Raw genomic sequence first — 54,762 nt, 5'->3', positions numbered from 1 at the left:
CGGTCACGAGGGGCAGTTAGGCAATGGCGGCTTCAGCGTTGATAACCGCCGACGGGTGAAATGTCCATCATGCGGTCATCTTTGGCCGCTCAACGTAAGCTCTAACGCCAGCGCCGTCCCGGTTATGGTCGTCAATGATCTGGCGCTGAACGCGGCGGAGCGCCGCCGGCGCGCTGGACTGGAAGCGCCAGATCTCCCACGTGTCGAAGCGGGCTCCATCATGACGGAGCCGCGGGTCAATCCAGCCGTGGTGGCCGCGCCGCTGCTCTCTCCGCTGGACGCCGGGCGGTTTGATTTCGCCGGGCCGCTGCGATACAACAGTCCCCTGCCGCGCAGGTGGGCCGAGGACGAAGAACTGACGAACTTTCTGCGGACCCACGTCGATGAAGTGCTCTCAGACAGTGTGGAACCCCCGCCCTGCCCGCATTGCGGCAGCCACGTTACGAGACTAGCTTCTGCCAGGCGCGCAGACTCGCCTTTGCCGCAATTCCAGTGTCGCGCCTGCGCGCGTCTGTATTCGCGTGCGACCCGAACGCCATTGGCCAAGATGTTGCGCAAAGACATCGCTTACGGGATTCTTCCGCTTCTGTCTCAGCATCGGCCGCTCGCAGATGCCGCCGATCGACTGAGCACAACGCCGGAGATCGTTAAGGCATGGGTCAGGCTGTTTCGCGAATGGTTATTGGTACTCGATCCTGCGGGTAACTACGAAAAGCGCGTACGACTTGGTCTCAAAGCACCGTGGCCGATGATGGACTGCCCGCACTGCCTGCAGCGGGTCGAAGCACGGCCCCACGGTTTCAAGAGGACCAGGAAACGTACGGCAGCGGAAATAAAACGGCGGTTGTTCCGCTGTACCGGATGCAACGGCTTCTTCGATGTCAGCGTCGAAGTTCTTTGAGCGGCCAATCGCTCGCGCGATCAGGCTGGTCGACCGCGGTTACGCTGACGCCAATTGCAGAAAAAAAGCCCGGGGTTCCAGAGGAACCCACGGGCTGGTCAAGATACTATCGGCGCCTAGCTGTTAAACGTGAGGCGAAACTGATCGCCGATCTGAGGAGCGACCCGGCGCGACGCACTGCTCATCCAACGATCCATCTCCGCCGCTCGGTGAGCAATCGTATTCGGCGTCCCCGCCTGCCGTGCTTTTACACGTGCAGCAAAGTCCGGTGCCATGGAATCCACACTTGCCACCCATTCATACATCTTGACGCGCTCGAGGGCCTGCCCTTTTACGCCGAAGAGATGAAGTTTCGATCCGGGTGGCAGGTGCCCTTCCAGTCCTTCCAGGATGGCGAAGAGCCCATGCCGGGTATCCGTCAGGTGTCGTCGGCAGACCGACCCGAGCCCGATCAGAGACGGCGCCGCGATCCACGGAGCCCACCGCTCCCACACCTGCAGCAGCAGGTCGATGCTCCGTCGATAGTCGTCAACTTTCCAACCCTGTGCAACGGGTACAGGAATCCGGACAGTGTTCTGCACAACTTCGGCGCTGCAACCTGCCGCAAGCTGATCCTGCCAGGCGTAAACCACCCGCAGCATGGCCTCGAGCAACGTCGCCGTTGCATTCACGCGATAGTCGACCGCCTCCTGATCTGCAGCGAGCTCCGGTTCACAGCACATGTCCTGCTGGGCGACCCAGGATGCCCCGGAGCAGGATGCCAGTTCGACGTACTGCTCCATGGTCCAGGGATAGACGCCCGCGATTCCGCTTTGGCCGCCCTTTGACTGGAAAAGCTTCATCGCCGAAAAGCCCGCGCTATCGAGAGCAAAGTCAATCTCCGTCAGATCGGTCGCCCGCGGGATACGGAAGCGGCCGGTCTTACGGTCCCAGAAGGCGGACGCCGACACCATCGCCGCATAACCTTCATTGAAAGCGTGGAATGCAAGCCGCCCGCCACTATGAGGGATGCCGACCCGAACAAGCAGCCCGTCGTCAACATGAGCGTTTTTCTGCAGCACCGGCATGCCGGGGACGCGTGGTCCTATCGTCATTTGCCACTCCAATAAAAGATGCGGAGCAGCCCCTCCCGGGCGTGCCCCGCGAGGGATAGAGAAAAACTTAAACGGCTAGGATGATTCCGCGACCTGGACATGCTTCATCCAGGTAACGCCTGACGGAAGACGCCTGATAAGCTCAAGCAGACCTGAGTCGTCGTGGCTCCGCGCCTCGACGAACCTGTCGTTAAGAATCGCGGCCTGGAGGTAAAAGAGAAATGCGAGCGCTCCGTTGCCATGCTCTTCGGCTACGCCGGCGAGAGTCTCAACTTCATCCAGAAGCTCACGGACGAAATTCGAAGAGAGGCTCGCGCGATGCATCGTGACGATTGCCGCCACCGCCAGATCCGCGGCGGCGCCCGGGTTGTTTTCCGGAATGTCATCGGTTGCGATCGCGCCAGAATCGGCGAGACAGCGCATCACGTCGTCGAAAAAATCAGTGCAAGAGTAAGTCATTGGCCTGCTCCACAAGAGGATTGCCGGCGCAGGCTGTCCCCGTCCCGGGGGCCTGCCCCGGCGGGTGAGTAAAAAGATGCGTCAGAGGTCAGGTCGACACACAGTCGCCGCGACGAGAGGCGCGTTGCGTGCCGGTCGACACGGCCACTTTCAGTCGCCGATCGAATGGCGACGGGCTCGCGCGAGATGCGCGTGTCGCTTTGCCTGTCGTGGTGGACAAAGCGGCCGCGGACTGCTGCTCCCAGAGCAGGCATGCGACGGCAAGCAATGCGCCCAGTGCCGCCGCGGTTGTGATCTGCTTTTTCATGAAGACTCTCCATGCGAAAGGCCCCGACACTCTTTCGAGGTCGAGGCCTTGCGGATCAGGAACAGGTTTTAGGGTGCGCAACGGGGAAGACCAGCACGCGACCGTCGTTGCAGATGATGAAGTCGCCCGGCTCACCTCGCGGCTGCTGGATGACGATCGTTGAGACGTGCCTTGAAGGCACCGGCTCGGCCTGTGGTTGAATCGTGCAGGCGCACAGCGATGAACTGCCCGCTGCAATGAGCAGCATGATCAGGTTTTGCATGGAATTAACTCAGCTTGAAGAGGCGAGCCGCTTAGGCGGCCCGCGATTCGAGAGGGATGCTGGCGTGGTGCGTTACCCACTTGCCGCCGACGAGGACGTCACGCAGGAGCGTGCCGTTCAGGACGTAGGTGTGGACTGTGCCCGTGCGCAGCGTGGCAGGACGAACTGAAACGGTGACCGCTCCGGTTCGTGCATACATGTCGTGCTTCGATTTCATTGCGTTCCTCGTTGAAAAAAAGCGAAGGAACGCCCCTGTGGGGAGCGTCCCCACAGGGTTGAAAGTAAAAAAGGTTTTCAGGCGGCAAGCGCCTCGACATTGATAACGGCGTCCGCTTCGGCAACCAGATCCGGCGTTTGTGAGATGAAAAACTCCCGCTCGTAGCCGCCCTGCCGCAAAACTTCCCGCTTCATGCGCATGAACTGCAGCTTGCGCTGCGGATCGAGCGGACCATCGGACTCGTCGCTGAACAGCGTCTGATATGGCTGGCCGGCGTTACTGGCCAGATACAGCGCAATGCCGCGGGTCAGACATTCGTTGATCCAGACCTTCTGGCCACCCGACATCACCGTCACTGCCTTGGTGCTGTCGATATCGGCGTCATGCACGAGGATTTCAAATCCCTCGCGCAGGTCGCCGCTTGCCAGTGCGCGTTGAGTCTGGATCTCGACCGTGAAGCGCATGCCGTAACAGGCAAGCAGCAGGTCGTTCACCGTCTTCGTCAGCGCCGGGCCCGCATCATCGATCGTCAGGGCGATCACACCTTCGTTGCCAAGACCCTTCGCAAGCAGCTTCCAGCTTGCGATCTCATCGGAGATACGGTTCGCACGGGACTGCGTCGCGTCGAATCCCGCAAGCTCGTTTGCGATCGCCTGCCGCTCGACCTCACGTGTCGCCTGTGAACGGATCAGCGATTCGATCCGCGCATCGGCTGCAGTGATGCCGTCACGACATTGCGTCAGTTGCCGGTCCAGATCAGCAATTGCAGCGCTCACGTCTTCGGCACCGAGCCGTGCAACTTCTGCGTCGAGCTCCCTCGCCTGCGACGACAGGCTTTCCTGCTGTACCTGTCGTCGCTCGCGAACAGCCTTCGCCTCGGCTTCCACGGCGGCCAGTTCTTCACTGGCCTTGCGAACGCCTTCGGTTGCTGCATCAAGTAACGGCTTGCGTGCCGCAAGATCGATAGCCATTTGCAGATCACGCCGCGAAGCGGCAATCTCTGCCGACAGCGTCTTCAGTTCGGCGCGCCGCGTAGCAAGCTGCTGCACTTCGGGCGTCAAACGATCCACTGCTTCGCGGCTCGTGCGAAACGCGACACGAAGGTTGTTGAGCGAAATGCGCTGCTCGGGAACCTTCGCATTGGCTTCACGCGCCTGGGCAAGCAGAGGGCACGTGTTATGCATCGCGTGACCCGCACAGGGAACGGCAGCGATCACGCTAGCCTGCTGTTCCAGAGACTTGAGCAACGACGCCTTCGACTCACCCTCGGACATGAGCCCGTTGATGCGTGAAGTGGCCGCGGTCAATTCAAGCTGCTTGGCCTCCAGTGCCGCGATGGCCTGCTGCATTGGCTCGACACGCGCTTCAAGGGCCGCCAGGCGTGCCTGGGCACCGTCGCGCGCAGCGCTAGCACCCAGGATGGAATCGCGCTGCGCAATCACCGCGTTGTGACCGGCAATCGACTCGCGCAAGGCAGACAGGCGCTGCGCAAAGCGGCGATCGTCAGCCGCGCTGTCGTTCGCCAGCGCCTGCAACGACGAAGCGATCTGACTGCGTCGTCCGGCCAGTTCCCGCAACCGCGCTTGCGCATCCACGTTCGCAGTCTGTTTTGCAACCAGAACTGCGCGCTGATCACTCAGCCTGACTGCGCTCGCATTGAGTGCCTCCCGGCTCTCCCGAGCCGCGACGAGTGACTGGACATCTGAAGCGATGGCCTGATCAATCTGCACAACACGGTCGCGCTTCGCCCCGAGTGCACCAAGCTGCTGGTGCGTCGCATCGAGCTCACGGGCGAGAACCTTCACGACGTCGCCGGCTTTCGCCGCCAGCGTGCGCAGATGGTCGATATGCAGAAGCTCCGCGAGCAGTGCCTTGATTTCGCTCGCACCATAGGACGCGAGCGGCCGACGGTTCTGCGCAGAGAAGACGCTGGTGAAAAATGACTCCAGCGAGCCGCATACCGACTCGACGCACGCATCGTAGGTTTCGGCTTTCCCGTCTGACACAGTGCCGTTTCCGGTCTGCATCGGTTGCCATGTGCCGCTCGCGTCGCACCATGCAAGGAAATACTCAGCCTTGCCAGTTTTCCCCGGTTTGCGGAATGCAAACGATGAGCGGTAACGGACGCCGCCGTGCTCCCATTCAAACTCCTTGAGCGCGTGCGTCCCGTACAGGTGGTCCCAGTACGAGAATCCGTCAACAGACAGCTTGGACGCGTGCGACGGCATGATCCGGTACGGATGCAGGTTATCCATGATCGTGGATTTCCCCGCGCCGTTCGGACCCGTCAACGCGATAAGGCCAGTCGGCAGCGACGTGAGATCCAGCGAGACGCTCTCGCGTTTCATGCCGTCGCGCACACCGATGAAACCCGTCAGGGTCAGCTTTAGTGGGCGCATGAGGCGACCTCCGGATGCGGGGCATCGAAGAGGTAGTCCGACGGCAGCCACGGCACATCGTCGTCATTGGCGTACATGGTGCCGACGAAAGGATCTGCCGCAGAATGCGACGCGGCCGACGCCTGTGCTGCAGCCGCCCTTTCAGCGGCCAGCTGCCCGGCGGCAAGCTTCTCTGCCGCTTTCGCTTCAAGCGCGCCTGAGACAGCTTCCTCAACCAGGTCGCAGGCCTGCGCGTAATCAGCGCTTGCCTGCCGCAACAACGCATCCCAGTTGTCGCAACCGGTCAGCACACGGAGTTCGCGGGAACCCCACTGATTTGCGTAACCGCTCTGGAATGACCAGAGCAGGTTCTGCATCTGCACATCCGGCACCAGCGCCAGATCTGCACTCGCCGAATCGATGCGTTCTGCGAGTACCAGCAAACGACCTTTCTGGGCGATCACCGCGCCGCGGTTCTCTCCGAAAGGTTGATGGAAAATGCCTGCGCTGAATCCAGCGTGGGCCGTGAGGGCCTTCTGGATCTCGCCAGGCGTACGTGCTGCAGAGAAGTGCCGGACCCATCGGGTGCCGGCGGGATAAAGACCAAACATGAGGACACTCCGGAAAAATACGGCGGAGTGCATCCCCTGGGGGAATGATTCCCCGCCAGGGTTAGAAAGAAAATGGATGCAGCGAACTGCGATCGATGCGTCAGAGACGCGGGTAAATCTGGTTCCGGTAACACGCGGATGACGCGCTACCGGAACACGACTCGTGTCCCGCGCGGGAGCGCCTTACAGGCCACCCCCGCTACATGGCGGCTATGCCGCAAAAAGATCGTCATTCAGCCAGTCCAGCGTTGAAGGCTCAGTGCCAGCGGGTTCCAGCGGCACTGCGGAAGCTGCCGGCGCATCTGCCGCGATGGCACCCACCGCCGGATGCTGCAGCACAGCTGCAAGGGTCTGCGGATCAGACCGCTCATCCGGCTGTGAGTCGATGCGCGCCAGAACATCTGATGCGATCGCCTCCACCTCGGCCGATACCAGCAACTGCAAGCGCTCGTGAAGCGGACCGACATCAACGACAGTCAGTTCGGCCCAGCGTGCGAGCTTTCCTTCAACCGTCGTCTCGAGACTGATGCCCTCGGCACGACTGCGCACGACCGGAAGGACACGCGATTCGACCTTGAGGCCCGCAGCGCCGGAAAACAGCGCCTTGATGGCATCGCGATCGACGGCCTGCCGATGCTCCTCGTCGACCTGCCAGCGCACACGCACGAACTTGTCGGTGGCGTCAGCGGCGATTTCGGCAAGGCGCGCCATGTCGGGCGGCCCGTCGAAATCGATACAGACCATCTGACGCGATGGCGTCGCGATGAGCGTTGCGCTCGCCAAACCGGGTTGCACGTCCCACGCGAGATAGCCCTTCTCGCCCTCTTCGCCGTAATGAAACCGGCCGATGGAGCCGGGATACGCTACCAGTCTTCCCTCGCGCGCCCACTGCTGCGCCTTGTGGATATGGCCGAGCATGAACCCATCGCATTCGGCCTCGAAGAGCGCCGTGAGCGAGAATTCGTGATCGAAGCCCGCCATCACCACACCATGCTCCGTCGTGCAGCCATTGACGGTGCCGTGCGAGACACCGACCGTGGGGATACCCGCTGCGCGAAGCTGCGTGTTCACGCGGCCTGCCGCCGCCAGATATGCGGCAAGCACATCGCCCAGTTCCGTACCGGCCGCGAGCGCGCCAACGCTCGCGGCGAGTTGGCCCTTGTTGACCGTCGGAAGGCACGTGAACACGACTTCGGGCTTCACGCCGATGAACTGCCTCAACTCGTCATCCGAAAAGACCGGACCTGTCGAGGCCCAGAAGCGGCCATCGATGAGCGCGACCTGTGAGACGCGATCGGCGATGTGCACGTCATGCGCTCTGCCCATCAACGCGAAATTGTCGAGGGTGCCCGGAGGCTCGTGCGAGAAGGTGCCCTGCAGCATCAGCACGGGCATCGCGTTAGCGAGCCTATGCACCTGGGTAGCAAGCGCACGCAGTGACGGCGCATGTGCATCAAGCCGGTGGTCGGTCGAGTCACCGGAAATGACACCCACCTGTGCGCCGCTCGCGATTGCGTCGCCGACAGCGAAACTGAAGCAGCGGTCGGACTCGGCCAGATTGTCCGGCGCGTAATGCAGGTCAGAAAAATGAGCGAGTTTCAAATTCGCCTCCGTAAAAAACACAAAGGCCGCCCGAAGGCAGCCTAATGGATGAACACCCGCGAGGGTGCGAAGAAAGGATGATCAGTTCATAGCGAGCGCATCGCGAACCCGCATCAGCGTGATGCCGAGCAGGTTCTGTCCGCGCCATTGCGACCGGTCAGTCAGCCGTGGGTCGCGCTCGCCTATGCCGATGCCCCAGATGAGATCGTAGGGACTGGCTTCGACCAGTTCGGTCGGTGCCGTGGCGAGCAGGATGGACCTGAGCCCCGGGTTCTGCGCGAACTTCTCGCGACATCCCACGAAGACAATTGACTCGCGCTTCGCTTCCCAGATTTTCTGATCAAAGCCGGCAACCTTGCGGCCTATCATCTTCTGAGTCATCGGATCGCGAGTGGCTAGAATCCTTGCAGCCGACTTCTCGTCGCTGAAGAGCTTCGCCTTGGAGAACATCATGAACTGTTCAACGCTCGTGAACGCAACGCCGTGATAGGTGAAGCGGCAGGGATGCCAGTTGCTGAACACATCGTCCGCGCCAAAAAACGCGGTGAAATTGCCGATCTTGCGCACAGGACGACTCCTTGAAAACCAGACAGGAAATGGGCCGCCGAGGCGGGCTCTTTTCGATGCGCAGTTGCGCGGTCGAAAGCATTTGAGCAAACGCGGGCTTGCTGAAATGTTCTCGCAATCGAAACGGAAAGGAAACCAGCCCCGAGGGGCTGGCGAAATGTGGAAGGATCAGTTGAACAGGACCGCCAGCGTAGCCGCCTCAATCTCGCGATTGAGCTCAGCGACATCCGTTAGCGCTCTCGTCAGCCGTTCGTTCATCTGGTCGACGTCCTTCTCGCGATCGGTCCAGCCGCGCCCGAACTTCGTATGGGCGTAGATGCGGAAGTCCTGTTTGCGATCCTCCGCGCTCAGGCCAAGCCGTTGCAGCAGATCGGACATCCGGTCGCGCTTATCTGCAAGCGTTTCCGTCGGTTCGGCGGTTGCCGGCTGTGCGGCAAGCACGTGTTGCAATAACGGACCGGTGGTAGCCGCGGTGCCTTGCTCCGCTACAGGGGACGCGGTGGAAACCACCGCCGCACTATCGGCTGCGCCAGTTTCCGTCGCACCGACAGCCGCACCCGCTTCCGCCTCGGCTTCCGGCGCGCCAGACGCGTCCATCACGACACCTTCAGCAACCGCGTTACCGATCGCTGCATCGACTTCGCCGCCGAGCCGCACGACATTGCCGCCCGCTTCGACCAACGCGACCGCCTGGCTCGCCGCTTCCAGCGCGGAAGGCGCATCATCGGCTGCGTCGAGCAACGCACCGATATCGATGTCTGCATCGAGCACCGTGAGCATCTGGCTGACCCGCACTGCCTCGCCGTTCTCATTGATACGCGTGATTTCGAACTCACGCTTGGTGATCCAGAAGCGTGTGCCGGTCAGTTTGCCCCGTGCAAGCTGCACGGTCTGCATCGCTGAGTAGGCCTTCTGCAGCACGTAGATCGAGTTTGTCGGCAGTTCGATCAGGCCCAGCCCCTTGATGTCCGGCACCGCGAACACGAAACTCGCCGACAGGTTGCAGTGTCGCGCCTGATACTGCGGGCACTGTTCCGGATCGCAGATGCCGTCCGGAATCGCCTCATCCTGACGACGGATGACGGTGCGTCCGCCGAAGTGCCGGATCACACGTTGCGCACGCGGATCGCGCTCGATCTTTGCATATGTCATGCAATAGCGGATTCCGTCGCGCTCGTACTGGGAGAAGAACTTCCGACCATTTGTGCCGTATACGGTCATCTGGTTCGGCAGGTTCTGCATCCAGTCATTGAACGCGAACAGTACGGGAAACCGGTAGAGCTTCACGCCGTCACCGCGGTCCTCGCCATAGAGCCGAAGGATTTCGTCGGCCACGTCCGGATTATTGAAGTCCGAGCGGCGGCAGGTGAAATATGCGGTGTTCTTCGGCACGAGCGCGTTTTTCAGATTGCACTTCGACTCGAGCATAGAGGCGATCGTATCGAACGAATCACCTGCTGCGACCATCGTGTTGTACAACTCGACCGCACGCGCGTTGCCACGGGCTTTCGAGGTGAGGACTTTAATGCCCGGACGAATGTGCCCGATGACCGGTGGACGCAACGCGCGCTCTTCAACGACGCTGCGAACAGGGCCGTTGACCAGATGGACTACTGCGTTCATGAGGGTTTCCTCGCTAGAAAAAAGATGGCCGTGGTGCGCAACTCGCTGGCTGACTGCTCCAGTTCGTGTGCGGCCGCGTCTCCGCGGCGCTCGGCTATGTGGGAAAGAAAAACGCGTCGATCCGGATCGCTGTACTTCGCGATCTGGGCGACCTCGCAACGCGCCCGCCATGCTGGCGATGCGGTATCTGCAGTGGCGCGCTCCTCGGCAATCGTGTGGTTGATCGCTTCGGCAATGCGCTCGTCAAGACGGTCGGGAAGCATTGAAGACCTCCTTCTGGACAGGACAACAGGACGAAAAAAAACGCGTCCCTCGGAGTGAGGAACGCGTTTCGGGATTCGATGAAAAATGACCTGAGCGCCACAACCCTTCCGGGGTCGTGGCGCTCAGGGAGCCGAGGCTCATATACGAGGACGTCAGTCGTCCTCGCGCAGCATGGTCACGCTGCGCAACAGCCCATTTTCGGGAAATGCATTCCGCCGCAGGATCACGGTTCAGTCGACTTCGATCGTTCTACCCAGACGGGCTCTGGAGAGAGAACACCCGATGTCCGGGTCCGAACGATGTCGCGGCGCAAATGAATGCGGCCAGCGACGAGTTTTACGACTGAATGAATGGGGAGCGCGGGCGAGGCGCTCATCAGGAAGAAAATTCCACACCAGTAGCCGACTGGTCGGAGCATGCCTCGGGGTAAAGCTGCGGGCACGGCTTGGTACAGAAGATGGACTCCGGGCTGGCCGGGTCATGTCGATGCGTCAGAGACGCGAGAAGTAGAGTCAGTATTGCGCAAAAGTGAGCGCGCATATCCCCGAAAGGTCGCGAAAACAGCGCAGCTTTTGCCCGGGTCTATGTGTGCTACCGCACGCAGAATTGGAGGTGAGAGAGACCACCCGAAAAATACCATGGCCGCAGTTCCTGATTTCCTCCCGGAGCCAGAGCGCCCGGACAAAGACGTACTCCCAGCCGACAGCCCACCGCTGAGCGGGCTGAAGCCTATTGAGCGCCTGACCAGCGACACGCGTATCGCCCGGATCAATCCGGAATCCGATACAACAACGGTCCTGCGCTATAGCTCGCAGTTTGCGCGCGACTACATTCGCTCGGATTACAACTTCTGCGCGGCAAAGATCGCCGTCGCACGAGGCGGTAAGGTCCGCGCTCTTGAGAACGCATTGCGGGAAACCGCCGAGTGGCTCCGGAAGACCGATGGCTGGCTCGCGCGTCATGAGCTACGCGCGATTGATATGCCGCACGAAGAGATCGAGCTCGTCGTTACGCGCCCGCTCGCCGGGTTGCTGGTTCGCTGCCTCACCCAGTTCGACCGCATCTTCGGCAAATCTCTGGCGGCCGTTGTGATGGGAAAAATCACGCCTGAAGCACGCGCCCGGATGCTTTCGAACGCGGAACGGCGGCTCAAGCACATCGTTCAGGTCTGCATGCCTGACAACGACCAGTACGAGTTCGACGGCGAACGCCGGGGCTCCTGAACCGCATCAATCCGTAGTCGATTTCGCCGGCACTTGACCTTGCTGCCGGATGGATACGCTCGTCCCATCACCCTGTTGGAGAGGAAATGGACATCAGAGAAATTCAGGCGCTGCACGCGCAATATACGGCTCAGCCGGTCACTATCGATCTTTCCCGCCATACCGCGGCCATGCCGATGCTGCCCGCACCGGAGCGCTCTGCGAGCGGTTTGCTACCAGCCCGCGCTCTCATGTCCAAGATGCGCAGCGCCGGACGACCCGCATTGCTTGCGCTTGCTATCGCGGCAATCGCCGGTGCAGGTGGCGTGAGCGCCGCCCGAATCTGGCAGGCGATGCACGCGACGGCTCACCTCCCGCACGACGCGCAGACGCCCGGCCGACCCGCACCGGCAGCGGCCCAGCAGCCCCCGTCCGCTGACATGCCGGTCAACGCCGCGCCACCGCGACCGTTGACCTCCGGCGATCTCGACACTGCGCTGACGGGCGGACGCAAACCGCTCTCTCATGTCGACTCGAAGGCCCTCACGGCTCCGATGCCAGTGGTGGTTGCGCCCGCTCGTGACTCACAGCCCGCCGCGGTGACGCAGGCGGCCGCTTCGCCCATCAGGGCGACGCATGCGACGGCGGCCGCGGCGCAGACGCCGCCGCAAGCGTCCGAACCCGGCGCTACTCAGCCCGCCCGGCGCCAGGACCCTGCACCCGCCGCGCGAGTTGCGGCAAACACCGCAGCGAACCCAGCCTCGCAGGCTGAGAGTGAGCAGCCTGCGGCGACGCGTCCGGCGTTGCGTCCCATTCATCACATCAAGCCACATCGTGAAGCTGCTCCTTCAGTGACCCACGACGCTCCCGCAGCGCCACCTGCGCAACCCACCGCACCGGCCGCGAAGTCCGGCGATGTTCAACTGTTCTGATGAGGTCCCGGCATGAAATCCCAACCACTTAACGTAACGCTGCTTTCCACCGGACTTTCGATCCACGGAAATGTCATCCTTGACCACGGTCTTAGTAGTTTCGGCATTGTTGACGGAGATGTCGTTTCTAACTCGGGGCTGCTTCACATCGGCCAGGGCGGAATGGTGAAAGGTCAGGTCGAGGGCGAGCACGTGCGGATTGACGGCACGGTCGAGGGCGACGTACACGCGCGCGGCGTGCTCGAAATCAATGGGCGCGTGAAGGGCAACGTCTACTACTACGGCACGATCCGGCTGGGTCCCCGCGCGTCGCTCGAAGGTCAGATCAAGCGCAAAAGCGAACTGACGATCGAAAACTCGAGCAACGTCCAGCAGCTATCGCGTGCGGCCGCCGGAAACGCGTAGCCCCGTCGACGTATTGAACACAGTGGCGCGAACAGCGCCAGACGCGGTAGCGATGCCGCATATCGGAGAGCACGTAATGAAGACCATACCAACGAAAATCGGCGCAGCACTAGTCTTAATGGTTGGAGTAGTTGCTGTAAGTGCGTCGACGCTAGTCACCTCGCTCAACGAAGGCTCTGCGCTCGCCATCGGAAGCATGGCTACAGCTGCCCGTCTCCTTGGCGACACGACGCTGTCAACCGACCTTCAGCGGATGACCGCATCCGATCGCGGGTCCGCACTTTCGCAGCACGGTCTGTCTTCGGAAAGCGCGCTGGCGACGAGGATCGAGAAGACACGCGAAGAAATCCATGGCTATCTGGACCGCCAGGAACATATCCGAAATGTGGTGAACTATTCTTACGGATTCCTGTATGCGTCGCTGTTGGTCCTTGCAATCCTCTCCGTTAAAGTCGCCATGGTACCTGGCGGCAAAGACCCCAACCGTGACGACCCGGCGCATGCGTGACACTTAGGCCATTAGGGCGCCAACGATCCCGTTGCCGCCCACAAAAACCTGACTAAACTCCGGAAAATGCAACGGGCGCTTCCTCAAAAAAAACGCCCGTCTTTCTGACTAACCTTTTGATCGAACGAGTCGTCGGCCCATAGCTATGCCGTTCTCAGCAAACCTCCGATTCGATGACGAAACGTGAGACCGGGTTCTTTTTGATCGTAGCGATGGTGAGTGTGTCCCGGGCCCGCGTCATGGCGACATAAAAAAGCCGGCGCTCTTCGGATTCAGTACTCTTTTCGTCGGGAACGACGCCTTCCTCGGCGCGAGTGATCCACACGTGGTCCCATTCAAGGCCCTTGGAACTGTGCATGGTGGTAAGCACCAGTGCACCGTCCGCTGGCTTGTTGTTGTCCCGTTTCAGATACTCGATACGCTCGCCGAACGTCCCAGTCAGGCGCGACAGCACATCGTATGTTGCCTGGATCGCACGTTTCGCCTGATCATCGCGGGCGTAGGTCATCATCATTTCGAGGACCCCGTCGAGCGCTAGCGAATAGAACTTGCGTTCGGACATCTGCGTCCACTCCGCGAGCCGTTTCATGAAGGCGCGATACGCGCTTGCCGTGTCCTCCGGCAAACCCAGACCAACGAGGTCCTTTTTTGCCCGCTGGACAAGCTCAGCGCCCATGTCCCGGTGCAGCGCACTGAGGTGGGTCGAGCTCATTCCGGTGTAGCCGAGCACTGCGTCCAGCCCATTCTGCTTACGCCCCTCGACTATCAGCAGCAGGTTGCACATCAGCGCGCCCTGAGGCCGGTTGAGCACAGAGCTACCGGAGGCGCGGTAGTAAGGCACGCCATGCGAGCGGCAAACCGCTTCGATCGGGTCGAGGATGCGATTGGTCCGCGCGAGAATCGCGCACGAGTTGCCCGCGCCTAAGTGGGGCTGAAGTTGCTCGACTGCGGCCACAGCGTCCGCATACTCATCGTCAAAGCGGCGCGTGGCAATCGCGCCGCCGGCGCCGCGTTCGGCCCGCAACACCTTCGCCACACGGTCGACGTTGTTCCGAATGACCCGGTCGGCCGCCGACAGGATCTCAGTGCGGCAGCGGTAATTGCTTCCCAGCACGACGCGTTGGGCATTGAAGGAATCTGCAAAGCTCTCCATGCCGCGAAATCCGAGCGCGGCGCGAAAGCCGTAGATGCTCTGGTCATCGTCACCAACAACCGTGACGTTCGCGCCCGCCCTTGCGTGAAGCTCGACCCAACGATATTGCAGAGGGTCCGTATCCTGGAATTCATCAACGAGCAGATCGGTGAACCCGTATGGTTCTATGTCCCCGCTTTCCATGCCAGCCACGGACAGTCGCAACATGTCCTGAAAGTCGATCTTGCCGTTACGCGTGAGCGCTTCCTGATAGGCATGGTACAGCTGCGCGTCGGGGCTGCCGGCGTCCACGCGCCCAAAGTTGGTCTTGATCCGCTCGATGACCGGAATCACCTCGTCGACCTTCCATTGGAGCCCAAGCTCTGCAAGCACGCGCGCGAGAAGACCTGCGCGGTCCCCATCCGTCGCAATATCGCGTTTTCCCAGCTGTCGGTTCGCGAGCGAATGGAACGTCCCCGCGATCAGCCGGCTTCTCGCGCCGGCACCGGCCAATGCGAGGATCCGGTCGCGCAGCTCCACGGCCGCGTCCTTGCTGAACGTCACTGCGCCGACAACTGCATGCGGATCGGCAAGAAGCAAGGCTGCCTTCGCGGCGATAGTCTTCGTCTTGCCCGCGCCCGGACATGCAATGGCGACACAGTGCCGGCGAAGCTCCGCCACCTCGCGCTGCTGCGGATTCAGCCCATCAAGCATCGTGGGCTCCGGTTAGCGGCCCCGCACCGTGGTCATCAGGCGCAAGTGGGTCATGTAGCCGCGCACGCCGACGGGATGGAACTTGCGCAGGAAGCGGGTGGTTTCCTCGTCCACGTCCGACTGATCGCGCACGCTATTCCAGACCAGGAAGTCGAAGTGGTCCATCACCTTGTCGAACTTCAGCAGGAGCGAGAGAACGCGCATGGAGAAGCGCGAGTAGGCTTCGACCTGGATGTCGAGCGAAGGCTTTGTGACCGTCGGCGCGAACACGATGTCGCCCTGCTCCTTCATCCTGCCTTCCGTCTTCTCGCGGAAGCCGGCAGCTACGTTCAGTTGCTCTTCGACGTAGGCTTCAAGTTCGCCGACCTGTTTTTCAAACCATGCGGTGACGGTGCCGAGATCTTCCGTGCCGAAGGTGGATCGTCCGAAGCGCTGCAGGTTAATGCTCATGCGGTTCAGATACGGCCACCACTGCTCGAAGAGTGGTTTGAGGCGGGTATGGTTCAGCCGTACGGCGGCCTCCACGACCGCAGCGCCGGACAACTGCCTGTTCATCAGTTCGCGGCCGATCTCGCGGCGGCGCTGCACGACGGCAATGCGCTCTGCCGGCGACAGCTCGCGAAACATCTTTCGCGTACGAGCGACCTGTTCGCGCTTTTCCGCGGCCTCCGACTCGCTGATCATCCCTTCCTTCTGAAGGGTGTTGGCGGCGTCCTCCATCTGCTGGAGCTCAGCCTCAATTTCACCGCCGTCCGCGCCGTCGGTGACCAGGTTCGCCGGTTCGACCGGGGGTGCATCTCCCGCGGGCGCGACAACTCCCACTGGCTTTTCAACAGATTCAGTGGCGGCGTCTGGCTTCGATTCTTCGGTGATGGCGCTCATATTTGTGTCCCTTGGTAAGTGCACGCGCCCGCGCGCGGCATGAACTCTATTGTTTGCGCGGCAGACGTTGATCGCCGGCGAAAACGTGGGCGATTTCTAGCCGCTTTCATCGCTGCTCATCTCTGGACGCCTTCGTAGAGACGACCGGGAACGCAGCGCGCACTTTACGCAACGACGTTCGACGGGGGCGTTCGAAGGGGGCCTGCGATACGGGAGGGAGTTCGTGGTCGGCGTGTAACCGACCAACGGGCGCGAAAGCCAAGGAAGGGGCAAGACAGGGATCGAGGGGTGAAAACGCGTCTCGGACGAGCCGGCTCACGGTCTTAACTGGGAAAGCTACAGAAAACCGTATAGCTTTCCCCGGTCGTTCTACTGATAAGACGAGGCCGCTTTCCACAAAAGCGCGCCCAGGATCGCGGCCACCGCAATCCAGCACTGGGCGTAGATGGGAACCGGCAGGACAAGCACGGCGAACGAAACGCCGAACACAAGCAGGATGCCATGCCCGGCCAGATGGAACGACAGCGGGCTCGCGAAGCCCGCGGCCGATGCCTTGATCTTGCGCCGGACCGTACCGTCGACGAAGGCGGCGACGCAAAAGACGAGCGTGCCGAGAATGAACAGCTTCATCACGGTCGCGCGATACACCACGCGGTAGATCTCCAGCCAGAAGTTGTGCACCCAGGCCTGCGCGAGGTCCGACATGCCACCATCACTGATTTCTCCGCTGCCGGCCGCGTTCATGGTGGACCGCACGAGACCGCTTTGCACAAACCAGCGCCTGAAACGGGCGTTGGTCAGAGCCACGGCCTCGTCAGCCCGGTCAGCTCCTACTATGGAGACGACGGAATTCACCTCTTCGTCCTTGATCGAAAACCATGAACGGTCGGGTATCGCAGGCATGACCAGTACCGCTATCAGCGGCACGAAGAAGAACCACCATTTTATGTGGGATACAAAGCGGCTACTGGCCATAGGTGTGGACACCCCATTCCAGCAGGTTCGTGACGATCCTCGCGAGAATGTAGATCGGGAACGCGACGAGCCCGCTTAGCCCCAGCCAAAAGTGCACGGGCCGGCGCGTGACGAACAGGGCCAGCGCGTACACCATCGCGCCGCTGCCCCTCGAAAATTCCGCGGGCCTCGGCGCGTCGACCTCGTCCTGTGCCCTCGCGGTGGACATGGCGCGCCGCGCGACGTCCGGCTCAACCCGCGACAGCTTCGCTATCAGGAAAAGTGTGGGCGACATCATAGTCCTCGAAATAGAGCCTGAAATGCTCGCCGGTCAGTGCGCGAGCCGCTAACTGGAAAGCAGCGGAGCGCTGCGTGATGGACTCCGGGCATTGCTCGTCGACCATTTCGGTGCCGAGCGCCACATGCCGCGCCTCGAACTCTGTGACCGGCTCAAGCATCGGCGGCCATACGTGATAGCGCTCGCCGTCGCGGGCGACGTACCGCCGGGCGTACAGCAGATGCGCGCCCGCGAACAGTCCCTGCATGAATGCGACATGCGGATTCCCCGTCTTTCGCGTCCGTTTGTACGCCGCGAGGCCACTGTCGAGCATCTCCTTGACGAGCGGTTCTGACTCGCCGATGAACTTCTCCCCGATGAAATCGGCCACACGTGCGCAGGCGAGCTCAAGCTCCGGCGCCACCGTGAATACCGGGACGAGGCGGGACGACAGCTTGTAGTCGCGGATGATTTTTTTGAATACGGCAGACATGCGTTTGGTTAGCCTTGAAGGATTGGAATACGTCCCTGATACACAGCTGCGCCCGAGATGCGCATGAAGTACTGCAGGTTCGGAAGTTTATGTATCAGACCAGTGGGAATCAGAGGAGCCTTCTCCAGTTGTAGCGAACGGGAAACCCCGCCGGTGAATTCACCAATGTGGGCCTCACTGCCGGTGCTCGTGCTGCCAGTGATCGTCATGTTGCGAATGGCGGTTTCACCGACCTTGTCCGAGAACCACTGCGCCGTATCACTGTCCTCCAAGCGTAGAATGATCTGGTTGTTCAGATTGCCCAAAACCTGCAGCATCTTGGCCGCATTTCCAAGGCGAGCCTCCAGGTCCGCCCGTGCCTGAAAGGCGACGAACGCCTTGAAGCCCGCGCCCCGCCCCTTGTTCAATATCTGGATCACCTGTTCGTTGATCGCCTCCGCGATTTCATCGATGATGAGCACCACCTCCGGTGGCGAATCGTAAAAGTTATAGATCGACCCGCACACTGCCGCCACGTCGGACAGGATCATCGATGCGATCGCCTTCTGCACGATGTTGTTCGATAGCGAATCCAGGCCCATATAGAGGACGGCCTTCTGCTTGATGATCTTGTCGATATCCCAGATCTCGCGCTCGTCGTCGAAGTCGTCGGCCTTTGGCGCGAGCATCAATCCGGTCTCGCCGGTAGCGAGCATCTGCAGCAGAGGAAGTGCCGACGCAATGATGCGCATGTAGTGCTCGCGGTCGTGCACGTGCGTCGCGATCAATCCGTCGATCGCTTCGTGACCGCGCTCATGCGCCGCAAACCGCGCGGTGTACAGCGCGATCATGGCGTCGATCGGCCCGGCGCCGTTGTTGCGCGCGCCCTGGCGAGTCGTTTCCGTTGCGACCTGCTCTTCCCAGTCCGATAGCCCCTGCTCCACGAAAAAGCGCCTCAGGCTTTTCTCAAGCAGTGTGGTGATCCCCGACTGTGCATACTTCAGGATGGAGCGCAAAGTCGGCTTGTCGCCGATGTACAGTTCGCCCTTCACGGCGCGGTCGATGAACAGGAACGCAAAATCGCGGAATGGCCCCTCCTCCATCAATTGGGCGATCCGGCTCGGAATTTCTGACGGCTGCGACCAGTTCTCGATCGGATTCAGGCGGATCGACTCCGACGGCTTGGCCTGATTGAAGTAAAGAAATTTGCGCCCGGATCGCGCGCACTCCTTCTCGACCCGGCGCTTCCACTCAGCGTCGTTCTTCGGGTCTACGATGATCAGCACGTCGCCGAGGTGAATGACCTGGGTTGAGATCACCTCGTACGTGCGCGTCTTGCCGGCACCGGTCGTGCCGCCCACCAGGGTGTGGCCGCCCATCGCCTTGTAGTGGAACGGAACGAGCGCCTTCTTCGGTTCCATGCCGTGTATCCACGAAGAACCCTGAGGCATGACATCGCGAATACTGTCTTTGGGAGCGAAGATGCCCTCGATCGCTTCCTCGATTCTGCGACCTGTCTTCGTCTTGTTCAGCCATCGCGGCAGGCCCGGTATGTCAGTCGTCGGCATGCGCAGGATGTCGTGGGCGATCTGGCAATGCTTCTGGGTCCATTCGTAGCCGATGCCCAGGTACATGGAGTTCGCTTCTTCCCGCATGCGCTTCTGGACCTGCAGCAGCTTGGGCACCTGCAGCGTGGTGAGCCACTTGGTCGAAATCGCCATGCGGAACTTGAGCGCGCTCCAGATCTGCAGGGAGCGCACCAGCAGGAACGAGAGACCAACGAGCATGAATGCCCACGCGTACGGCATGCCGGAGATCGGCAGCAAAACGCACGCAGCGAGCCAGAAGACGGCCGCGCGGAACTCGTATATCGGCCGGAAGTGGTTGATGTAACTGGTCACGCCGGTCGCTCCAGAATAAGCTGGCCCGCCCGAGGGGCAAGGGTAATGTCAGTAGAGCCATCCGCAACCATCAGACTTCGCTTGCGCATGTGCTCAAGGAGCGTGCTCGACGCCAGCCCGTAACTACCGATAAGGCGCTTACCAATCACCAGGCCCTTGTCGTTCCACTCGACCCTCGCTGAGCCCGCGATGACGTCCTCCCGCAGTGCGACGAACAGTTCACGAACGGAGTTGGGCAGGCCCTTCAGCACGTCGTCAAACCCCGCTGGCGCTTCAGGCTTTTCGCGCGTGTCCGCTCGAGGAGTCGCGCGCATTCCGGTCGGGTCGACCGGCATCTGCTCCGGCGCGGTGGCCGGGCCCGGCGCTCCCGTGATACCGATGGCTTCGTGCAACGACTGCGCGCGCGCCGTGGAAGAAGCGGCCACGCGCTCAGACGACGGGCCTGCCGATCGGGCTGGAGATGCGCCTTCCGCCGCCTGCACCGGAGTTGGCGCGGCGGTCGCCTCAGTCGGCGAAGGCGACGCAGACGGCTCCTCGACGGTCGCGTCCCCCGCTGCCGGTGCCTGCGGAGCACCTTGCGGTACTGAGGCCGCGCCTGACGGTGACGGTGACGGAGGTGTTGATGTTGATCGTGACGGGGACGGGGACGGTGAAGCTGGCGTCGGCGCCTGCGCGACAACGGGCTGCAGTTCGGCAGCAATCTGTACGGCCGACGGAACGGTATAGCTCACCGGCGCGAACACGCCCCGCTGCGCCTTCCGGTCGGACTCGTCCGCAACGGTGACGGCCTCACGCACCACCTTGTGCAAAAGCGTCTCGATGCCTTGCGGATGTGGAACTGGATTGATCGCCCCGAACGTCTCCGCGAGCACTTCGCCATCGAGCCCTGCAAGCAGCTGGGAGCCGATCAGCACCTGCGCAAGCATGCCCGTACGCATGCGCTCGACAGGCAGCGGTACCGGCCGGACCACGATCCGGTAAGGCGAATTTCCAAGCCACGGCTCGAGGCCGCCGTGAATCGACGGATTCCACTCGACCCGGTCAGTGTCGCGCAAGATCTGAAAATACCGGTAAGGCTCATCCAGCCTTGAACACGTTGCGCAAAGGAATACCGCGTAGTTGTACTGCGGCTCGATCCGCCTGCGCTGTTCAGAAGGGAGGTTCGTACCGAACTTCCGCCCGCTGGCGAGCCGCATCGCGAAGAAGGCGGTTTCGATAGTGCAGCGAAATGCCCCGCCGGCGTCATGGTAAAGCTGCGGGCTGAGCGGGAGCGTGGAGAACCACGCCGCACAGCCGCGCAGTACCGAGAGCCATTTGCGGTCGAACTCAGCCCTGTTCGGCTCGTTGGCGCACTGCGTGATCAGATCAATACGTCGCTGGTGCTGCTCAAGCAGTGCTGCCGCGCCAGTTGCCGTGGGTCCGCTCATGGCATCAACCCTCCGGTAAGCGTCCGACCGACCTTGCCGACCATCGCGCCGCTCGCGTTCGCGCCACCGCCAAACATACCCGCGATCTTTGGAATCTCGAACGACACCAGGAAAACGAAGATGGCGAGGTCGAACACGTAGCCACTTGCCCCGGTAGTCGTCAAGCCTTTACCGGCGGCATCCTGAACCGCCTCAATCAGGCTATGAGTCACGAGGCGCATCAGGATCGCGGCAACGACGACGTACATGCCGGCGCTGATCATGAAGTCGAGCCACGTCTTGAAGTAGCCCCGCGTGAAAGACGAGAAGCCAAGGGCGAACGCTATCTGCCCCATGACAACGCCGCACGCGAACTGCAGCTGGCCGAGGTTGATAAAGAAAACGAATACGACGGCGGTAACAGACAGGACAAGCCATGCGCACAGCAGCGGCACCACCGCGATAAGCACCCCGAAAATCGCGGTCCATCCCGCGCCGGAAAAGGCTTTCACGACCGCATCGAGAATCTGCCCCGCCGCGTTGCCAATGATACTGAGCGAGCTCGACATGTCGGCACCGCTGATGGTGTTCGCCAGCGTGAGGAACCATTTGTAGAAACCCGGCCCGAACTGGGCAAACTCGATGTAGAAAGAAGCGAAAATCCCGAGAATGCCAATCTCTTCGAAGAATCCGAGCCATGCCATCACCGGATCTCTCGTCGCTGCGAAGCGGACAGCGGCCAGTACAAGCGTGATGACGCCAAGCCCTCCTGCGAACTTGTCCGCCTCCGGCTTGATCTGCTCGCTGATCGCGACGGCTGTGTTCATCACCGACGAAAACAGCGCGGTGATCTTGTCCATCGCCTGCTTGCTGCCTGCTGCAAACTCCCCCGGCTTGACATACGAACTCGCATTTGTCGTGGCGGTGCTGCCGGATGAATTGCCCGGTACGATCGTGCCGTCGGGCAATAACTGCGGATCATCGGCGAATGCCGCTGCCGGCGCAACGAGCAAAAGCAGAGGAAGCAGTACGGCGGCCAGAATGCGCCTGAGTCTTATCCACATCGTCGAGCCTCGTCCGGTCCTAGAATCCGTAAGCCGCACGCTCGGCTTCTTGCTGCTCGAGGAACGCCTTCGCCGACGCGGCCTTGTTCTTGTCATCCGCGTTAGACGCCGATTCCTGCTGTGCCTCCTTCTGCTGTTTGCCCGCTGCGAGTTGGAGCATGTCGCTCATCTGACTCGAGACGATGTCGAGATAGTGTGTGGTCAGTTCGGCGGTTGCCTGGGCGGTCGGAGTCAGCGCCATTTGCGATTGCAGATCCTGTCGGCGTTTAGCTAGCGTCTGGATATGCGTCATCACGCTGTTGCCGGTCTGCAGAAGCTGGGTCGCCTGCTTGTCGCGCTGGTTATAAAGCGAAGCCATGTCGGCAAACCACTGGGCATTTGACTTGCCCGACCGCGAGATAAGCGACTGGACATGGTTCAGCCATTGACCGCCGTCCTGAAGGTCGCCATAGAGATCCGTTGCGGTGCTGGCAAGCTTCTTGTACTTGTCGATGTCACCCGTGATCTCGTCGTACTGCGCTTTCATCGCGGTGGGATCGAGGTTGGTCGCCTGCAACAGCTGATTTGCCATCATCTGGTACTGGTAGGCGATGTTGCTGTCCTGGTAGACCTCGGTCTTTATCGACTTCAAGGCCGTAATGGTGTTCTGGATCAGGTTTGTCGGATCGATGACCGTCAACTGCGCATAAGCGGCCTGCGAAGCAAAAAACGTCAGGCCGACGGCCGCGGCCAGGCGTACAAATAGTTTTTTCATGGTTGGTCCCCGTTGGGTCAGTCGAGCGTCATCATTTCTGCGAGGTAATTCTGTTTCCAGTTCTGCGCACCGGACTTGAAGTGCTTGTCGAGCACCGCCTGTGCTCGCCCATCGGACCGAAGCACAGCGAGCGTTTCTTTCGGGAAGCTCGCCTGCAGCATTCGGGTCTGGGTCGGCGTCACCCATAGGTAATCGCGGTTCGGAACCGCGTTGGCCACCATGTCAATCTGGCTCATCGTGAGACCGAACTTGTCCCGGTAGAGATGAAGGTTGTTCCTCGCATCCGGGTTCGGCAGATAGAGGATGTTCGGGATGTTTTCCTTCAGCACCTCAAAGTCGGCGATTCGCGCGACCTGTGCGAGCGACTGTGTTGCCATCATCAACGTAGCGTTCAGCTTCCGGATGGTGACAGCCCACACTTCCAGCCGTTTATAGAAGCGCTCGTTCTGGAAGAAGAACCCGGCCTCCTCCACCTCGATAACGGTGTATCGCTTGCCGTCGAGCCACTGCGCAATGCGGTAGAAGGCGTAGTCCATGAACAACGCGGCGGCCACCGGGAAGTTATTGAACAGATCGCCCATCTCGATAGAGATGTCATCCGACAGTTCAAATGCGTCTTCGGCGTGGTCGAAGAACCGGCCGTTCTTCTCGCCCTGCGTCCACACAGCGAGCCGGTCGCGCAACTCAATGGAAAGCAGCGTATTCAGGAACGACAGCGTCCAGAGTTCGGGACCGTAGCCGTCCCCGAGCGTCACCACCGCGTCGAAGATCTCCCGCTCCTGCAGCTTCGTGCAACGGAACGTGTCGTCTTCGATCGCCATCTGCACCCACTCAGCGACATACGGATAGTGTTTCTTGTCCTGCAGCAGGGACAGTGGATTGACCGACGTGGCCGCCTCAAAACGTCCCGTCGCGTCGATGAAGCGCCCGCCGGCGAGCACGGTCGGAATACGTGTGGAGCGGTCCTTGTCGAAGCGAACGCGCCGTGCACCGTGGCGTCCAGTCTGCGACATGAGGAAGTTCAGCATGATCGACTTGCCCATGCCGATTGGACCCAGCACGAGCAGATGTGATGCGCCACCCGGGATATGCAGGTTCACGCGCTGCAGCGTCTTGTGACGCGTCGGAAGCATGGTGAGCGGGCCTGTGCGCCGGCCGGACTGCTGTGTCAGCCATGCGTTCACGTCGCTGCCTTCGGCCACGCTGCGAACCGGAGCAATGTCCGACACCGTCGCGGTCTCGACAAACTGCAACCGCCGCTGCTGGTCCCACCGGCCGGGCATGGTGGAGGCCCATGCCGCAAAGAGATTGTCCCGCTCTATGATGACGCCGAAGCCGGCGTTACCGATCCGACCTACAACCTCACGAGTCGCGTCCTCACATTCCTGGACAGTGTTGCCGTAGACGACCACCGACACATTGGCGAAACCGAATTGCTGGCCTTCGGCCTGGATCTTCGCGAGTGCGTTTTCCGCCTCTTCGGCAAGAGTCTCCCGTCCCTTGTCGTTCTTCTGTTCTTCCTTCGCAAAATACGCTTTGACCATCGCCCACGGGTTGAACGCGGCCATCTTGTAGAACTTGCGTATCGTGTCGACGTACCCGCTCGCCTTGCTCGTATCGAGGAAGCGGAACATCACGCAAACGTCCAGCTCCGCATCGACCTCGCCCAGCACGTCGAGAGCCGCCTCCTGAAACCCCATCCATTCCTTGACGGCCACAATCTTGGCGAAACGCTTTCCATATGCCGATTCGAACATGAGCATTTCGGCGCCGATCGTGATCTCGCTCTCGGTCAGGTGAGAGTCGAGCATCGTCACCGGATATCGAACGCGTCGCGGCGGCACAGAGGGATTCGCCGACTGATGCAGGAAGGCCAGCGCCGTCTGGAGCGAAAGCCGCTTCATCCTGAGGCGGGTGACACCGCCCCTGAATGCGTCGAGAACACCTTCAAAGCGCTTGATGTCGGACGTTAACCGCTCGAGATCGAACACAAACGCGCTGCGCGCGAGCAGCGAATCCTTCAAGGCCTCGATCATCGCGATCAGCATCGACTTGCCGCCCACCGTCATGTGATAGGCGATCTTGTCGAACACCCGATTCACGCCGGTTTCGGGCGTAAAGGCGAGCGCGAGGGAGTGGGAGTTGCGGAAGTACTTGCCGCTGCCCACATGCCTGCGGTTGATTTCATCGATGTGCGCATCGATGTCGGAGTTGAACTCGCCGTCTATCTTTCCCTGAACGCGCCTGTGAGAAAGCCTCCACCACGCCGTAACACGATGATCGAAGTTCTTGCAGGCGTGGTCCAGGTTGTCGCGCGCGGCCGAGATATCGCCGGCATTGGGCGTGTCTGCATCGACGCCTTCGAAGTCAAAGACGGCAAGCAGCGAGCCATCCTTGTCGAGGATAAGCTCGGGCGTCACCATCGTGGCCCACGGGGCGACCTCCTGGATTGACCGGACGGCGAGTCTCTTTTTCAGCATGGGAGATCCTGATCGAACCCATAGGGGCGTTTGAATCGGGCCGACGACTTCGATGAGGGCCACGGCCGATAGACATCCGCGTAGCGGTTATAGACGAGCATGACCTGCCGCCACCACGGATCGCGCGAACTCTTCCAGCGCAGGAGCCAGTGCACCCCGATACCAACGACAAGAAATGTCGGGGTCATGCTGGCGTAACAGAGCAGCACGGTCATTGTGCCGTTGGCAATCGCGAGGCCGCGGTCAGCGCCGCCCATCTGACGGGGCAGCGAAAGACCGCGGCTGACCTTTGTCGGCTTACGCACAGGTGTAGCTGATGTGGAAATGGTTTTTCATGATCGGTACCGCGCATGCGGCGATGCCAATGCCGACGAAACATGTGGAAATCACCTTGACGATGGTGCTTTCAGAACTGCCGATAGCGACTGCGGCCAGGATGATCACCACGCAGCCAATGACGAAGAGCCACGGACCGCTGATATAGGCGGAGATCAGGCAGATAGCGTCGGTTGCAGATCCCAGGTCGTCCAGACTCACCGCCGACGCAAACGGCGCAAATCCGGCGAGGACGGCGGCAACCAGTGTGGTGCGCAATTCTCGGCGCGTCAGGAATCGGGACCAGATGAACTGACGCATCGCGTCCAGACTCGTGCGAGCGGCCGCGAAAAACTGCGAGACGTACTTCTTCATGCAATAACTCCGGTAAGTTAAAAAACGCGATTGAGGATGTAATCCCCGTTCTGAAAGCCCTTGATCTCGACGATCTCGGATACGTGGCGCAACTCGCCTGAGCGGCGAAGATGAATGACGTAATGGAAGCAGTCCGCGATAGCCTTGCGCATGTCCGCGAGCTCCCAGCGACTGCCCGTCGGGATGCCCAGCATGGCCAGGCTCTCAAGTCGGCTGAGGCCGCCGCGGGCGTCGTTCGAGTGGATGGATCCGAGGCCACCATCGTGACCGGTGCTCAGCGCCTGGATGAAGTCGTACGCTTCGCCGCCACGCACCTCGCCGACGACGATGCGATCGGGTCGAAACCGCAGGCAAAGCGCAACGAGTGCCTGGGTCGTGACACCTTTGTCCGGATTCGACAGCAGGCGCACGAGGTTCGGCACGCGCAGCTTCAGTTCCATGGTGTCTTCGATGGTGATGACGCGCTCGTCGTCCGGTATATCCGCACCTAGCGCATTAAGAAACGTCGTCTTGCCGGTCGAGGTGCCGCCCGCAACGAGAATGTTCTTGCGCCGGATGACAAGCTGGCGAACCGCTTCCATGAGCGATTCGTTTTCGATGCCGGGATGAAAGAGGTCGTCGTCGTTGCGCTTGGTGCGTGCATGAACGCGGGAGAACGCGCCCATCGCCACGTAGTCCTCCAATGAGAGGTTCGACTCGCGGTGCTTTCGAATCGAAAGCGCATGGCCGTCGATCGCGGTCGGCCTCATCACGGCGGCGATACGCAGGCCCTTGTGACCCGCGTTGATGATGCCCTGCGAGGTGCCCGCACGCGCTGACTTCTCGACGGACGCGGCTAATGACAGGATCGCGCCATTGAGGGTCGCCTGGTTAAGAGCCAGGGGAAGCCGGTGCATGACCCCGCGCCGCTCTACCCAGATGCTGTCGAAATTGTTGATCATGATTTCGGCAACGTCGGGCGCTTCGAACTGTTCCCGCAACGGAAGAACGGACTCGAAGAACATCCGCACCGCGCTCTCCTCGAGCGGGCGCACCTTGAGCAGGGGATTTTCGGTATCGTGAGACATGCTGCTATTGTTCAGACTGGCTGCTCGCGCGGCGCTCGAAAAGAAGCATGAAATGAGACAGCTTTCGCGCGCGGCGAGCTTTCGTCGCTGAACAACCATAGACTTCCACGGGGCGTACGCCCCGGCCCGCGCTCGGACGAGCCGGCTCACGGTCTTAAGTCAGAAAGACCCCCATAATCGTGAAGCTTTTGACTCCCTTGCGAACGGAATCGTCTGTATGAGAATCCGACTTCGCACCGTTTAATGATCCGCCTGATGACCAGAAACATTCACTACTCGCGACGCCCACAGGTGACCAATGCGCGCAGGGGCAAGACGCTGTTACTACCAATGCCTCGCGCGGCGGCGGATGAACTCTCTCTTCAGATTCACCTTGCCCTCGATGCCATGCGGCGTGGAAAAGGGAATGTGAACACCGCCCAGACGCTGTGTCAGGCGATGATTCTCGTTGGTCTGTTAGCCGATATGGGGTACGGCGACGCAACGGTAGAACAGATGCGAAGCGCCGAGGAAGTTATCTCGGCAGCGTTCGATCGAGGGCGCGGCTCAGGCGTCTGGTGTCTCGACGACGACGGCTTCATGCGGTTCGCTATGATCGCGACCATGTACGACGAGCAGCTCCGGCGCGCACCCATGTCGGCAATGGCCGAGGCGAGCAATCGTCTCGACCGGTTCCGTCAGGGTGAGCCGTTTGGAGCGCTCGCTTCTCCGCAACGCCAGTAAGTCACGGATCTAAGCCCAAGGACAGCAGTCGCGATTGCTGACGACCTGCGGCATACTCGCCTGACTCTGCTAGCTCGTTCGGAAATGCGGACATAAATCCTCGCATCCAACGCGTCCATTCGCTGCAATTCACAAAGGTTTGTTAGCAGAATTTCGGTCCACATGTGGTCCGTAAACCTCTCAGATAGTTGCCCGGTGCGAATTAATGTTCTTTCTTTGCTTATTAAAATAGATATCTGTTACGGAAAGTGTAAAAGGACCGTGAGCCGGCTCACGGTCCTCGCGAAGGCCTAAAGCCTTCTTTCCCTTGCCCAGCAAGGCCTTCAAGCTGGCGCTCCCCGCGACTGACCTTGTAATTTATGGAACGGGCTCGGATGATCCCTTGAGGCGAAAAAAAACCCGGCTGCAGGAGCCGGGTTGGGGTCAAGAGATGAGCGAATATCAAGCGCACTAGCAGATCACTTCAACTGTCTCACCGAACGGCGCCTTCTTCGCCCGCTTAAGCGGCGTGGTCGACGCCCAAAGTACGGGGTACGACGGCGCTTCATCTGGGAAGCGGCCATCCATATCGGTGAGATACACAAGAAACGCCGGGTGAATGCCCTCTTCTGCCAGCCGCGCGAACGGCTCGACAAATGAAGTCCCGCCACCGCCCCGAACAGGCTGCAAATCGAAATCGACCGCGTCGCCGCGCTCAAAGACCTGCATCTGCGTCACGCGCGTATCGCAATCCATCACGATCAGCCGTCGCGGCCGCACGCCCTCGTTCACCGCGATGATTTCCGCGGCAAACTGCGCCTGCGTTTCGTCCCACAGCGAACCGCTGGAGTCACGCACGAACACTGCATCGCCTACCGCCGGTTCATTCAACGATGGGAGATACAGGCCCATATGCAGGTAACGCCGATGCGGCATGGCGAAGCTGTAGTCGGTCGGCGACGATTCCTGCGCAAAACGGTGCAGGAGCGGACGCCAGTCCACAGCAGGCTCGACAGCATCGGCCACCATACCAGCCAGCGATCCAGGCAGTGCGCCGCGCATCTTTGCGGCCTTCGCCGCCTGCAGCACGGCTACTTTCCAGTCAGCTTCCTGCTGTGCCTTGTCGTCCGCGGTGTACTGACGGACCTCACCACAGGAGGGTGCGACATCGGGCGATGAGCCGGCTGCGGAAGGTGTGGACGGTGTGTTCGCGCCGCTCGCACCGGAAGCGGACTGTGGTGGGCCATTGCTGGCACTGCTGCCCTTGCCACCGCCCTGCTTTCCTTCAGCCTGCTTCTGCTTCTCCCGCTGTCGCTTCTCCTGCGCGAGGATGCCGTAGATCTCCTCAGCCGACATGCCCTTGAACCGGGCGTCGACCAGCACGCCGGCAGGTAGCAGCATGCCGGCGTCCAGCACGATCGGATTGATCGCGTGATCGCAGGCCTCGTCCCATAGAGCGGGGTCGCGGTCACCCATGCGCCAGCAATGGCCGTTGGCCACGTGCAGGACTTCGTGAGCGAGCACGCCCCGCGTTTGAAGATCGTTCAGGCCGGCCAGGTAGGCGGGGTTGTAGCCCAACACCTCCCCGTTCGTCCAGAACGTCTTGCACGACGGATCTTCGACCACCTTCAGCCGGAGCGCGAGCGCCCCGAAAAATGGCTGATCGAGGACCAGCGCCGTGCGTTGCTTCGAGATACGCGGGTCCATGACCACCTCACGCGACGAGTCGCAGAAGCGGCGTCGGCTCCGGCATTGCGACGGGCTCGGACGCGACGAACGGTGCGACCGGTTCGGCCATCGGATCCGGCGCACCGCCCATAAACGCCGCCATCAGCCCCTCGATTTCCGAGGCCTTGGCAGCGACCTGTGAGCGCAGTACGCGCGACTCTTTCAGATCCGCCCCGGAGTGCACGGCAAGATGCTTCTTCGCCTGCTCGAGGATGTGATTCAGCTTCGGATCGTTGGAGAAGTTCAGCTTCGGCAACAGATCGCACAGTTCGCGAACCTGGTTGGTCACGCCAAGACGAACGTCGGTCGCACCATACAACCGGTCAGCCAGCTTCGAGACTGCCTCGTACAAGCGCCCGACCAGATCGTTATTCGCCGTCGAAATCGAGGCGAGCACGTGCTGGTCGATCTCCGAGCGCAAATCCGTCAGGACGTCGGGCGGCAGCTCGACGCCAAACTGGCTGGCGTCTGGAAACGGCAGAACCGACAGCCTGACACCGAACTTGCCATGCATCTGGGCGAGCGTCGGATAGTCGGCCTCGTTGTACAGGTCTTTCTGCTCGTCTCGTGCCTTTTCCTTCAGGTCCAGATAGTCCGTCAGGAAAACCGACACTGCCAGATCGAACTCGTCTTTCATCTTGCGCAACTGGTCAGCGACGTCCATGTAAATCATGGTCGGCAGCAAACGCACGCCCAGCTGGTCGTACTGCAGCGTGTGGTTGTAGTAGTACGCGCGGATACGATTGCCGATCGATGTGACTTCGTGATAACTCGGCGCGTGTTCCGGCAGCAGGCGCTTGTTAAAGCGGCCGATGCCCTTGGTCTGGTGCGCCGTCTCCACCGCTTCGGTGGCCTTGAGGTCAAAGCGCCGTGCCTGCCAGCAGGAGACCGTCACAGCGGAAAGCATGACCTTCGATTTCAGTTCAGTGATGTTCATGGATAACTCCAGAAAAGGTAGGGAATGGATGCAGCGGAAATGAAAAAAGCCACGTGCCGCGCGAGGCGGAACGTGGCAACAGGGAACAACGAAGAGACAGAAACTGGAAGGTGAAAGACCGGGGCGTCTGATCCGTTCGCTTACTGGCCGCGAATGATCTGGCCGAGCGGACCACCCTGTGCGCGAATGAACGCATGGGTGTTCTGAAGCTGCGGCGTACGGCGAACCGCATCGCGCGCGAGCAACGCTGCAAACTCGCGGTGGCCCGCGGCGATCAACCGGTCGTTGTAGGTCAGCACGCGATCGAAGTTGCCCTCAGTCGAGTGGGCCGCAAGCGCCGCGCTGATTGCGTAGAGCGTCGCCGGCTTCTCCGGAATTTCCGCGGTATCCGGTGAGAGCAGGATCGCATCGGGCGACGGCAGTTCGCGGTAGATGGCAAGAAAGCTCATCAGTTCCGCGGCCGCCGCTTCCCCAACCGACCCCGCATACGAGATCAGTTCGAGCTCCTTCGGCACCACACCCATTGTCTTGGCGACAAATCCCCACGAACGGGGACTTGGTGAGTTCTCAATGTCGCGCGATGTCTTTTGCACCGAGAGCAGATCCGGGCGAAGGCGCAGGAACGCAATCAGCGCCGGCGGCAGGTTGTTGGCCACTGCCCAGTCGGACCAGTCAACAATCGACGGCTCGAGCTCCACGACGGTCGCGAAACGCGAGATCACCGGATCGAGAATGCCCGTCACGGCCGCGTTGTCGTTGCGCCGGTTCGTGGCCGCAACGAACGTGACGCAGTCAGGTAGCACATGCTCGCCGATGCGCCGCGCGAGCAGCAGTTGCATCTTGGCGGCTTGCACCGCGGGCGACGCCTGTCCGAAATCGTCGAGAAACCAAAGCAGTGGAGAGGTCGCGTTCAACGCGCGTTCCAGATCGCCGAATGGCAGGAACCGGGCGACGCTCCCATCAGGCGACGGAAACGGCAGTCCCTTCGAGTCCGTCGGGTCTTCGACGACCGGATGGCTGATGAGAAGATCGTGAGCCGTTGCCCTTGCCGCCTGATCGACGATATCGCTCTTGCCGATGCCCGGTCGCCCGGTGATCAGTACAGGCAAACGCTGCGGGACGTAGGCGCAAAGAAGTTGGACCAGTTGAGACGGATTGACTTTCATGGGGTACCTGCAAAGGAAAAGCCCCACGAAACCGCGCCCCATGGGACGTGGTCCCGATGGGGCAAGTTGAGTATGCCGCTCGCGCGGCCGTTCAATGCGTCGATCGACGCGGGAAAATCAGTGGTGCGTTACGCCCACGCGCCGACCAGTGCGGCCAGTTGCGCCGGCGTCAGCGCACCGCGCGAAACCGAAGCGGTGGGCAGGAAGATCATCTCGCCGTAAAGGTTGGCAAGACAGCGTGCTTCGGCACAAAGAACCAGCACGTCCGTCTCAAACATCGACGGATTGCGGTTGCGCCAGACGTTGATAGCGTCTTCGATCTGGGCGATCGAGACCTCTGTTGCGTCGGAACTCACAGGGCTGTTCATGGGGATCCTCAATAAGAAGTGCCCCGACGACGCCCGGGAGGGACGCGGTCCCTCGGGGCAGAATTGTTGCCGCGTATCCGGCAGTTCGATGCGTCCAGGACGCGGGTGATAGACACAGTGTAGGCATGCGGCCATCTCCGTTCGGCGCATATGCTGCGAAAAAACGCCCCGCTTAAGAGGCGCTGCAGCGTGCGCTCCGGTTTCCGCGGACGAAAAAAAACCGGCGCATTGCGCCGGTTTGAGTCAGAGAAATTTCGAATCAGGACAACGACAGCGAGGACTGCGCGGACAACACGGCATCGATGCGCGCATTCAACGCTCGTTCGCGCTCACGAAATACGCGCGATTTTTCCTCACCGACACCATTGTGCTTCTCGATCACGTAGGAGAACGCGGACGGTCTCGCGGGGCCGCGCCAACGCTCCCATTCCTCCTTGATCCGGGCCCGCTGATCCGGTGTGCATGCGAAGTACTCCCGACGCGTGCGCCGCCATTGTTGCGCGTACAGATCCCGCATACGCTGCTCGGCCTCCACGAACAATCTCTCGCGACGCGCCTGCTCTTCGTCCAGCGTCCGTGCGGGCGGTAGCTCAAGCTGCTCGCTGAACAATGGATATGCCTGCGCGAGCTTTTCGCGCTGTCGCTGCTCACGGCTGAGGAACAGTGCCTGACGGCGGCTCGTCCAGGAGAAACCTTCCGGCCGAGCCTGACGGTCAAATCGCATATGCCCTACCCTCACGCAGCACGGCGCTCGAGGACCGCCCGCGCATAGGCGAGCGTGCCATCCTTCGCCTGCAGACGCCGTCCTTCGTTAAGCGCCGGGTTCACCAGTGCGTACTGAAGAATTGCACCGGCGCGCCAGTTACGGATCTCGCTGAAACCCGATGCGATGGCGTCGTCAACATGCGTGACCCCGTCGATGACCGTGCCGTCAGTGCGCTTGTAACGTGCGCTCTGCGCCGCGTCCCTTGCGCGCTGCGCGTCGTCGGCCCTGCGCTTTTCCATCTTGCGCTGTTCATCGGCTTTTTCCCAGTCACGCGCAGCGGTATCGTCAAAGCCACACAAACTGAAGACAGCACGGCGACGGGCTTTCGCCTTGACGCCCCGCAGCTTTACGCCGTGGAACTCCTCGACGGCCTGCTTGCTGCTGCGGTTGCGATCGTCCGGCGTATCCAGCAGATTCAGAAGCATCGAAAGATCGCGTTCCTCGATCGCTGAAGCTACTCGATTGGGCCACTCGTACGACTCGCGCCCATGTGACAGGAGCGCCATCTCGCACTCGAGCTTGTGCCGGCGAGCACTCATCCGGCCTTGGGCGCGTTCCAGGTCGGCGCGGTCCAACGCCTTGTCGCGTCGCCAGTCGGCCAGCAACTGTCGCAGACGCGCCGCAAAGTCGTTGAGCGGCTGCCCGATAGCAACAGGCTTGTCGAACATAGCCGGCAACGGCGCGGCGCTCACGATCTGCGCATCGAACAGGGCATCCTCCACCTCGATATAGCCCGCTGTTTCCGGCATGCCGGCCGTCGCAGCCACGATGGCATCGATGTTGTCTGCCGTAATCGATTGCTTGGCGTGACGCATGACCGAGCTCACGCTCTGCATTCTGTTTGCCGAGAGCCGGCCCCGAATTTCGGGCACGTCGAGCAGCGACTCGGCCCACTCGAGGTCATGGCGGAATGGGCGCTCCATCGCGCGGTAATCATCCATGACCACCGCGGGCACGTCTTCGTTGCGAAGCAGAGCATAGGCGACATGAACCTCATGGCGCCCGTTCACCTGCCCGCCTGCCGCGGGCGGACCGCCCGCGCCAAAGCCAAAGCGCGCGATCGCAGCGTCATGGAAAAGCGACGACAGATTGACAAATTGTCGCGCGTCTCGCGCGGCCGCTTTCTCTGCATCAATCTGGCCGGTCGTCAGGAAGATGTGCGGTGCACGCGCCAACTCGAAGAGACCGAACAGTTCATCCCAGTGCGTCAGGCGAATCTGCCACGGACGGGCCTGCTCGCCGTAGGCGGACAGCCAGAATGCGTGAACTTCGTCGAATAGCCGGCTGACGACCTCGGCGGCCGAACCGGCACATCGGATCGCCAGCGTGCCGTTGTAACGCGTGACGCTCGCCGGAACGCCATCGCTGAGCAACGAAATCGACGATGTTTCCGTCTCCTTCACGCGCTCGTTAGCGAACAGGGCGATGACGCCCGCGAGCGTAGCGACGGTGAACGTCTCGTTGGGAATGGACAGTGTGTACATTGATGTTGGCTCCGCAAAGGAAAAAGGGCCAACGTCCCCGACGGGATGTTGGCCCATCGGGGTTAAAAAATAGAGTTTCGTCAGTCGATATCGAGCAGGCGCGAAACGACTGCCGCTATGGACCACGCCTGCGAGCGCGAAAGCGACTTGATGCAGATGAGCGGGACGCTCTTCCACAGGTGGGACTCACCATCGCTGACCAGTTCAATTACGTCGACGCGGATAAGCCAGCCTTCGGAATTGCCGCGCCTGACCGCGAGCGTCACGTGGCGGGTTGACGCCTCGACAGGCCACGGCGCGGATGGTGCAAGGCCAAATCTGTCGGGGCAATCTGCGTCGATGAAGTTTGCGTGGGTCACCCACTCGGGTTCGATTTCTGTGCGGCGCAACACACGGGAAACCTGATCTACAACATTACCAACGGTCATGCCGACCGTTTCGAAGGGGGCCGCCGCTAATGCGACCGGCAAATCAAGGGTTTCGGACATAGAAAAAGGACAACAAAAAAGGCCGCACCCGAAGGTGCGGCCTTTGATAGATGGCGGGGCAGAACTCCGCCCCGATTGCTATGTGGCGCCTAGCGCGAGGACCCGTGAAAATGCCGTTCCCGCTTGGCCTTCCGCGCGTTGTGCTCCATGAGGGAACTCAGCCCGCACATGGCAACTGCTACGCCGATCACCAGAAAACTGATATCCATACCTATTCTCCTTTGATGGCAATCATGCCTTGAACGAAAGTTAGCACAAGAGCGCCAATCAGACTTACCTCGAGCTTGATGTCAGCAAAGGTCCAGACTGACGTCGAATGCCACACACCGACTGCGCCAAGGAAAGCCGCGGCGGAAAGCGTGTGTAAGAAGCGGCCGATCTGCTGGCGTTGGTCCTTCGTGGGCTTTGAAAACGGTTGAATGGCGATTGCGATAAAGCTCCGGTTGCTGCCGTCGCCCATGGAGTCGCCGATGGCAAAACTACCGTCGATCCTGCTTTGCAACTGTACGTTCGCGCCATCAATGACAGCCCATGCGACCGGCGGTGCTTCGCTAATGCAAAATTCGCGAAGCACGGCCTGCAGGCGTTCCGACGGATAGACGTGCCCGGCATCGGCAAGATAACTTGCGCGATCCGTGATGCTCATTCCCGACGGATATTCGATACGGATCTCGATGATCTCCATATGCCCTCCTATCGGCGTTCGCTGTCAAGGCCGCCGGCGAGCCGAAGACCGCCAAGCAGCGAGGCGTAGCCCTCGCGGGATGACAGCTGCTCCAGAGACACCGCATTATCGCCACCACCTGACAAGTCCAGACGGCCGCGACGGGTGCGGAACGATACAGAAACCCTCTCACGCGTCGGCGCGTCTGTGACTTCCAGCATGAGAGCCGGAGTGCGCAGAGTGACGCGACAGCCGCGACCGCGGCGCGCCGGTTCACTGACGATCTCGTGATCGCCGGCACGCAAACGTAGATCCCGTGCGACACTGCGCAAAATCCGCGTTGCATGATCGGTGACTGCGGCGTCCGTTGCGGCGCCCGCGCTGCGGCGGTCGGCATAAAACACCTTGGGAAGTTTCAACATACGAACCTCAAAAAAAAGCGAGGCGCCCTTTGGGGGCACCTCGCAATGAAGAGACAGACCAGCGAATGCCGGCCCGAGAAGTAAGGAGACAGGATCAGTGCGTAACGCGCAGACCCGAGTTGGTGGAAATGAGGAGAACGTGATCGCCCGGCGCAAACTGCTGATCGTCAGGTTGAGCCACAACCACATCTCGCCCTGTGCTCGTGTGCACGATGATTTCGAGGCCTGCGTGATGCGACAGCACCTGCGAAACCTTCTGTGTGATGAAGCCGGATGCAGCTCCGGACAAGGCGCCGGCGATGTACCGACCGGTGCCGTTGCCAATCGTGCGTGAGCCAAGGAAAGCACCGACACCCGCGCTGATGAGCGACGTCAGCCCGGAGTTGTCCTGGCTGGCTTCGATCGTGATGGCGCGAGTGCGGAGAACCGTTCCCTGTTCCAGGGAGCCGGCGTGCTGAACGTCATATCGCTGGTACGTATTCGGCGAACCGAAGTCGATACCGGCGCAAGCCGACAGCATGGACGCGAGAACGAGACTGACGATGATCTTGAACATTTGATTGCCTCAACGAGATTGGGGCAACCGTCCCGTCAGGGAGGTCGCCCTGACGGGAAAGAAAAAGGTGAGAGAAAAGGTGTTGACTTCAGTGAGCCATAGCAGGGCGAAGGCTCGTGCTCCGGTCGCGAACAGCAAACCAGCGCGCTGCGGTAAGCAGCACGACCGAAAGCGGTGCGAGAACGAAGACGAACCAGAAACCGACGCCTTGTATATACGCGCCGTACGCGTAGCCGTGTCCCGTAACGGACTCGACCATCAGCGCACCAAGCGACAATTGATGCGATCCGACATGCGTCAGATAGGTATCGAGAGCAGCCGGCCCGGATGCCCGCAGCAAGTCGAGTTGACTCTGCGCTTCGAACGCACAGCCGAAAATGACTAGTGCGCAGCCCGTGAGAGCGAGAACGGCAGCAACGATAAGAACGAACTGGAACGGAACGGCCGTGGCCGCGTGGTTGCGATTCGACATTGAACAGCTCCGAAAAAAAACGGGAGCCGGTCCCGTTGGGATGGCTCCCAACAGGGTTGACAGACGGGTTTGCCCGTCGTGGACGACCGGTATAAGCCGGTCAAAGATTCGAGCACCCCAGCAAGCTGGAGTGTTCTTTCGATGCGCAGAAGCGCGGGTGATAGGATGAGTCTAGGCCACATCTGAGCCGCCAAAGTGTGGAAACATCACCAAACGGACCTAGCTTTCATCGTTTGGACTCGCTGGCTGAGCCCGACGCGAGCAGCGTCCGTCTACTGAGGCTACGTCGAAGGGATAGCGTGATCCGGGCGATACGCAGACGAAAAAAAAAGCGCCGTTCCCCGGAGGGAACGGCGCTCGTCGTCATAAGTTCAGCACAGCCGTCGACGCAACCACAGGTTGTCTGGCCTGGCATACACCGGTACAGCGAACACAGCGCAAATTCAGCCTCGGTGGCCGGATGTGCTCGGTGATCCCTCCAGCCCCCGTTGGCCAAGCAGCCGGACCGAATACGCCCCAGCTATGCTGCTTTCCATGCCGGCTACGAGCGCCGCGACAGTGGCCTCGATGTCGTTATGAGGCATGCCGGTCGGGAATATCGCAAAGCTGCCCGCTAATACGTTCTCGCCCGCGCTGGTGAATTCGCCGTTCTTTAGCCACCAACGATCGCACTCGCGATCGAAGCTCAACCAGATGCTGGCCCCCTTCGGCGCGACAACGGTCTCGAACGTCTTGCTGAACGCATCCACAATCCGGTCCTTGGCCCACCCGTGCTGCGCCAGGCAATCAGCAATCGCTTGTTTCATGATTCTCCGGTAAAAAAAGCCGCTTCCCGAAGGAAGCGGCATATCAGATTGCGGCAGATTTTCTCCGGCTCCTGCGAGCCTTCTTTTCCACCGGCTTCGGCGCCTCGTATCCGAAGCGCGCCCATGCCGACCGGTCGAGCGGGATTGGACTCGTTCGTCCGGTGCTCAGGTTCACGAAAACACCCGAGAATGGAACGCGTCCGGTGCGAAACATGGTCCACAGCAGGTTGAACGCCTGAACGGCAATCGCCTGATTGATAACAAGTGACTGCTTGCGAAGCGCATCAGCCATCGAGCAGGAAGGCGTCTCGTCCGTTGCGTCGCCGCGCGGGTCGACAAGTTCAGGGAACAGGTCTCCGACGTGGGGCAGACGCTCAGGCCCGACAGCGGGAGCCTGTCCAAGAATCACCTGCCCACTGTCGGTGTCGTTTCCGCAGTCGAGGTAATACCCGCGACCGTAGGTCAACGACTGCAAGATTGCCCGTCGGGCTGCGCGCGTATCCACGCAGCCAATCACGAGATCGGCCGCATGCAGGTTAGACCCCGAGTTCACGCGCGAGGTGCGCGCTTCCCAGTCTGTGCCCATCAGCATGTTTATCCGGTTGACGATGAGCGCAGCCTTGTATTCGCCGACGTCATTGGGATAGAACCCCTGTCTCCCGACGTTTGTGGGGCTTACGCGATCATCGTCATACACGGTGCACTCAATGCCGCCCGGGTGACCGAGTTCGAGCATCGCGTGATGTAGCCGCGCGAGCGACGGCAGGACCGCACTTCCGGTCCCGCCGGCACCGACAACCACCACACGCCACGGACCGGACATCATGCGCGAGGGTACGTTATGAAGCATGGGTGCGTTCATGCTGCCTCCATCGCTATCGCCCTGTACCACGCCGACGGCGCACGCTCGAGTTCCTCAAATATCCCTTTGGCGCAAAGCCGGAGCGCAAGGCTCGGCGTCGACGCCTGACAGTTTCCAACGACCAGTGCGAATTTCACTTCGTGTTGGTCGTCAGCGTCATCCGTCTCGGAAAAATACGCAGGAAATCTGCCGTGCGAATGACAGTCAACCACAAGCTGCTCGTCACCTTCCAGCTGCGGCGGCTCGTAGTCCAGTGAGCCTTCGTCGTGTGAGCGGATCACGAGCGGGACCAGCCTGAAGTCCCGGGACCTCGGGCTCCATACGATCCAGGCGCCGGTCTCCTTCGGAAAAGCGGCCCGCGCCATCGCTGCGAACTGGGCGATGAGTGCGGCCGGGACCGCGCCGCATCCAAGTTGCGTATCCTCGTTGATCTCGCCATATGGAATCGCCGTTGGGACAGCATAGGTGGCGATCCTGCGCACAAGGGACACCCATGCGCGGCGGATCTCGATAAAGACACCGTTGGACGCGACGAGCAGGCGCTCGCCGTTTGCAGACATCGGTGCCACTGGCTCACGCCTGGGCACCATTACGCTCGGCAGCGACTGCTGCAGCGTCAAATCCAGAACATTCATTTTGGTTCTCCAATGGTGCCGCCGATCAGATCGGCCAGCGTGAGATTCATCGGGATAAGGGAAGTCCTGGGAAACTGCCTGAACTTGCCGCGCAGCATGTCGCGCCAGAACGCGAAAGGACCGTCCTTGTAGTCGACCCGTTGCTTGCCGGCATTCGGATGGGTAAACGCGGATTCAAAGAACCCGCTTTCCCAACCGTCAATGGCAGCGACATCGATCCGGTTGGGCACTTTTGCGGAGCCGATACAGATCTTTCCCCAATCCCACGTGTTGAAATAAGGCGGCTCGTATAGCAGCGTGTCAGGGGTGGGGCGCGTGTCCTCCATGACGGCGAAGACGCGAAACCCCGTCATCGACGCGTGAAAGACGAGCCCCGGATGCGGAACCACTGCACCGGCGGACCTGATCTCCGGACACTGGAAGAAGACCCGTTTCCGGGTCGGCCTGTGCCACCACGTGATCGACTCAGGTGATAGCGCCAGCACCGTCTCAGGCAGGAACGCAGCCTTTGCAGCCGTGTTCGCGGCCAACTCGTTCAGTGCGGTGTACAGCGCCGCCCTGTCGATCGGCCGGCCAGGCCCGATCGAAGGCCGTTGCTTCCCGCCCTCGAGCTTTACCGGGTGGACGGTGCCGTACTGCACGCCACGGTTGTGCTGCTCGTAAAGAAGAATTGCGGAGACGAGCCGGACCTCCGCGTCGCCACCAGACGACACATTCATACCGATCATGATGATTACCTCAAGGTTTGATCAGGATCGCGAGGACGCGGTCCAACTGGGAAAGAAGACGGATGCCCTTCGTCCAACGCGCGTACTGCGTGCGGATTGCTTCGGGCTCAGTTGCGAAGGGGATAAAGCCGAAGTACGTCGTGCCAGAACCTTGCGCAGCGAAGTTGTACCGGTCGTCGAGTAGCTGGCCGATGTAGTCGGTGTCATGCGCGATCAGCGTGCAAGCGGCATACACACATTCCGGCATGAAAGCGAAATCGAAAGCCGGCTTCGGGTCGCGGTCACAGAGCAGTCGCGACAGTTCCGCCAGTTCCTGGGCAAGTCGGGAAGCCCGACCGGCCGTCGTTCGATGCAAACGCCGCAGCGCCGCGATCGATAGCCTCGGTTGCGGGCGGGACGAGCGCTCCTTCTGCCGGATCCGATAAATGTCCATTTCATGCGGACACAGCTGATCCGAGGCCACCGAGGGGAGGTAGCGCTCGTAGTCGGTTTTCTTACGCCCATACGACCTGCGTAATTCCTTCACCACATCGGTGTCGGTGACCGTTGCATCGCCGTCCCAGTACCAGCAGGCGAAATCCTCAAGAAACTCATGCGGCAAGCGCACGTTGAGGGTTCGACCCGACGCCTTGGCTATGAGGCTTAAGGCTGTCGGGAGCAGGCGTGAATCTGCCATGCGAAACTCGTCAGCGTGACCGCCGATGGAGTAGACAAAGTCATCAGGAAACTCCACCGTGAGATAGAGCGGTGCATCTGGCTCGAAATCGTCCCGGTGCTCCTGATATTCGATGATCTCCGTCACCGCTTCGCGTCCATAAAGCAGGAACTGGAAGTTCAACGCCCGCCACTGCTTCTGCTGGCGCCTGAGCCACGCGGTAAAAGCCTGAGCCATCGCTTGAGGAGCACTGCCGTAGGACCGAACGTCCCGCGCACTGAGAACCCCGGTGGAAAACTGCAGGGTCGCCAGTTCACACAACGCGCGTTCGGTCTGGAAGCTGACTTGTCCCTGTGCCAGTACCGAAGGTCCGACCCGGGGTAGCGTCAGAAAATCATGGGAAGGTTTGCGTCGGGTAACGGGATTGCTGCGCGATTCCCGGGTAGCCGGGGAGTATTCAGCGAATCCGTCACCATACGTTCGAGAATCGAACAGCATGATTTCATTTCCTCATTCTGAAAAAAAACCGCCCTTTCGGGCGGCTTCTGTGTGGATTGGGCACTGGACTCTTCGGCCAGTGCTCTCATCAGGTCGCGCTTACGCATGAGCGCCCTTGGCGCCGGCGGCACGAACGAACTTGTAGCGGGCAACCTCCCCGCTGTATTCGGGTCCGTCGATGACAGCCGTCGTCAACTCCGGGTACTGCGCCGAATACAGATCTCGGACCTCCACCGGCGAAAATGCCGCGCCGGGGTCGATGAGATTCACTCCGTTGTAAATGAACTCGCGGATAAGCGTTGCGATAGAAATGGACATGTCCGACCTCAGCCGAGAAGAGAAAGAAGATCCGTGCCTTTCGGCTCGACGGATGCGGGCTCGGGCGACGCGACAGCGGATGCCGAATCCGACGCTTGCGCATCGTCGTCCTCGTCGCTCTCGTCGTTGTCCGCAGCGCTGCCCGATGCCGGCGCGGGAAGCGCCTTCTTCGAACCGCCGTGCAACGCCTTCTGCGCCTTGCCGACCTGCGATTTCTTCGCTTCCTCAAGGATCGCCGTTGTCGCGGCGACCTGCTCCTCGAGCGACTTGTGCGAACCTGTGTAAGTCAACAGCGCGGCCGCGAAACCCTCATCGAGCTCCGCCGCGGTGGCCGTGAGCACGAGAGGTTGACGCAGCGCCGGGTCCGTCGCACCTTGCGGGACGACGAACACCGCCAGTTGATCACCGGCTGCCTGCAATGTCAGGACGACCTTGCCGGCGGAGCGCACAAGCGCTTCCAGTTGCTGAAACATGATTGACTCCAGAAAAGAGAAACGCCGCGCGATGGCGGCGTATACAGACAGAGGGAAAGGGACACAGAACGTGTCCCCCTGCTATCAGAACGTCAGCACCTTCGGCATCTTGCCTTCGTAGTCGAAACCTTCGACCTTGAGCAGTGCCTCGATGAGTTCCGGTTTCGATTTCGCGAAAACCTTTTTGAAGTTGTCTCCAAGCGCTGCGCGAATGCCGATCTCGTCAGCCAGCACCAGCATTTCGGACTTCGTGATCAGCTCCAGAAACTCCTTGTCGAGCTTCCAGTGCTTCTTCAGGTCCAGCTTGTGCGACTTGCACAACTGTGTGAGCCGCGTGACTTCCAGCCCCTCGATCGCCGCAAACAGCATGGCGATCATGAGGTCCGCCTGAACCTTCTCGCTGGTCGCCTGAACAGCGCTGACCGACTTCGGAAGATCCGCCATCGGCAACTCGACGTCGCCACCGACCATGCGCTCGAAGAACTTGCGAAACGCCCCGTCCTCGATGTGCCGGGCGTTGCCGCTCAGCACGACTGCGATCAGATACTGGCGAGCCAGATCGTGATCCATGCCGATGTCCAGGCGTAGTGCCTTGCGCCAGAGCTTCACGCGATACGCCTTGACCTTCTCGGACTCGGCAATCACCGTGACCGACGGGTTCGTCGACCCTGGCGTTCCAGAAGACTTGCTGGCAGCGCCGCTCGCGCTCTTTGCCGCCGGTGCGGATTTCGCACCTTCAGCCTGCGCGGGCTGTGCTGCTGCCTTTTCCGACTGGATGCGGGCCGCCACCTTCTTCATGTTGCAGACGGTGTCGAAGCATTGACCGCGATAGGCCTTGCCAAGGGATTCTGGCAAGCCGCTGACAGCCGCGCCGTAGTTCGAGCACGCATGACAGGCTTTCGCCTGTTCGAGCCCGACTCCTTTGGGCCCGTCCACCGCCAGTTGCACACGCGTGTGGTTGTCGCCAGCCCGCACGATGCGCACGGTCTGGAACTCATCGCGCAAACCCGCGGCCGTTGCGTCAAGCTGCTTCTCGGTCTTATCGTTGAAGCAGCCACGGTTCGTGCAATTGCCAGTACCGATCGCTTCGCCGAACATCTGCGCTTGCGTCGACGAGTTGTGCGGGCAACCCGCGCAATCCGCTTTGTCGAAGATGGCCGACGCCAACGCGCAGGATGCCGATTCCACCAGCTTGCGCACGTCAGCGACCGTGCGCTTTTCGGCGACGACCACAGGCAGGACCTTGTCCTGATTCTCTTTCGAGAGCGCCGCCAGCAGCTCGGCGTGAGCGATGTTGATCTTCCGCTCGCTCAGTGCATCTAGCACCGCATTCGAACAGTTGAGCAGCGCGAGGCGGCTATCGAGCGTCGAGCGTGACCAGCCAAGAATCTTGGCCGTCACGTCGCGATCGCCGCCCTGCAGCCCGAGTAGCTCGGCAGCGTCGCGAGCTTCTTCGGCGGGAGAAAGGTCTTCGCGCTGGATGTTCTCCATGAGCGCGATGCGCCGCGCTTCGACTTCATCGACGTCCTTTACAACGATGGGCATCGGAAAGTCTTCACCGTGGGCTTCCATTGCGCCGCGGTAACGGCGGCCACCGGCGATGACTTCGTAGTCGAAATCGTCGTCAACGACCGGACGCACGATGATCGGTGTGTCCACGCCGTGCTGACGGATCGACTCGGTCAGTTCCGCAAGCGCCTTCGGATCGAAATACGTGCGAGGGTTCCGACCGATTCTGATGCGCTTGAGGGGAGCAGTAAGTTGTTGTTGCATTGCAGGTTCTCCAGAGAGGGAACCTGCCCCCTGTCGGGAGTGGTTCCCGATGGGGTCAAAAGATGGGGCGCCGTGATTACGGCCGTTCAATGCGTCAGCGACGCGTAAAGTGAATCCTCAATGCTCGAGGTGCGGGCAATCCCAGATTGGGTGACCCTTGAAGCAGAATGAGCACATGCCTGACGTCTCGTCTTCTGCCTCGTCTTCTGCTTTGTGCGTCTCTGTACCAAGTATCCACGACTCAGCCAGATTTGGCTCATCGACGAAGAATATTGGCACGTTCAGTTCGCCGTCCCGTGCATCGGCCGCGTCTCGCAGACCGAGCTCGAAAGCGGCGGTCATCGGAACAATAAAACCGTCGTCTTCGGGGAAGGCGATGTTAGTGATCTTCGCGAGCGCGAACGCGACGCGGATATCAAGATAGCTGTTTGACATGCAGGTTCTCCGGAGAGGGAACCTGCCCCGTTCGGGAGTGGTTCCCGATGGGGTCAAAGATGAAAAGCCGGATGGAGCCGGCAAGGTCGATGCGTCAGAGACGCGGTAAGTATTTGAACAATACCGCCAGTGACGCGCGTCGCCGCAGTGAAAAGGTGCAGAAATCGTATCGCCTTTTGCCTTCAGCGGACGAAAAAAAACCCGGTCGCAAGACCGGGCTTTCTACATGCGTGGTTTCACCGGGTGTTGCCACCCGAATCGCCGCGAAGGAATAGTGCTGCATCAAAACAACGTCATCTGGCCGATGCGATCGAAGATCGTTTGCTCAGTGCGCCGTGACTGTGGCTCCTGTGTCACCTGCTCGAAGAGGTCTGCGAGCGACGACGCCACGGTCAGCGGGGCGCAACCTCCGCTTCCCTCCTCTACCGTGACTGCGACTTCGGTTGCTTCACAGACAGCGGTATCGCCACCGTGCCGCTGGCAAGAGCCTGAGTCTTTTTCGACGTCATGGGTCCTCACTGCCTCCGGTGACTCGAGACTGGATTGCGGCATCCCCGCCTCCTCTGCGGGGGACACTTCGGGCTCAAGCTGCAACTGCTGCCTTCTATGCCTGAGCTTCCTGTTCCAGCCTACGAGAACGTGGGCTGGCGTGTACCACACCGACCAGACGTCGAGCGACAGCGCATTACCGTGCACGACCACCGCAGGAATGCCCATCAACGACAGTTGCACATACGCCATGTGCACGCACCGCGGGTCAATGTCAACACAGGTCGCATGGAGGGTCTCGGGGTAGTTCAGGCCTGCCTGATGCATCGCCTGTGCCGTCGCCACCACCATGCCAGCCGATCCGCAGGCTGGCTCCTGCAAGGTAACGAAGCCCTGCTCGCGAATCGACGTGCCGTCGCCTACAGTCATCATGGCCATCAGCAGCGACACACTATAAGGCGTGAAAAACTGCCCTGCGCGAGCGTTCCCCAGTTCCAGCGCCATGAAAATCTCGCCGAGCACGTCTCCAAGCCCACCGGCAGGCTCGTGACCGGAGCCCGGATCGCCGATCGCATTGATGCGCGTGCGGTAGCACATCTGCAGTTCCGCAAACATCGCGGCAAACCGGTTAACTTCCTCCCGTTTGTATTTGCCGACAATTTCGAGGTAACGCTTCTCGCGTGCTTCGAACTGCGACTGGTCGACCTTGCTGCTAATGGCGATCGCGCTTACTTCAACGAAATCCGCAAACACCGTGTACGGGTCGTGCGAATGCGTGAACTCACGCATCAGCTTGATAATCGCAGCCTTGTGCGGATCGCCACTGCTCGCGGCACGCTCCTTCCTCTGCTGGCGTCCCATTAGCGTTCCCCTGCCGGGGCGCCGATATTGCCCAACTGCGATTCGAGCACCGTCCACAGAAGGTCGAAGTCAGGAACTTCGCCTAGCGCGAGCGAACGCTCGACATCGAAACCGGCCGCCTTGAATATCGCGGCGCGATGGACTAATGGTCGCTTCCCGTCGCGGGCAAACTGCTCGCGCGCTTTCCAGATAATGCGCGTGGCCAGCGTCTCGTACGTACGCCGTAGCTCGTCGACGACCTGTGCGGTAGTCGGCACGCGCACGGCGGGGTCGTGGCTTTCGCCAAACAGGCGCTTTTCTGTCGCGGCAATCGCAGTGTAATGACGCCACGCCGCGGTTTGGGCATCAATGAAGGTTTGTATAAAGTGATTGAACATACCGGACTCCAATGGGGATCCGGGGCGCATCCCCAACGGGGCGGCCCCGTTGGGTGAGTGAATGTTGCTGGCTAGATGCGGTAGTAGGCACGAACGCGCCGGCGCCGCTCCGCGAATGGACGGCCCCCGGTGATCGACACCGGAGCCGCGGCGATCAGATGGCGTAGCGCTGCCGCGCGGAACTGTGGCGAGTAACGCTTTTTCGCGCTAACGATCCGCAGCAGCTGGTCATGAGAAAGACCGTGCGTCTGCCAGACCATGAGTCCAAAAGAGAAGATGCGTTGACGATTCATGCGGGCTCCAACGATTGGACGGGAGCACGCCCGCAACGGGTGTGGTGCCCGTCGGGGTAAATGAAGACCGCCGGCTTGTCGCAGGCGGGTGGTCGATGCGTCAGGGACGCGAGAGATTCAACGATGGTATCGGTGCGAGCCTGCCATGCACGGCTTGAATGAACACGACTTTGGGGTGGCTTTCGCCGGCACTCGCGCACGGATCAGAGCGAAGATATCCACAGATTCGTTTGATAACCCTGTGGATTACATGGCCCTGCGACCCCGTCTCGTCCCGCCCATCGGGCAATGCGAACAGTCCACGTCTAACGCGGGCAGGAGCGATGCCCCCGTGAGCCGGCTCACGGTCTTAACTGCAAAAGCTCCAGAAAACCATATAGCTTTCAGCCGGGGACGGAAACCGGCAAGCGTTGGCGATGCGCCGCAAAGACGCGCGAATCCCTATCCCTTTCAGGCGCTTGACTTCCCTGAGACCGCCACAGAATCGGTGTGGGTGCCATTGCCCAGATGCCCACTTATCGGAGAACCCCAGATGCTCAAGACATTCCTCGCCTGTTCGATGACTGCTGCCCTCTTTTCTGGCGCGAGCGCGGCCGTCGCCGGCGACGCGCCGCCGGCCTCCTACACGCTCGAGTACCGGCTGGCTGACGCGACCGGCCAGGTAGTAGAAACGGGCCGTACAACGCTGTCGCGACACAATCCCGTCCAGATGATGACCAGCTATGTGCGTGTGAGTTACGTCGCGTCCTGCCGCCCAGACTCGTCTCTCGTCACTAACGAGCCAAAGTGCGACCTCGACACGGTCGATATCGGAAACACGCTACAGCTTGCTCTGGACGATGCAACGCCCGAGACAGTGTCGCTGACCGCATGGGTGAACCGCGAGACGCTGGATGGCATGCAGACGATTCAGCACGTCGGCTTCGCTACACAGCGCCCCCTTTGGCACGGCTGGAGCGACAGTAAAACGGTGAAGGTCACGACCGGAGACTCCATCACCATTGCTCTGCGGGACCAGTACAAACTGACGCTGCATCCGCTGCGCACGACGGAATGAGAACCGGGGTATGCGGCAGGCTTCCTCGGCCGGAGTCGGAAAGCAACGGAGAAGGTGGCGTCTTTTGCTCTCCGCCGCGCGTCATGCGGCGGGACAATGACCTGCACCCTCGCACGCCGAAGTGATTGCGAAGCCCCGACCTAATGCAGCAGGCCTTATTCAAGTCGAAGGTGATCACGTGGCTCTCGAAGCGACGCGTGCGTTACCCGGCTGGGAACGCGCGGCTCCGGGAAGGCTTTGTCACCGGGCATGACCCGATCACCCGGATGGTGGTCGTGCTGGACGATCTCAACGGCACGTTCTGGCGCGGGCCGGACGCTGACGTTGAAGTCATCGTGTGAGCGTGCGGTTCCTTACTGACGCCCAATCAGACACAGACCACTGGATACCCTATGTCAAACGCTAACTACCCTGTGAACCCAGTCGGCAGCGCCGCATTCGCCGCGACCGTTTCAGCATTCGTTTTTGCCTTTCTTGTCCCGATCTGCAGCGCAGATGGAGTCATTGAACCCGCTGTTGTTGCCGTCCTCGCCGGCATCTTCGCTGAGATGTCGCGGCGCCACGCGGTTCGTAAGCTCGTCGCGCGCCTTAACGCGACAGACGCCGACGCGTTTCTTGATGTTTATGTCAACGGTGCGCAGGTCGGCACGATCGCGTCGATCGACGCTATTTCGCTGAAGCTCGACGCACTCCGTGATCCGCGAAACTACGCGGCCCAGTTCGTGAACATCCTCGGGGTCGCAGGTCGCGGCACGCTTGCCGCACTCATATTGGTGCCGCTGATGCTTTTCTGGACGTACGTGGTCTCGGCCTGGATTTCGCCCGCGAGCCTCCAGGCGGCAATATCGATGATCGCCCGTCTACAACCCGCAGACCTCGCGCGAGTGGCCACCCAGATTCTCTATATCGCGCAGATCGTATTCATGCTCGTCATCGGAAGCAGCCTCAGCTGCGGCATTGACCTCGGGCTGTCGAACGTCTTTCGCAACGCCGTTCACCGCCGCATCCGACTCAAGGTCAATTGCGCCAGCGACGGCACACTGCATTTCGTTCCTGCGACCCGCACGGTCGGTCATATCCAGCCAGCATGAGGCGTTCATGTTCATCGAATTCGGCATTGTGCCAATCGTCGGTTGCCTCCTATTCGTATCTGCCGCGTGGCGCGCGTTGAGCGCTATGGGGGCTGCCCTGCACTGGTCATCGTGGATGCCGGCGGCTGTTACATCGGCTGCTATAGCGGTTGTCGCGGCAACCCTGCTGGGTCTTGGGCTACTGCACTCGCTTCGGGAAGAGATTCGCATGCGTCGCGAACGCAGGGAACAGTTGGCAATGGAGCAGCGCTACCCCGGCTGCCACGTGCAGCGACCCGGGAGCGGTAAGTGGTTTCTGACGGACAGATCTACGGGCCGCGAGTACCAGCCGCCCGAAGAAGCCCGCCACTCGTTCACATTGGGCAGCACGCGCGACGGCTCGAGCAGATGGCTGGAGCTTGTCTCCGAAGATCTGCGCGCCTCCGACGAGAGCAGCTCCAACCGGTGACGTAGACCGGTCCCATATTCCTTCAAAGCCATGGCCGCCGTTGCGGCCATTTTCTATGGCGGTCCATTATGTTCAACGTGAGTTTCGACGGCGGCACATTTCCGCTGACCGACGTCCAGGAAAACCCTGCGCGGTACGTGAGGCGCCTTGAACGCGCAAAGGTCACACCCGGCTATGCCACGTGTGAATGCGTGACCCGGTCCACGCCGCTCCAGCTCGTGATCCGTCGCTATGGCTCTCTGCTCCATCTGGCCGGTTGGCCCGACGATGGTCATCGTCACCAGCGCGGCTGCGCATTTTTCAAGGATCCCAACGTCGCCAAGCCGGTCAGCGGTTCGGACGCGAAGGCAGCGATACTCGCGACGCCCGCCGGCCTGAATGTCAAACTCGACGCCTCGCTTACCCTGCGCGAACCGACGACAGGGTCACGCGGTTCGCCGGCGACGCCGTCTAAGCGCGCCAGCCGCCGCTCGGCCAGCCTGCTCGCGTTCCTGCAGACCCTATGGGCTGAAGCTGGCCTCAACCAGTGGACGGGGACCGCGACGTCCCGCCATTGGGGGCAATGCAATGCGCAGCTCCTCGCCGAGGTTGGCACCGCGCTCATCAATGGCACCAACGCACAGGACGTTTTGCACATCATGCGCCGGTTTGACGAAGCCGATCGAGCGGCGATCAACGCTGAGTTCGACGCCTTTATTGGCCGTCTTGGCGGGAACAACGGGACAACCACGCGAGGACTGGTCATCGGCGCGATCAGCGAAATTGCGCCCACTCAGTATGGGCACGCATTGAGCCTCAGACAAAGCGCACGTAAGTACTACGCCAGCACAACCCTGGTCAATCACGCGGCTCGGACGTATCCGCACGCGTGGCGCGCGCTCGGCGATCGAACCGCGCGCGTCATTGCCCTTCTTCTCGTTGAACGCACACCGAAGGGGCACCTGAAGCTCGTCGATCTTGCGGCCATGCTGTGCTCCCGTGCTTTCCTGCCATGCGACTCCATGCCTGAAGTTGCCATGGCCAACCGGCTGGTCGCGGAGGGCAGGGATTTTCAGAAACCGGTTCGTCTGAACGACGGCGACGACATGCTGCCCGACTTCGTGTTGCGTGACACGCCCATCGACACTCACGTCGAGGTCTACGGGATGCACGGTGTCGAGCATTACGAAGCTCGCAAGGAACAGAAACGCGCTCTGCGATCGGCACGGCAGATCCCGGTCGTCGAATGGAGCGTCGATCGTGAGGTGCTCGAAGCCGTCCGGCTCCCGCCCGCAAACAAACATCGGTAGCCGCAAGCGTGTGCCCCGCTCACTTGACTTCCGAATGAGACGAGCACACTCACTTCATCCCCGTCCCTGAGCGGGCGACATAACATCGGAGTTCGTATGCAAGGCAAGTCGTTTTTTCTGGACCGCGCGACGTCGCGCTCCCTGGACTGGCTCGGGCGATTTCCGGCGCTCGGCTGTGCATCGCATGATCCGCAATCCATTTCCAGCGGTCGACAGGTGGTCGTGGCCTCTCTGCACGGGGATGGCGTACGCTGCGTCTTCTTCAGCGCCGTCGGATCGGTGCTCGATTTCACCGCCACATGGGCCGAACTTGAGCGGGCAAAGACGTGGTGGTATTTCGTCCAGCGCTGGTATTTCTGGATTGTTCCTGACGAACGGACGCTTGCCAGAATTAACGTCACCGCGGGCGCACTGGACCATATGATCGCTCCCTCCCTTCACGACGCTGCGAACGACGAGGCGCATCTAGGATGGCTTGATGGTCTCGAAGCACGCGCCCGGCGCTGTGGCACGCTCGCAGCTTCACGTCTGGAATTCGAAACGGCCTGAGGATAACCGGATATGGGCACAAGCACCGCGATTGAATGGACCGACAGCACGTGGAGTCCGTGGGAGGGCTGCCAGAAGGTAGGCCCGGGCTGCGATCACTGCTACGCCGAGTCGATGAACCGATGGCTGCGTAGCGGAAGCAACTGGGGCCCCAGCGCACCGCGACGGACCTACAGCGAGACGCACTGGAAAAAACCGCTGCGATGGAACGCCGACGCCGCTAGAACCGGCCGTTACAGGAAGGTTTTCCCGAGCGTTTGCGACCCCTTTGACAATGCCGCACCGGAAGGAGAACGGAAACGTTTCGCCGAACGGATCCGGAGTACTCCCCATCTCATATGGCTACTGCTCACCAAGCGTATCGGCAACGCAGGGCCTACGCTGAAAGCGATGTTTCCAGATGGGACGCCTGCGAACGTGTGGCTCGGCGCGACAATTGTCAACCAGGACGAAGCAGATCGCGACATTCCCAAACTCATCGACGCCCCTGCCAGCATCCGGTTTCTATCGATGGAGCCGCTGCTCGGCGAAGTAAGCCTCTACGACTGGATCGGTCCGTGGGGTAAACCTGGGCAGTTGCAGGCGCCACCGATGATCGACGGCGTTTTCGTGGGTGGAGAAAGCGGCCGCGGGGCCCGCCCAATGCATCCGTCCTGGGCACGCTCCCTGCGCGATCAGTGTGACGACGCCGGCGTCGCCTTTCACTTCAAACAATGGGGCGAGTGGGGACCTGGAAATAGTTGCGCGGGCAACGACCTGATCGATCGTGACCGGCGCAATATCGCCAGCGGGTTCTTCGACTACAACGATGGCTGGAACTTATTGGGGCCGAACGCATTTCGTCAGACGATGGACAGGATCGGCAAAAAGGCCGCCGGTCGTCATCTCGACGGCCGCCTGCACGACGATTTCCCTCAAATTAACACTGTCGCAGGGAAAGGTCCTTTCCAAATGTAAATTCGGCTTCTCGCGCGCGTGGTGTACGACGATAATTCAAACCAAACACCGACGCCCCCAAAATGTACGAACAGCTCTATCCCTGCAACCACTGTGGTGGCCGCGGCACCGTTGGATTCTCCCAACGTGTCGTCGCTGAGATCGGCCAGCCCGGCTTCGACTATGGACAGTTCGGCCGCGAGGCCGGGCCGCCAAAAATCGGAGACGTCACACCGCGGCCCCCATTCGCCCCCCAAACCGAGAAGCTCGCGTGCATTCACTGCGCCGATTGCGGAATGTCGACGCCTTGGGTACCGATAGGCTCGGACGAAGCGGCTGCCCTCGACGAGGCAGCGCGGATCTGGAACAGGCGCCTCGCGCGACCGAAAGTCAGGGAAGGCGACCTGCGCGATCTGATTGAGAAGGAATTGGGCGCGTGCGACATGCAGATGGTCATCGACATGCTCGCCCGCAACACGGAAGATTGGGAAATACGCGGCCCCATCTTTGCGATGCTCGCGCAACGGCTGGTCGATGCAAGCGTTTCAACGATCGAGAGCTGGCCAATAGATCCCGTTCTGCAGGACGCCGCCAGATACCGCAAGCTTGTCCAGCTCGCGAAATGGGTGGATATCGACGGCGAGCGCTACGTCCAGTTCCCGAAGATCCCAACTCCGCCGGAACACGACGATTGCCTGTTTGAAGACCGGATCGCACTTGCGGTTGACGGAATGCCGGACCGCGACCGCTGGTAGCGCTTATCTTCGGATGTCGCGGTTCTGGTCAAGGGCGACTATTTCAAGGCGAGCCATAAAAAAAGCCAACGCCCAGTGAACAGGCGTTGGCCCAAGGCCTTTAAACACACACCGGGTAGGGATCAGCTACCTGGTGTCCCGGATTACGGCAACTCCGCGCCATTCTTTAGCATCCAGCAATATGACGTTGGGCTCGAACGCAACGTGATCCTGGCGTGCTCACAACCTTCGCAACGTCCCCACGAACAGCCTGGCCTATCGCCGAGGCGATCGTTATCAGTGGGAGAACAAACAGGCGAGACCAGGCGGCGGCAACAAAAAACTGCGATCGCCATGACCATCCCGATGTATTCGCTTATCGCGTGCGCTGCCAGTAGTGCGTACGTCCATTAAAGGCGCGATGTGGCTGTCAACTTCATGGACATCTGAAAAAAAAGCCGGCTGTAGGAGCCGGCTTGAAAGTGGTTCTGGCGTTCCCGAGGGCCCGCAACCAGAACCTGAGAGATGATTTATTGTGCCTCCTCCTCCGTCACGTGCAGAGGGCGTATGAAGCGATCTTTGCGGTGTCATTCCTCGTGTCGCGCATCGGCCCCTGCGTGGGCAGAATGCGCCCCCAGAATCCGGTACAGCGCTTGCCTGGAAATGCCCAAAGCGGCCGCCGCGCGACTCTTGTTTCCGTCGGCGCTCACCAGCGCCAAGCGCACCTCGTCCACTGATGGCAGCTTCTTCTGCAGCCGGTCCTGCTTAGCGAAAGTGGACAGGTATGCGTTCGCTTTTGTTACCCGGCTATGTCCCGCCGCTTCGACAACCCTCCGCATCGCCTCCTCGTGCAGTTTCGGATCTGGTCTCGCATCCACGCCTTTAATAGCCGCCGGCACGCCAGTGGTCTCTGTATAGAGCGTCTGCAGATACTCATGCCGCAGGCCGTGACTCGTAATGCCCATCCCACGCTTGGTGATGCCATGTTTCTCGAGAACGTAGTAATACCAATCACGCCATTGGCGTAGAGTTCGGTCGGCCGGCACTGTAGAGCCCGTCAACCCGTTGCTAAGCGTCGCCGCCTCTTCCAGTATCCCAATTTTCGTCTCTATCGGGACCTCGCGTGGCCGGCCACCCTTCGTGCCACGCGTCACGGCAAGCAACCGTGGATTGCGTGCGGCCTCAGCTGGACGAAGCATGAAACTCTCCTCGATGCGCAAACCGAACGCGGCCTGCAACTTGAGCTGGACAGCCGTATGCGGGCAAGTTTGTGCGATCTGCTCGATCTTCGCCGCAGCGTCGACGCCATGCGCTATCCATGACTTGTCCTCCGTCGCCACATAACTTCGTTTGAGACCAAGAGCCTCGCGATCTGCATAGTCGTCCAGCGAACCGACCAGATTCGTCTTGCCCATCCATTGCGCGAGCGCGCGCAGATACGTCAGCTTGTTTTCAATCGTGCCGCCAGTCTGTCCAGCCGCGACCCATGAACTGACCAGAAACGCTACATGCTTGTGTTTCAGAGACCAGGGGGTCCGCAGGAAGAAGCCGCCGTCCAGTAGCTCCCTGAAGGCCTTGCACAGTTTGGCGACGCGATATTCCTGCGTTTTGATCGACAACGCGCGACCGCTTATCCGTGTAGTGCTATGAACGCGTGCCACGTTCTCGTCAAATAGCTTGAGCAGCGAATCCCGGAGTTCGGGACCAAAACCATAGCTGTTGACGATTGCCCTCACGTTGAGAATTGCCGCCATCCGAAAATCCTTCGCAGCGCTGCCGCGCTACCTCTTCGTACAAGTATGTGACCCGACGGTCGCAGCATCCCTACCTGATGTTGGCATCCGCCCGTACGGGTTTGCTCTTTGTTTCCCGCCTCTCTCGGCGGCTGCGCCGTATCCCCGGCGCGAGGTCCTGCCTTCCAATCCTTTAGCGATTCCATCCGATCGACCAGACACATGGGAAGAGCATGCGTCCGACCGTCCAACCTGCTGCCTGCCAGCATGAATAGCGCTTCGCGCAATCCACCTCTGACGTTTCGCGCGTCGCCTCGCGGCGCTTGCGCTTTGCGGATCGCTCCGCGTGTGCAGCTTTGTGGCTACCCTGCCAGCACTACCGCTTTCCGTTTCGTGCTCCTGCCGGGGCAAATCCCGTTACGCGTTCTTGTACGGCCGCGGTACGCCGTTTCTTCTTCCGTCAGGGAATCGCGGTGATCCGGTCTTTGCCGGTCCGCAAGGCTTCCCCCGCCCCCAAGTCACTCATCTCCACCGCGGTGTATCGGGTTTCGTGAGCGCACCCAGCCGTAGCTGTAAGGGCGTGTTCAGACGCTGCCGAGACGTGGAAAGTGTCCGGTGTCCGGTCTCTCCACATGTCCTCAACGCGTCACAACGCGGCAAACCGCCGCCAATCGTATGGATATCGCACTGTCCAGGGGTCCTCAACGTGGACCACTATGGACGTGATCTGATTCAGAAAAGGCCGCATCAGTGTGCGACCCGGTCAGCCTGGTGTTTTGTAGCCCGTTGCGGGCCTGGGAGTATGGACGAGCGAGTGCCTCGAACTCTTTCTCGATGCGTCAGA

At 60.8% G+C, this 54,762-nt stretch carries 63 protein-coding genes (1 of these 63 running past the window's edge); 15 read left to right on the top strand and 48 right to left on the bottom strand.

The window, feature by feature from the left end; genetic code table 11:
- On the top strand, positions 1-901 hold the 3' portion of the coding sequence (locus tag CUJ91_RS33185) for a DUF746 domain-containing protein (protein ID WP_161966616.1). Its footprint begins 200 nt before the window's first position; the window shows 901 of its 1,101 coding nt (coding positions 201-1,101); the start codon falls outside the window, past its left edge; it ends in the stop codon at positions 899-901.
- Between the two features lie 116 nt (positions 902-1,017).
- Here CUJ91_RS33185 and CUJ91_RS33180 read toward each other — a convergent pair whose 3' ends face one another.
- The 8 genes from CUJ91_RS33180 to CUJ91_RS33145 all read right to left on the bottom strand — a co-directional run bounded on the left by CUJ91_RS33180 (position 1,018) and on the right by CUJ91_RS33145 (position 7,618).
- Positions 1,018-1,995 (bottom strand): deazapurine DNA modification protein DpdA family protein, encoded by a 978-nt coding sequence (locus CUJ91_RS33180; protein WP_244231111.1) that lies wholly within the window; start codon positions 1,993-1,995, stop codon positions 1,018-1,020.
- Positions 1,996-2,070: 75 nt separating this feature from the next.
- The gene (locus CUJ91_RS33175) at positions 2,071-2,418 is read right to left on the bottom strand and encodes a hypothetical protein (protein WP_153067664.1); all 348 of its coding nucleotides are present in this window, start codon (positions 2,416-2,418) and stop codon (positions 2,071-2,073) included.
- Between the two features lie 124 nt (positions 2,419-2,542).
- Complete coding sequence (locus CUJ91_RS33170) at positions 2,543-2,761, bottom strand: hypothetical protein (RefSeq protein ID WP_114158385.1); 219 nt, start codon at positions 2,759-2,761, stop codon at positions 2,543-2,545.
- 55 nt (positions 2,762-2,816) lie between these two features.
- Positions 2,817-3,023: a hypothetical protein gene (locus CUJ91_RS33165; protein WP_027780566.1), complete on the bottom strand. Its 207-nt coding sequence runs from the start codon at positions 3,021-3,023 to the stop codon at positions 2,817-2,819.
- 31 nt (positions 3,024-3,054) lie between these two features.
- Complete coding sequence (locus CUJ91_RS33160; protein ID WP_114158384.1) at positions 3,055-3,240, bottom strand: hypothetical protein; 186 nt, start codon at positions 3,238-3,240, stop codon at positions 3,055-3,057.
- A gap of 77 nt (positions 3,241-3,317) precedes the next feature.
- Positions 3,318-5,639, bottom strand: a complete 2,322-nt coding sequence (locus tag CUJ91_RS33155) for an SMC family ATPase (protein WP_114158383.1) — start codon at positions 5,637-5,639, stop codon at positions 3,318-3,320.
- Positions 5,627-6,229 carry a hypothetical protein gene (locus tag CUJ91_RS33150; RefSeq protein WP_114158517.1) on the bottom strand — a complete coding sequence of 201 codons (603 nt, stop codon included), beginning with the start codon at positions 6,227-6,229 and terminating at the stop codon, positions 5,627-5,629. The genes CUJ91_RS33155 and CUJ91_RS33150 overlap by 13 nt, the downstream gene beginning before the upstream one ends.
- Positions 6,230-6,439: 210 nt before the next feature.
- Positions 6,440-7,618 (bottom strand): metallophosphoesterase family protein, encoded by a 1,179-nt coding sequence (locus CUJ91_RS33145; RefSeq protein ID WP_244231109.1) that lies wholly within the window; start codon positions 7,616-7,618, stop codon positions 6,440-6,442.
- 57 nt (positions 7,619-7,675) lie between these two features.
- On the opposite strand from CUJ91_RS33145, the gene CUJ91_RS35045 reads away from it, so the two are divergent.
- The gene (locus CUJ91_RS35045) at positions 7,676-7,876 is read left to right on the top strand and encodes a hypothetical protein (protein ID WP_244231107.1); all 201 of its coding nucleotides are present in this window, start codon (positions 7,676-7,678) and stop codon (positions 7,874-7,876) included.
- 36 nt (positions 7,877-7,912) lie between these two features.
- On the opposite strand, the gene CUJ91_RS33140 is transcribed toward CUJ91_RS35045, so the two are convergent.
- The 3 genes from CUJ91_RS33140 to CUJ91_RS35240 all read right to left on the bottom strand — a co-directional run bounded on the left by CUJ91_RS33140 (position 7,913) and on the right by CUJ91_RS35240 (position 10,284).
- Positions 7,913-8,398, bottom strand: a complete 486-nt coding sequence (locus tag CUJ91_RS33140; RefSeq protein ID WP_114158381.1) for an NADAR family protein — start codon at positions 8,396-8,398, stop codon at positions 7,913-7,915.
- 168 nt (positions 8,399-8,566) lie between these two features.
- Entirely contained in the window at positions 8,567-10,021 is a 1,455-nt protein-coding gene (locus tag CUJ91_RS33135; RefSeq protein WP_114158380.1) for a recombination directionality factor, read from the bottom strand.
- Positions 10,018-10,284, bottom strand: coding sequence for a DUF7696 family protein (locus CUJ91_RS35240; protein ID WP_114158379.1), 267 nt, complete (start codon positions 10,282-10,284; stop codon positions 10,018-10,020). Before CUJ91_RS35240 ends, CUJ91_RS33135 begins: the two co-directional genes overlap by 4 nt.
- A 639-nt stretch (positions 10,285-10,923) precedes the next feature.
- On the opposite strand from CUJ91_RS35240, the gene CUJ91_RS33125 reads away from it, so the two are divergent.
- The 4 genes from CUJ91_RS33125 (at position 10,924) to CUJ91_RS33110 (ending at position 13,332) form a co-directional block, all read left to right on the top strand.
- Positions 10,924-11,508 (top strand): AcaB family transcriptional regulator, encoded by a 585-nt coding sequence (locus CUJ91_RS33125; protein ID WP_114158378.1) that lies wholly within the window; start codon positions 10,924-10,926, stop codon positions 11,506-11,508.
- Between the two features lie 86 nt (positions 11,509-11,594).
- Entirely contained in the window at positions 11,595-12,419 is an 825-nt protein-coding gene (locus CUJ91_RS34650) for a hypothetical protein (RefSeq protein WP_114158377.1), read from the top strand.
- Between the two features lie 12 nt (positions 12,420-12,431).
- Complete coding sequence (locus CUJ91_RS33115) at positions 12,432-12,824, top strand: bactofilin family protein (RefSeq protein WP_114158376.1); 393 nt, start codon at positions 12,432-12,434, stop codon at positions 12,822-12,824.
- 76 nt (positions 12,825-12,900) lie between these two features.
- A complete protein-coding gene (locus CUJ91_RS33110; protein ID WP_153067663.1) occupies positions 12,901-13,332 on the top strand; it encodes a hypothetical protein in 432 nt (143 codons plus the stop codon).
- Positions 13,333-13,486: 154 nt separating this feature from the next.
- On the opposite strand, the gene CUJ91_RS33105 is transcribed toward CUJ91_RS33110, so the two are convergent.
- From CUJ91_RS33105 to CUJ91_RS33045, 13 genes are all read right to left on the bottom strand, one after another.
- Complete coding sequence (locus CUJ91_RS33105; RefSeq protein WP_114158374.1) at positions 13,487-15,178, bottom strand: ATP-dependent helicase; 1,692 nt, start codon at positions 15,176-15,178, stop codon at positions 13,487-13,489.
- 12 nt (positions 15,179-15,190) lie between these two features.
- On the bottom strand, positions 15,191-16,060 hold the full coding sequence (locus CUJ91_RS33100) for an ATPase (RefSeq protein ID WP_114158373.1): 870 nt from the start codon (positions 16,058-16,060) through the stop codon (positions 15,191-15,193).
- A gap of 369 nt (positions 16,061-16,429) precedes the next feature.
- Complete coding sequence (locus CUJ91_RS33095) at positions 16,430-17,035, bottom strand: IncC plasmid conjugative DNA transfer DtrJ family protein (RefSeq protein WP_114158372.1); 606 nt, start codon at positions 17,033-17,035, stop codon at positions 16,430-16,432.
- Entirely contained in the window at positions 17,025-17,312 is a 288-nt protein-coding gene (locus CUJ91_RS33090; RefSeq protein ID WP_244231106.1) for a hypothetical protein, read from the bottom strand. The genes CUJ91_RS33095 and CUJ91_RS33090 overlap by 11 nt, the downstream gene beginning before the upstream one ends.
- Positions 17,266-17,784 (bottom strand): hypothetical protein, encoded by a 519-nt coding sequence (locus CUJ91_RS33085; protein WP_114158370.1) that lies wholly within the window; start codon positions 17,782-17,784, stop codon positions 17,266-17,268. The genes CUJ91_RS33090 and CUJ91_RS33085 overlap by 47 nt, the downstream gene beginning before the upstream one ends.
- 8 nt (positions 17,785-17,792) lie before the next feature.
- The gene (traD, locus tag CUJ91_RS33080) at positions 17,793-19,664 is read right to left on the bottom strand and encodes a conjugative transfer system coupling protein TraD (protein WP_114158369.1); all 1,872 of its coding nucleotides are present in this window, start codon (positions 19,662-19,664) and stop codon (positions 17,793-17,795) included.
- Complete coding sequence (locus tag CUJ91_RS33075) at positions 19,661-21,091, bottom strand: TraI domain-containing protein (RefSeq protein WP_114158368.1); 1,431 nt, start codon at positions 21,089-21,091, stop codon at positions 19,661-19,663. Before CUJ91_RS33075 ends, traD begins: the two co-directional genes overlap by 4 nt.
- Positions 21,088-22,134 carry a type IV secretion system protein gene (locus tag CUJ91_RS33070; RefSeq protein WP_114158367.1) on the bottom strand — a complete coding sequence of 349 codons (1,047 nt, stop codon included), beginning with the start codon at positions 22,132-22,134 and terminating at the stop codon, positions 21,088-21,090. Before CUJ91_RS33070 ends, CUJ91_RS33075 begins: the two co-directional genes overlap by 4 nt.
- Before the next feature lie 19 nt (positions 22,135-22,153).
- Complete coding sequence (locus tag CUJ91_RS33065; protein WP_114158366.1) at positions 22,154-22,888, bottom strand: TrbJ/VirB5 family protein; 735 nt, start codon at positions 22,886-22,888, stop codon at positions 22,154-22,156.
- 17 nt (positions 22,889-22,905) lie between these two features.
- Positions 22,906-25,368: a VirB4 family type IV secretion system protein gene (locus tag CUJ91_RS33060; protein ID WP_114158365.1), complete on the bottom strand. Its 2,463-nt coding sequence runs from the start codon at positions 25,366-25,368 to the stop codon at positions 22,906-22,908.
- The gene (locus CUJ91_RS33055; RefSeq protein WP_084534252.1) at positions 25,362-25,673 is read right to left on the bottom strand and encodes a VirB3 family type IV secretion system protein; all 312 of its coding nucleotides are present in this window, start codon (positions 25,671-25,673) and stop codon (positions 25,362-25,364) included. The genes CUJ91_RS33060 and CUJ91_RS33055 overlap by 7 nt, the downstream gene beginning before the upstream one ends.
- Complete coding sequence (locus CUJ91_RS33050) at positions 25,666-26,058, bottom strand: conjugal transfer protein TrbC (protein ID WP_114158364.1); 393 nt, start codon at positions 26,056-26,058, stop codon at positions 25,666-25,668. The genes CUJ91_RS33055 and CUJ91_RS33050 overlap by 8 nt, the downstream gene beginning before the upstream one ends.
- A gap of 17 nt (positions 26,059-26,075) precedes the next feature.
- Positions 26,076-27,125, bottom strand: coding sequence for a TadA family conjugal transfer-associated ATPase (locus tag CUJ91_RS33045; protein WP_114158516.1), 1,050 nt, complete (start codon positions 27,123-27,125; stop codon positions 26,076-26,078).
- A 255-nt stretch (positions 27,126-27,380) separates the two neighbouring features.
- On the opposite strand from CUJ91_RS33045, the gene CUJ91_RS33040 reads away from it, so the two are divergent.
- Entirely contained in the window at positions 27,381-27,848 is a 468-nt protein-coding gene (locus CUJ91_RS33040) for a hypothetical protein (protein ID WP_114158515.1), read from the top strand.
- A gap of 450 nt (positions 27,849-28,298) precedes the next feature.
- Here the strand turns inward: CUJ91_RS33040 and CUJ91_RS33035 are convergent, their stop codons facing one another.
- From CUJ91_RS33035 to CUJ91_RS32925, 23 genes are all read right to left on the bottom strand, one after another.
- A complete protein-coding gene (locus CUJ91_RS33035) occupies positions 28,299-29,534 on the bottom strand; it encodes a vWA domain-containing protein (RefSeq protein ID WP_114158363.1) in 1,236 nt (411 codons plus the stop codon).
- Between the two features lie 7 nt (positions 29,535-29,541).
- Entirely contained in the window at positions 29,542-30,492 is a 951-nt protein-coding gene (locus CUJ91_RS33030; protein WP_114158362.1) for a hypothetical protein, read from the bottom strand.
- A 140-nt stretch (positions 30,493-30,632) separates the two neighbouring features.
- Positions 30,633-31,658 carry an ATP-binding protein gene (locus CUJ91_RS33025; RefSeq protein ID WP_114158361.1) on the bottom strand — a complete coding sequence of 342 codons (1,026 nt, stop codon included), beginning with the start codon at positions 31,656-31,658 and terminating at the stop codon, positions 30,633-30,635.
- A 128-nt stretch (positions 31,659-31,786) separates the two neighbouring features.
- Positions 31,787-32,026: a DUF3717 domain-containing protein gene (locus CUJ91_RS33020; RefSeq protein ID WP_114158360.1), complete on the bottom strand. Its 240-nt coding sequence runs from the start codon at positions 32,024-32,026 to the stop codon at positions 31,787-31,789.
- A 259-nt stretch (positions 32,027-32,285) separates the two neighbouring features.
- On the bottom strand, positions 32,286-32,750 hold the full coding sequence (locus CUJ91_RS33015; protein ID WP_114158359.1) for a hypothetical protein: 465 nt from the start codon (positions 32,748-32,750) through the stop codon (positions 32,286-32,288).
- A gap of 11 nt (positions 32,751-32,761) precedes the next feature.
- A complete protein-coding gene (locus CUJ91_RS33010) occupies positions 32,762-34,276 on the bottom strand; it encodes a hypothetical protein (protein WP_114158358.1) in 1,515 nt (504 codons plus the stop codon).
- An 80-nt stretch (positions 34,277-34,356) separates the two neighbouring features.
- Positions 34,357-34,764 (bottom strand): hypothetical protein, encoded by a 408-nt coding sequence (locus tag CUJ91_RS33005; protein WP_114158357.1) that lies wholly within the window; start codon positions 34,762-34,764, stop codon positions 34,357-34,359.
- 211 nt (positions 34,765-34,975) lie between these two features.
- Positions 34,976-35,449 (bottom strand): hypothetical protein, encoded by a 474-nt coding sequence (locus CUJ91_RS33000; protein WP_114158356.1) that lies wholly within the window; start codon positions 35,447-35,449, stop codon positions 34,976-34,978.
- An 8-nt stretch (positions 35,450-35,457) separates the two neighbouring features.
- Positions 35,458-35,850: a hypothetical protein gene (locus CUJ91_RS32995; RefSeq protein WP_114158355.1), complete on the bottom strand. Its 393-nt coding sequence runs from the start codon at positions 35,848-35,850 to the stop codon at positions 35,458-35,460.
- A gap of 94 nt (positions 35,851-35,944) precedes the next feature.
- Positions 35,945-36,406 (bottom strand): outer membrane lipoprotein, encoded by a 462-nt coding sequence (locus CUJ91_RS32990; protein WP_114158354.1) that lies wholly within the window; start codon positions 36,404-36,406, stop codon positions 35,945-35,947.
- Between the two features lie 88 nt (positions 36,407-36,494).
- Complete coding sequence (locus tag CUJ91_RS32985) at positions 36,495-36,878, bottom strand: hypothetical protein (RefSeq protein ID WP_114158353.1); 384 nt, start codon at positions 36,876-36,878, stop codon at positions 36,495-36,497.
- 443 nt (positions 36,879-37,321) lie between these two features.
- Positions 37,322-37,684 carry a hypothetical protein gene (locus CUJ91_RS32980; protein ID WP_114158514.1) on the bottom strand — a complete coding sequence of 121 codons (363 nt, stop codon included), beginning with the start codon at positions 37,682-37,684 and terminating at the stop codon, positions 37,322-37,324.
- Between the two features lie 43 nt (positions 37,685-37,727).
- Positions 37,728-38,546 carry a PRTRC system ThiF family protein gene (locus CUJ91_RS32975; RefSeq protein WP_114158352.1) on the bottom strand — a complete coding sequence of 273 codons (819 nt, stop codon included), beginning with the start codon at positions 38,544-38,546 and terminating at the stop codon, positions 37,728-37,730.
- Positions 38,543-39,181: a PRTRC system protein A gene (locus tag CUJ91_RS32970; protein WP_114158351.1), complete on the bottom strand. Its 639-nt coding sequence runs from the start codon at positions 39,179-39,181 to the stop codon at positions 38,543-38,545. The genes CUJ91_RS32975 and CUJ91_RS32970 overlap by 4 nt, the downstream gene beginning before the upstream one ends.
- Entirely contained in the window at positions 39,178-39,909 is a 732-nt protein-coding gene (locus CUJ91_RS32965) for a PRTRC system protein B (protein ID WP_114158350.1), read from the bottom strand. Before CUJ91_RS32965 ends, CUJ91_RS32970 begins: the two co-directional genes overlap by 4 nt.
- A 10-nt stretch (positions 39,910-39,919) precedes the next feature.
- Positions 39,920-41,062, bottom strand: a complete 1,143-nt coding sequence (locus CUJ91_RS32960) for a PRTRC system protein F (RefSeq protein WP_114158349.1) — start codon at positions 41,060-41,062, stop codon at positions 39,920-39,922.
- Between the two features lie 99 nt (positions 41,063-41,161).
- On the bottom strand, positions 41,162-41,380 hold the full coding sequence (locus tag CUJ91_RS32955; RefSeq protein WP_114158348.1) for a PRTRC system protein C: 219 nt from the start codon (positions 41,378-41,380) through the stop codon (positions 41,162-41,164).
- A gap of 8 nt (positions 41,381-41,388) precedes the next feature.
- The gene (locus tag CUJ91_RS32950) at positions 41,389-41,853 is read right to left on the bottom strand and encodes a PRTRC system protein E (RefSeq protein ID WP_114158347.1); all 465 of its coding nucleotides are present in this window, start codon (positions 41,851-41,853) and stop codon (positions 41,389-41,391) included.
- 84 nt (positions 41,854-41,937) lie between these two features.
- Positions 41,938-43,626: a PRTRC system ParB family protein gene (locus CUJ91_RS32945; protein ID WP_114158346.1), complete on the bottom strand. Its 1,689-nt coding sequence runs from the start codon at positions 43,624-43,626 to the stop codon at positions 41,938-41,940.
- A 117-nt stretch (positions 43,627-43,743) separates the two neighbouring features.
- Positions 43,744-44,061 carry a hypothetical protein gene (locus tag CUJ91_RS32940; RefSeq protein ID WP_114158345.1) on the bottom strand — a complete coding sequence of 106 codons (318 nt, stop codon included), beginning with the start codon at positions 44,059-44,061 and terminating at the stop codon, positions 43,744-43,746.
- 282 nt (positions 44,062-44,343) lie between these two features.
- A complete protein-coding gene (locus tag CUJ91_RS32935) occupies positions 44,344-45,411 on the bottom strand; it encodes an N-6 DNA methylase (RefSeq protein ID WP_114158344.1) in 1,068 nt (355 codons plus the stop codon).
- Entirely contained in the window at positions 45,411-45,800 is a 390-nt protein-coding gene (locus CUJ91_RS32930; protein WP_153067662.1) for a hypothetical protein, read from the bottom strand. The genes CUJ91_RS32935 and CUJ91_RS32930 overlap by 1 nt, the downstream gene beginning before the upstream one ends.
- Before the next feature lie 59 nt (positions 45,801-45,859).
- Positions 45,860-46,081 (bottom strand): hypothetical protein, encoded by a 222-nt coding sequence (locus CUJ91_RS32925; protein ID WP_114158342.1) that lies wholly within the window; start codon positions 46,079-46,081, stop codon positions 45,860-45,862.
- A 532-nt stretch (positions 46,082-46,613) separates the two neighbouring features.
- Between CUJ91_RS32925 and CUJ91_RS32920 the strand changes: the two genes are divergently transcribed.
- From CUJ91_RS32920 to CUJ91_RS32885, 8 genes are all read left to right on the top strand, one after another.
- Entirely contained in the window at positions 46,614-47,138 is a 525-nt protein-coding gene (locus CUJ91_RS32920) for a hypothetical protein (protein WP_114158341.1), read from the top strand.
- Between the two features lie 143 nt (positions 47,139-47,281).
- Positions 47,282-47,479 carry a hypothetical protein gene (locus tag CUJ91_RS32915; protein WP_114158340.1) on the top strand — a complete coding sequence of 66 codons (198 nt, stop codon included), beginning with the start codon at positions 47,282-47,284 and terminating at the stop codon, positions 47,477-47,479.
- A 51-nt stretch (positions 47,480-47,530) separates the two neighbouring features.
- Positions 47,531-48,229, top strand: coding sequence for a hypothetical protein (locus tag CUJ91_RS32910; protein WP_153067661.1), 699 nt, complete (start codon positions 47,531-47,533; stop codon positions 48,227-48,229).
- Positions 48,230-48,236: 7 nt separating this feature from the next.
- The gene (locus CUJ91_RS34560) at positions 48,237-48,677 is read left to right on the top strand and encodes a hypothetical protein (protein WP_114158338.1); all 441 of its coding nucleotides are present in this window, start codon (positions 48,237-48,239) and stop codon (positions 48,675-48,677) included.
- Between the two features lie 68 nt (positions 48,678-48,745).
- Positions 48,746-49,966 carry a DUF1173 family protein gene (locus tag CUJ91_RS32900; RefSeq protein WP_114158337.1) on the top strand — a complete coding sequence of 407 codons (1,221 nt, stop codon included), beginning with the start codon at positions 48,746-48,748 and terminating at the stop codon, positions 49,964-49,966.
- A gap of 96 nt (positions 49,967-50,062) precedes the next feature.
- Entirely contained in the window at positions 50,063-50,515 is a 453-nt protein-coding gene (locus tag CUJ91_RS32895) for a hypothetical protein (protein ID WP_114158336.1), read from the top strand.
- 12 nt (positions 50,516-50,527) lie between these two features.
- On the top strand, positions 50,528-51,472 hold the full coding sequence (locus tag CUJ91_RS32890; protein WP_114158335.1) for a phage Gp37/Gp68 family protein: 945 nt from the start codon (positions 50,528-50,530) through the stop codon (positions 51,470-51,472).
- A 62-nt stretch (positions 51,473-51,534) separates the two neighbouring features.
- Positions 51,535-52,206 (top strand): Lar family restriction alleviation protein, encoded by a 672-nt coding sequence (locus tag CUJ91_RS32885; protein WP_114158334.1) that lies wholly within the window; start codon positions 51,535-51,537, stop codon positions 52,204-52,206.
- 566 nt (positions 52,207-52,772) lie between these two features.
- Here CUJ91_RS32885 and CUJ91_RS32880 read toward each other — a convergent pair.
- On the bottom strand, positions 52,773-53,939 hold the full coding sequence (locus CUJ91_RS32880; protein WP_114158333.1) for an integrase domain-containing protein: 1,167 nt from the start codon (positions 53,937-53,939) through the stop codon (positions 52,773-52,775).
- Positions 53,940-54,762: the final 823 nt, after the last annotated feature.

The sequence above is a fragment of the Paraburkholderia graminis genome (assembly GCF_003330785.1).
Lineage (GTDB): Bacteria > Pseudomonadota > Gammaproteobacteria > Burkholderiales > Burkholderiaceae > Paraburkholderia > Paraburkholderia graminis.
This window is presented reverse-complemented; position numbering and strand designations above follow the sequence as displayed.

What these genes read in the sequence shown, in the direction of transcription:
- CUJ91_RS33150 (WP_114158517.1), bottom strand. Translation starts at nt 6,229, where the DNA reads ATGTTTGGTCTTTATCCCGCCGGCACCCGATGGGTCCGGCACTTCTCT.
- CUJ91_RS32965 (WP_114158350.1), bottom strand. Translation starts at nt 39,909, where the DNA reads ATGATCGGTATGAATGTGTCGTCTGGTGGCGACGCGGAGGTCCGGCTC.
- CUJ91_RS33180 (WP_244231111.1), bottom strand. Translation starts at nt 1,995, where the DNA reads ATGACGATAGGACCACGCGTCCCCGGCATGCCGGTGCTGCAGAAAAAC.
- CUJ91_RS32900 (WP_114158337.1), top strand. Translation starts at nt 48,746, where the DNA reads ATGTTCAACGTGAGTTTCGACGGCGGCACATTTCCGCTGACCGACGTC.
- CUJ91_RS33065 (WP_114158366.1), bottom strand. Translation starts at nt 22,888, where the DNA reads ATGAAAAAACTATTTGTACGCCTGGCCGCGGCCGTCGGCCTGACGTTT.
- CUJ91_RS33105 (WP_114158374.1), bottom strand. Translation starts at nt 15,178, where the DNA reads ATGCTTGATGGGCTGAATCCGCAGCAGCGCGAGGTGGCGGAGCTTCGC.
- CUJ91_RS32995 (WP_114158355.1), bottom strand. Translation starts at nt 35,850, where the DNA reads ATGTTGAAACTTCCCAAGGTGTTTTATGCCGACCGCCGCAGCGCGGGC.
- CUJ91_RS32985 (WP_114158353.1), bottom strand. Translation starts at nt 36,878, where the DNA reads ATGTCGAATCGCAACCACGCGGCCACGGCCGTTCCGTTCCAGTTCGTT.
- CUJ91_RS33050 (WP_114158364.1), bottom strand. Translation starts at nt 26,058, where the DNA reads ATGAAGAAGTACGTCTCGCAGTTTTTCGCGGCCGCTCGCACGAGTCTG.
- CUJ91_RS33110 (WP_153067663.1), top strand. Translation starts at nt 12,901, where the DNA reads ATGAAGACCATACCAACGAAAATCGGCGCAGCACTAGTCTTAATGGTT.
- CUJ91_RS32880 (WP_114158333.1), bottom strand. Translation starts at nt 53,939, where the DNA reads ATGGCGGCAATTCTCAACGTGAGGGCAATCGTCAACAGCTATGGTTTT.
- CUJ91_RS32935 (WP_114158344.1), bottom strand. Translation starts at nt 45,411, where the DNA reads ATGGGACGCCAGCAGAGGAAGGAGCGTGCCGCGAGCAGTGGCGATCCG.
- CUJ91_RS33000 (WP_114158356.1), bottom strand. Translation starts at nt 35,449, where the DNA reads ATGGAGATCATCGAGATCCGTATCGAATATCCGTCGGGAATGAGCATC.
- CUJ91_RS33170 (WP_114158385.1), bottom strand. Translation starts at nt 2,761, where the DNA reads ATGAAAAAGCAGATCACAACCGCGGCGGCACTGGGCGCATTGCTTGCC.
- CUJ91_RS33025 (WP_114158361.1), bottom strand. Translation starts at nt 31,658, where the DNA reads ATGAAAGTCAATCCGTCTCAACTGGTCCAACTTCTTTGCGCCTACGTC.
- CUJ91_RS33005 (WP_114158357.1), bottom strand. Translation starts at nt 34,764, where the DNA reads ATGTCCGAAACCCTTGATTTGCCGGTCGCATTAGCGGCGGCCCCCTTC.
- CUJ91_RS33030 (WP_114158362.1), bottom strand. Translation starts at nt 30,492, where the DNA reads ATGAACATCACTGAACTGAAATCGAAGGTCATGCTTTCCGCTGTGACG.
- CUJ91_RS33040 (WP_114158515.1), top strand. Translation starts at nt 27,381, where the DNA reads ATGACCAGAAACATTCACTACTCGCGACGCCCACAGGTGACCAATGCG.
- CUJ91_RS32975 (WP_114158352.1), bottom strand. Translation starts at nt 38,546, where the DNA reads ATGAACGCACCCATGCTTCATAACGTACCCTCGCGCATGATGTCCGGT.
- CUJ91_RS33085 (WP_114158370.1), bottom strand. Translation starts at nt 17,784, where the DNA reads ATGTCTGCCGTATTCAAAAAAATCATCCGCGACTACAAGCTGTCGTCC.
- CUJ91_RS33100 (WP_114158373.1), bottom strand. Translation starts at nt 16,060, where the DNA reads ATGAGCGCCATCACCGAAGAATCGAAGCCAGACGCCGCCACTGAATCT.
- CUJ91_RS32950 (WP_114158347.1), bottom strand. Translation starts at nt 41,853, where the DNA reads ATGTTTCAGCAACTGGAAGCGCTTGTGCGCTCCGCCGGCAAGGTCGTC.
- CUJ91_RS33115 (WP_114158376.1), top strand. Translation starts at nt 12,432, where the DNA reads ATGAAATCCCAACCACTTAACGTAACGCTGCTTTCCACCGGACTTTCG.
- CUJ91_RS32890 (WP_114158335.1), top strand. Translation starts at nt 50,528, where the DNA reads ATGGGCACAAGCACCGCGATTGAATGGACCGACAGCACGTGGAGTCCG.
- CUJ91_RS33095 (WP_114158372.1), bottom strand. Translation starts at nt 17,035, where the DNA reads ATGGCCAGTAGCCGCTTTGTATCCCACATAAAATGGTGGTTCTTCTTC.
- CUJ91_RS32910 (WP_153067661.1), top strand. Translation starts at nt 47,531, where the DNA reads ATGTCAAACGCTAACTACCCTGTGAACCCAGTCGGCAGCGCCGCATTC.
- CUJ91_RS34650 (WP_114158377.1), top strand. Translation starts at nt 11,595, where the DNA reads ATGGACATCAGAGAAATTCAGGCGCTGCACGCGCAATATACGGCTCAG.
- CUJ91_RS33135 (WP_114158380.1), bottom strand. Translation starts at nt 10,021, where the DNA reads ATGAACGCAGTAGTCCATCTGGTCAACGGCCCTGTTCGCAGCGTCGTT.
- CUJ91_RS33075 (WP_114158368.1), bottom strand. Translation starts at nt 21,091, where the DNA reads ATGAGCGGACCCACGGCAACTGGCGCGGCAGCACTGCTTGAGCAGCAC.
- CUJ91_RS32980 (WP_114158514.1), bottom strand. Translation starts at nt 37,684, where the DNA reads ATGAAACAAGCGATTGCTGATTGCCTGGCGCAGCACGGGTGGGCCAAG.
- CUJ91_RS32970 (WP_114158351.1), bottom strand. Translation starts at nt 39,181, where the DNA reads ATGAATGTTCTGGATTTGACGCTGCAGCAGTCGCTGCCGAGCGTAATG.
- CUJ91_RS33090 (WP_244231106.1), bottom strand. Translation starts at nt 17,312, where the DNA reads ATGATGTCGCCCACACTTTTCCTGATAGCGAAGCTGTCGCGGGTTGAG.
- CUJ91_RS33045 (WP_114158516.1), bottom strand. Translation starts at nt 27,125, where the DNA reads ATGTCTCACGATACCGAAAATCCCCTGCTCAAGGTGCGCCCGCTCGAG.
- CUJ91_RS32990 (WP_114158354.1), bottom strand. Translation starts at nt 36,406, where the DNA reads ATGTTCAAGATCATCGTCAGTCTCGTTCTCGCGTCCATGCTGTCGGCT.
- CUJ91_RS35045 (WP_244231107.1), top strand. Translation starts at nt 7,676, where the DNA reads ATGTGCATCAAGCCGGTGGTCGGTCGAGTCACCGGAAATGACACCCAC.
- CUJ91_RS32885 (WP_114158334.1), top strand. Translation starts at nt 51,535, where the DNA reads ATGTACGAACAGCTCTATCCCTGCAACCACTGTGGTGGCCGCGGCACC.
- CUJ91_RS33155 (WP_114158383.1), bottom strand. Translation starts at nt 5,639, where the DNA reads ATGCGCCCACTAAAGCTGACCCTGACGGGTTTCATCGGTGTGCGCGAC.
- CUJ91_RS32940 (WP_114158345.1), bottom strand. Translation starts at nt 44,061, where the DNA reads ATGTCAAACAGCTATCTTGATATCCGCGTCGCGTTCGCGCTCGCGAAG.
- CUJ91_RS32925 (WP_114158342.1), bottom strand. Translation starts at nt 46,081, where the DNA reads ATGAATCGTCAACGCATCTTCTCTTTTGGACTCATGGTCTGGCAGACG.
- CUJ91_RS33035 (WP_114158363.1), bottom strand. Translation starts at nt 29,534, where the DNA reads ATGGACCCGCGTATCTCGAAGCAACGCACGGCGCTGGTCCTCGATCAG.
- CUJ91_RS32945 (WP_114158346.1), bottom strand. Translation starts at nt 43,626, where the DNA reads ATGCAACAACAACTTACTGCTCCCCTCAAGCGCATCAGAATCGGTCGG.
- CUJ91_RS33165 (WP_027780566.1), bottom strand. Translation starts at nt 3,023, where the DNA reads ATGCAAAACCTGATCATGCTGCTCATTGCAGCGGGCAGTTCATCGCTG.
- CUJ91_RS32960 (WP_114158349.1), bottom strand. Translation starts at nt 41,062, where the DNA reads ATGCTGTTCGATTCTCGAACGTATGGTGACGGATTCGCTGAATACTCC.
- CUJ91_RS34560 (WP_114158338.1), top strand. Translation starts at nt 48,237, where the DNA reads ATGTTCATCGAATTCGGCATTGTGCCAATCGTCGGTTGCCTCCTATTC.
- CUJ91_RS33160 (WP_114158384.1), bottom strand. Translation starts at nt 3,240, where the DNA reads ATGAAATCGAAGCACGACATGTATGCACGAACCGGAGCGGTCACCGTT.
- CUJ91_RS32955 (WP_114158348.1), bottom strand. Translation starts at nt 41,380, where the DNA reads ATGTCCATTTCTATCGCAACGCTTATCCGCGAGTTCATTTACAACGGA.
- CUJ91_RS35240 (WP_114158379.1), bottom strand. Translation starts at nt 10,284, where the DNA reads ATGCTTCCCGACCGTCTTGACGAGCGCATTGCCGAAGCGATCAACCAC.
- CUJ91_RS33175 (WP_153067664.1), bottom strand. Translation starts at nt 2,418, where the DNA reads ATGCGCTGTCTCGCCGATTCTGGCGCGATCGCAACCGATGACATTCCG.
- CUJ91_RS33060 (WP_114158365.1), bottom strand. Translation starts at nt 25,368, where the DNA reads ATGCTGAAAAAGAGACTCGCCGTCCGGTCAATCCAGGAGGTCGCCCCG.
- CUJ91_RS32895 (WP_114158336.1), top strand. Translation starts at nt 50,063, where the DNA reads ATGCAAGGCAAGTCGTTTTTTCTGGACCGCGCGACGTCGCGCTCCCTG.
- CUJ91_RS33125 (WP_114158378.1), top strand. Translation starts at nt 10,924, where the DNA reads ATGGCCGCAGTTCCTGATTTCCTCCCGGAGCCAGAGCGCCCGGACAAA.
- CUJ91_RS32915 (WP_114158340.1), top strand. Translation starts at nt 47,282, where the DNA reads ATGCAGCAGGCCTTATTCAAGTCGAAGGTGATCACGTGGCTCTCGAAG.
- CUJ91_RS33070 (WP_114158367.1), bottom strand. Translation starts at nt 22,134, where the DNA reads ATGTGGATAAGACTCAGGCGCATTCTGGCCGCCGTACTGCTTCCTCTG.
- CUJ91_RS33020 (WP_114158360.1), bottom strand. Translation starts at nt 32,026, where the DNA reads ATGAACAGCCCTGTGAGTTCCGACGCAACAGAGGTCTCGATCGCCCAG.
- CUJ91_RS33015 (WP_114158359.1), bottom strand. Translation starts at nt 32,750, where the DNA reads ATGCGATTTGACCGTCAGGCTCGGCCGGAAGGTTTCTCCTGGACGAGC.
- CUJ91_RS32920 (WP_114158341.1), top strand. Translation starts at nt 46,614, where the DNA reads ATGCTCAAGACATTCCTCGCCTGTTCGATGACTGCTGCCCTCTTTTCT.
- CUJ91_RS33010 (WP_114158358.1), bottom strand. Translation starts at nt 34,276, where the DNA reads ATGTACACACTGTCCATTCCCAACGAGACGTTCACCGTCGCTACGCTC.